The 41,694-nt window shown below is 76.2% G+C and carries 48 protein-coding genes and 1 pseudogene; 23 read left to right on the forward strand and 26 right to left on the reverse strand.

The window, feature by feature from the left end; translation table 11 throughout:
• Positions 1 to 614: CGNR zinc finger domain-containing protein (locus tag ACRYM2_RS12025; RefSeq protein WP_432522622.1), on the reverse strand; the 614-nt coding region annotated here is incomplete at its 3' end.
• 39 nt (positions 615 to 653) lie between these two features.
• Here ACRYM2_RS12025 and ACRYM2_RS12030 point away from each other — a divergent pair.
• Positions 654 to 1,619, forward strand: coding sequence for an EamA family transporter (locus ACRYM2_RS12030; protein ID WP_432522623.1), 966 nt, complete (start codon positions 654 to 656; stop codon positions 1,617 to 1,619).
• Positions 1,620 to 1,756: 137 nt separating this feature from the next.
• Positions 1,757 to 2,002: a hypothetical protein gene (locus ACRYM2_RS12035; RefSeq protein ID WP_432522624.1), complete on the forward strand. Its 246-nt coding sequence runs from the start codon at positions 1,757 to 1,759 to the stop codon at positions 2,000 to 2,002.
• A 15-nt stretch (positions 2,003 to 2,017) separates the two neighbouring features.
• Here ACRYM2_RS12035 and ACRYM2_RS12040 read toward each other — a convergent pair whose 3' ends face one another.
• Positions 2,018 to 2,575, reverse strand: coding sequence for a MarR family winged helix-turn-helix transcriptional regulator (locus tag ACRYM2_RS12040; RefSeq protein WP_432522625.1), 558 nt, complete (start codon positions 2,573 to 2,575; stop codon positions 2,018 to 2,020).
• Between the two features lie 69 nt (positions 2,576 to 2,644).
• Here ACRYM2_RS12040 and ACRYM2_RS12045 point away from each other — a divergent pair, with 69 nt between their 5' ends.
• Positions 2,645 to 4,744, forward strand: coding sequence for an MMPL family transporter (locus ACRYM2_RS12045; RefSeq protein WP_432522626.1), 2,100 nt, complete (start codon positions 2,645 to 2,647; stop codon positions 4,742 to 4,744).
• Here ACRYM2_RS12045 and ACRYM2_RS12050 read toward each other — a convergent pair.
• Positions 4,719 to 5,186 carry a hypothetical protein gene (locus ACRYM2_RS12050; protein ID WP_432522627.1) on the reverse strand — a complete coding sequence of 156 codons (468 nt, stop codon included), beginning with the start codon at positions 5,184 to 5,186 and terminating at the stop codon, positions 4,719 to 4,721. The two genes, ACRYM2_RS12045 and ACRYM2_RS12050, sit on opposite strands and share 26 nt — an antisense overlap.
• Positions 5,183 to 5,785: an RNA polymerase sigma factor gene (locus ACRYM2_RS12055; RefSeq protein WP_432522628.1), complete on the reverse strand. Its 603-nt coding sequence runs from the start codon at positions 5,783 to 5,785 to the stop codon at positions 5,183 to 5,185. The genes ACRYM2_RS12050 and ACRYM2_RS12055 overlap by 4 nt, the downstream gene beginning before the upstream one ends.
• A gap of 196 nt (positions 5,786 to 5,981) precedes the next feature.
• On the opposite strand from ACRYM2_RS12055, the gene ACRYM2_RS12060 reads away from it, so the two are divergent.
• The 7 genes from ACRYM2_RS12060 to ACRYM2_RS12090 all read left to right on the forward strand — a co-directional run bounded on the left by ACRYM2_RS12060 (position 5,982) and on the right by ACRYM2_RS12090 (position 10,483).
• Positions 5,982 to 6,470: an Asp23/Gls24 family envelope stress response protein gene (locus tag ACRYM2_RS12060; RefSeq protein ID WP_432522629.1), complete on the forward strand. Its 489-nt coding sequence runs from the start codon at positions 5,982 to 5,984 to the stop codon at positions 6,468 to 6,470.
• Positions 6,467 to 6,781, forward strand: a complete 315-nt coding sequence (locus ACRYM2_RS12065; protein ID WP_432522630.1) for a hypothetical protein — start codon at positions 6,467 to 6,469, stop codon at positions 6,779 to 6,781. The genes ACRYM2_RS12060 and ACRYM2_RS12065 overlap by 4 nt, the downstream gene beginning before the upstream one ends.
• Before the next feature lie 73 nt (positions 6,782 to 6,854).
• Entirely contained in the window at positions 6,855 to 7,034 is a 180-nt protein-coding gene (locus ACRYM2_RS12070; RefSeq protein WP_432522631.1) for a DUF2273 domain-containing protein, read from the forward strand.
• On the forward strand, positions 7,027 to 7,458 hold the full coding sequence (locus ACRYM2_RS12075; RefSeq protein ID WP_432522632.1) for an Asp23/Gls24 family envelope stress response protein: 432 nt from the start codon (positions 7,027 to 7,029) through the stop codon (positions 7,456 to 7,458). Before ACRYM2_RS12070 ends, ACRYM2_RS12075 begins: the two co-directional genes overlap by 8 nt.
• A complete protein-coding gene (locus tag ACRYM2_RS12080) occupies positions 7,455 to 8,003 on the forward strand; it encodes a DUF6286 domain-containing protein (RefSeq protein WP_432522633.1) in 549 nt (182 codons plus the stop codon). Before ACRYM2_RS12075 ends, ACRYM2_RS12080 begins: the two co-directional genes overlap by 4 nt.
• Positions 8,000 to 8,584, forward strand: coding sequence for a hypothetical protein (locus ACRYM2_RS12085; RefSeq protein WP_432522634.1), 585 nt, complete (start codon positions 8,000 to 8,002; stop codon positions 8,582 to 8,584). Before ACRYM2_RS12080 ends, ACRYM2_RS12085 begins: the two co-directional genes overlap by 4 nt.
• Before the next feature lie 54 nt (positions 8,585 to 8,638).
• Complete coding sequence (locus ACRYM2_RS12090) at positions 8,639 to 10,483, forward strand: SpoIIE family protein phosphatase (protein WP_432522635.1); 1,845 nt, start codon at positions 8,639 to 8,641, stop codon at positions 10,481 to 10,483.
• Positions 10,484 to 10,509: 26 nt separating this feature from the next.
• On the opposite strand, the gene ACRYM2_RS12095 is transcribed toward ACRYM2_RS12090, so the two are convergent.
• Both ACRYM2_RS12095 and ACRYM2_RS12100 read right to left on the reverse strand, forming a co-directional pair.
• Entirely contained in the window at positions 10,510 to 11,085 is a 576-nt protein-coding gene (locus tag ACRYM2_RS12095; protein ID WP_432522636.1) for a TetR/AcrR family transcriptional regulator, read from the reverse strand.
• A gap of 67 nt (positions 11,086 to 11,152) precedes the next feature.
• The gene (locus ACRYM2_RS12100; protein ID WP_432522637.1) at positions 11,153 to 12,109 is read right to left on the reverse strand and encodes a nucleoside hydrolase; all 957 of its coding nucleotides are present in this window, start codon (positions 12,107 to 12,109) and stop codon (positions 11,153 to 11,155) included.
• 140 nt (positions 12,110 to 12,249) lie between these two features.
• Between ACRYM2_RS12100 and ACRYM2_RS12105 the strand changes: the two genes are divergently transcribed.
• Positions 12,250 to 12,837, forward strand: a complete 588-nt coding sequence (locus ACRYM2_RS12105; protein ID WP_432522638.1) for a GNAT family N-acetyltransferase — start codon at positions 12,250 to 12,252, stop codon at positions 12,835 to 12,837.
• Between the two features lie 102 nt (positions 12,838 to 12,939).
• A complete protein-coding gene (locus ACRYM2_RS12110; protein WP_432522639.1) occupies positions 12,940 to 13,620 on the forward strand; it encodes a DJ-1/PfpI family protein in 681 nt (226 codons plus the stop codon).
• On the opposite strand, the gene ACRYM2_RS12115 is transcribed toward ACRYM2_RS12110, so the two are convergent.
• Positions 13,590 to 14,195 (reverse strand): helix-turn-helix domain-containing protein, encoded by a 606-nt coding sequence (locus tag ACRYM2_RS12115; RefSeq protein WP_432522640.1) that lies wholly within the window; start codon positions 14,193 to 14,195, stop codon positions 13,590 to 13,592. The genes ACRYM2_RS12110 and ACRYM2_RS12115 overlap by 31 nt on opposite strands.
• Before the next feature lie 77 nt (positions 14,196 to 14,272).
• Between ACRYM2_RS12115 and ACRYM2_RS12120 the strand changes: the two genes are divergently transcribed.
• The 3 genes from ACRYM2_RS12120 to ACRYM2_RS12130 all read left to right on the forward strand — a co-directional run bounded on the left by ACRYM2_RS12120 (position 14,273) and on the right by ACRYM2_RS12130 (position 17,044).
• A complete protein-coding gene (locus ACRYM2_RS12120; RefSeq protein ID WP_432522641.1) occupies positions 14,273 to 15,262 on the forward strand; it encodes an NAD(P)/FAD-dependent oxidoreductase in 990 nt (329 codons plus the stop codon).
• Between the two features lie 106 nt (positions 15,263 to 15,368).
• Positions 15,369 to 16,592 (forward strand): glycoside hydrolase family 15 protein, encoded by a 1,224-nt coding sequence (locus ACRYM2_RS12125; RefSeq protein WP_432522642.1) that lies wholly within the window; start codon positions 15,369 to 15,371, stop codon positions 16,590 to 16,592.
• Between the two features lie 248 nt (positions 16,593 to 16,840).
• Entirely contained in the window at positions 16,841 to 17,044 is a 204-nt protein-coding gene (locus tag ACRYM2_RS12130) for a cold-shock protein (RefSeq protein WP_166616171.1), read from the forward strand.
• Positions 17,045 to 17,137: 93 nt separating this feature from the next.
• Here ACRYM2_RS12130 and ACRYM2_RS12135 read toward each other — a convergent pair whose 3' ends face one another.
• From ACRYM2_RS12135 to ACRYM2_RS12150, 4 genes are all read right to left on the reverse strand, one after another.
• On the reverse strand, positions 17,138 to 17,878 hold the full coding sequence (locus tag ACRYM2_RS12135; protein ID WP_432522643.1) for an ABC transporter permease: 741 nt from the start codon (positions 17,876 to 17,878) through the stop codon (positions 17,138 to 17,140).
• 67 nt (positions 17,879 to 17,945) lie between these two features.
• A complete protein-coding gene (locus ACRYM2_RS12140; RefSeq protein WP_432522644.1) occupies positions 17,946 to 18,539 on the reverse strand; it encodes a GNAT family N-acetyltransferase in 594 nt (197 codons plus the stop codon).
• Positions 18,540 to 18,594: 55 nt separating this feature from the next.
• Complete coding sequence (locus ACRYM2_RS12145) at positions 18,595 to 20,136, reverse strand: CYTH and CHAD domain-containing protein (protein ID WP_432522646.1); 1,542 nt, start codon at positions 20,134 to 20,136, stop codon at positions 18,595 to 18,597.
• A gap of 171 nt (positions 20,137 to 20,307) precedes the next feature.
• Positions 20,308 to 21,087 carry a sporulation protein gene (locus ACRYM2_RS12150; RefSeq protein ID WP_432522647.1) on the reverse strand — a complete coding sequence of 260 codons (780 nt, stop codon included), beginning with the start codon at positions 21,085 to 21,087 and terminating at the stop codon, positions 20,308 to 20,310.
• A gap of 145 nt (positions 21,088 to 21,232) precedes the next feature.
• Here ACRYM2_RS12150 and ACRYM2_RS12155 point away from each other — a divergent pair, with 145 nt between their 5' ends.
• Positions 21,233 to 21,559: an ArsR/SmtB family transcription factor gene (locus ACRYM2_RS12155; RefSeq protein ID WP_432522648.1), complete on the forward strand. Its 327-nt coding sequence runs from the start codon at positions 21,233 to 21,235 to the stop codon at positions 21,557 to 21,559.
• Positions 21,556 to 22,086 carry an SRPBCC family protein gene (locus ACRYM2_RS12160; protein WP_432522649.1) on the forward strand — a complete coding sequence of 177 codons (531 nt, stop codon included), beginning with the start codon at positions 21,556 to 21,558 and terminating at the stop codon, positions 22,084 to 22,086. The genes ACRYM2_RS12155 and ACRYM2_RS12160 overlap by 4 nt, the downstream gene beginning before the upstream one ends.
• A 29-nt stretch (positions 22,087 to 22,115) precedes the next feature.
• On the opposite strand, the gene ACRYM2_RS12165 is transcribed toward ACRYM2_RS12160, so the two are convergent.
• The 3 genes from ACRYM2_RS12165 to ACRYM2_RS12175 are packed head-to-tail and all read right to left on the reverse strand — an operon-like array spanning position 22,116 to position 24,029.
• Positions 22,116 to 22,322 carry a helix-turn-helix domain-containing protein gene (locus ACRYM2_RS12165; RefSeq protein WP_166616165.1) on the reverse strand — a complete coding sequence of 69 codons (207 nt, stop codon included), beginning with the start codon at positions 22,320 to 22,322 and terminating at the stop codon, positions 22,116 to 22,118.
• Positions 22,323 to 22,802 carry a DUF2975 domain-containing protein gene (locus tag ACRYM2_RS12170; RefSeq protein ID WP_432522650.1) on the reverse strand — a complete coding sequence of 160 codons (480 nt, stop codon included), beginning with the start codon at positions 22,800 to 22,802 and terminating at the stop codon, positions 22,323 to 22,325.
• A 39-nt stretch (positions 22,803 to 22,841) separates the two neighbouring features.
• Positions 22,842 to 24,029: a diguanylate cyclase domain-containing protein gene (locus tag ACRYM2_RS12175; RefSeq protein ID WP_432522651.1), complete on the reverse strand. Its 1,188-nt coding sequence runs from the start codon at positions 24,027 to 24,029 to the stop codon at positions 22,842 to 22,844.
• A 217-nt stretch (positions 24,030 to 24,246) separates the two neighbouring features.
• On the opposite strand from ACRYM2_RS12175, the gene ACRYM2_RS12180 reads away from it, so the two are divergent.
• Positions 24,247 to 24,561 carry a hypothetical protein gene (locus ACRYM2_RS12180; protein ID WP_432522652.1) on the forward strand — a complete coding sequence of 105 codons (315 nt, stop codon included), beginning with the start codon at positions 24,247 to 24,249 and terminating at the stop codon, positions 24,559 to 24,561.
• On the opposite strand, the gene ACRYM2_RS12185 is transcribed toward ACRYM2_RS12180, so the two are convergent.
• Positions 24,477 to 25,529: an amidoligase family protein gene (locus ACRYM2_RS12185; protein WP_432522653.1), complete on the reverse strand. Its 1,053-nt coding sequence runs from the start codon at positions 25,527 to 25,529 to the stop codon at positions 24,477 to 24,479. The two genes, ACRYM2_RS12180 and ACRYM2_RS12185, sit on opposite strands and share 85 nt — an antisense overlap.
• Complete coding sequence (locus ACRYM2_RS12190) at positions 25,526 to 26,434, reverse strand: NAD(P)H-binding protein (protein WP_432522654.1); 909 nt, start codon at positions 26,432 to 26,434, stop codon at positions 25,526 to 25,528. The genes ACRYM2_RS12185 and ACRYM2_RS12190 overlap by 4 nt, the downstream gene beginning before the upstream one ends.
• 149 nt (positions 26,435 to 26,583) lie before the next feature.
• Between ACRYM2_RS12190 and ACRYM2_RS12195 the strand changes: the two genes are divergently transcribed.
• Positions 26,584 to 27,564 (forward strand): AraC family transcriptional regulator, encoded by a 981-nt coding sequence (locus ACRYM2_RS12195; protein ID WP_432522655.1) that lies wholly within the window; start codon positions 26,584 to 26,586, stop codon positions 27,562 to 27,564.
• 109 nt (positions 27,565 to 27,673) lie between these two features.
• Positions 27,674 to 29,056 carry an APC family permease gene (locus ACRYM2_RS12200; RefSeq protein ID WP_432522656.1) on the forward strand — a complete coding sequence of 461 codons (1,383 nt, stop codon included), beginning with the start codon at positions 27,674 to 27,676 and terminating at the stop codon, positions 29,054 to 29,056.
• A gap of 22 nt (positions 29,057 to 29,078) precedes the next feature.
• Here ACRYM2_RS12200 and ACRYM2_RS12205 read toward each other — a convergent pair whose 3' ends face one another.
• Together ACRYM2_RS12205 and ACRYM2_RS12210 are read right to left on the reverse strand one after the other, a co-directional pair.
• Positions 29,079 to 29,855: a maleylpyruvate isomerase family mycothiol-dependent enzyme gene (locus tag ACRYM2_RS12205; RefSeq protein WP_432522657.1), complete on the reverse strand. Its 777-nt coding sequence runs from the start codon at positions 29,853 to 29,855 to the stop codon at positions 29,079 to 29,081.
• Positions 29,852 to 30,442 carry a TetR/AcrR family transcriptional regulator gene (locus tag ACRYM2_RS12210; RefSeq protein WP_432522658.1) on the reverse strand — a complete coding sequence of 197 codons (591 nt, stop codon included), beginning with the start codon at positions 30,440 to 30,442 and terminating at the stop codon, positions 29,852 to 29,854. The genes ACRYM2_RS12205 and ACRYM2_RS12210 overlap by 4 nt, the downstream gene beginning before the upstream one ends.
• A gap of 104 nt (positions 30,443 to 30,546) precedes the next feature.
• Between ACRYM2_RS12210 and ACRYM2_RS12215 the strand changes: the two genes are divergently transcribed.
• Positions 30,547 to 31,083 (forward strand): VOC family protein, encoded by a 537-nt coding sequence (locus ACRYM2_RS12215; RefSeq protein WP_432522659.1) that lies wholly within the window; start codon positions 30,547 to 30,549, stop codon positions 31,081 to 31,083.
• A gap of 67 nt (positions 31,084 to 31,150) precedes the next feature.
• On the opposite strand, the gene ACRYM2_RS12220 is transcribed toward ACRYM2_RS12215, so the two are convergent.
• The 6 genes from ACRYM2_RS12220 to ACRYM2_RS12245 all read right to left on the reverse strand — a co-directional run bounded on the left by ACRYM2_RS12220 (position 31,151) and on the right by ACRYM2_RS12245 (position 37,858).
• Positions 31,151 to 32,038, reverse strand: coding sequence for an alpha/beta hydrolase (locus tag ACRYM2_RS12220; protein WP_432522660.1), 888 nt, complete (start codon positions 32,036 to 32,038; stop codon positions 31,151 to 31,153).
• A 70-nt stretch (positions 32,039 to 32,108) separates the two neighbouring features.
• Positions 32,109 to 32,984: a phytanoyl-CoA dioxygenase family protein gene (locus ACRYM2_RS12225; RefSeq protein WP_432522661.1), complete on the reverse strand. Its 876-nt coding sequence runs from the start codon at positions 32,982 to 32,984 to the stop codon at positions 32,109 to 32,111.
• Between the two features lie 36 nt (positions 32,985 to 33,020).
• The gene (locus tag ACRYM2_RS12230) at positions 33,021 to 33,914 is read right to left on the reverse strand and encodes a carbohydrate ABC transporter permease (protein ID WP_432522662.1); all 894 of its coding nucleotides are present in this window, start codon (positions 33,912 to 33,914) and stop codon (positions 33,021 to 33,023) included.
• A gap of 1 nt (position 33,915) precedes the next feature.
• Positions 33,916 to 34,866, reverse strand: a complete 951-nt coding sequence (locus ACRYM2_RS12235) for a carbohydrate ABC transporter permease (RefSeq protein WP_432522663.1) — start codon at positions 34,864 to 34,866, stop codon at positions 33,916 to 33,918.
• The gene (locus ACRYM2_RS12240; protein WP_432522664.1) at positions 34,866 to 36,194 is read right to left on the reverse strand and encodes an ABC transporter substrate-binding protein; all 1,329 of its coding nucleotides are present in this window, start codon (positions 36,192 to 36,194) and stop codon (positions 34,866 to 34,868) included. The genes ACRYM2_RS12235 and ACRYM2_RS12240 overlap by 1 nt, the downstream gene beginning before the upstream one ends.
• 83 nt (positions 36,195 to 36,277) lie before the next feature.
• On the reverse strand, positions 36,278 to 37,858 hold the full coding sequence (locus ACRYM2_RS12245; protein WP_432522665.1) for an alpha-N-arabinofuranosidase: 1,581 nt from the start codon (positions 37,856 to 37,858) through the stop codon (positions 36,278 to 36,280).
• A 312-nt stretch (positions 37,859 to 38,170) separates the two neighbouring features.
• Here ACRYM2_RS12245 and ACRYM2_RS12250 point away from each other — a divergent pair, with 312 nt between their 5' ends.
• Positions 38,171 to 39,196, forward strand: a complete 1,026-nt coding sequence (locus tag ACRYM2_RS12250; RefSeq protein ID WP_432522666.1) for a LacI family DNA-binding transcriptional regulator — start codon at positions 38,171 to 38,173, stop codon at positions 39,194 to 39,196.
• A 240-nt stretch (positions 39,197 to 39,436) separates the two neighbouring features.
• Positions 39,437 to 39,878, forward strand: a pseudogene (locus tag ACRYM2_RS12255) (transposase); the annotation flags it as partial.
• Positions 39,879 to 39,975: 97 nt separating this feature from the next.
• On the opposite strand, the gene ACRYM2_RS12260 reads toward ACRYM2_RS12255, so the two are convergent.
• Positions 39,976 to 40,722 (reverse strand): ArsR/SmtB family transcription factor, encoded by a 747-nt coding sequence (locus ACRYM2_RS12260; protein WP_432522667.1) that lies wholly within the window; start codon positions 40,720 to 40,722, stop codon positions 39,976 to 39,978.
• A gap of 16 nt (positions 40,723 to 40,738) precedes the next feature.
• Complete coding sequence (locus ACRYM2_RS12265) at positions 40,739 to 41,644, reverse strand: DMT family transporter (protein WP_432522668.1); 906 nt, start codon at positions 41,642 to 41,644, stop codon at positions 40,739 to 40,741.
• Positions 41,645 to 41,694 lie beyond the last annotated feature (50 nt).

The raw sequence follows: 41,694 nt of genomic DNA on the forward strand, positions 1-41,694 counted from the left end.
CCCCAGCGCCTGGAGCCCCGGCCCCCCCCCCCCCCCCCCCCCCCCCACCCCCCCCCCCCCCCCCCCCCCCCCCCCCCCCCCCCCCCCCCGCGGCGCGCGCGGTAGGCGCTGACGGCGTTGCGGTTGGCGCAGGTGGTGCTGCAGTAGCGGCGGGAGCGGTTGCGCGAGAGGTCGACGACGACGCCGTCGCAGCCCGCGTCCGCGCACGTGGACAGGCGCGAGACCTCGTCGAGGCGCACGAGCTCCAGCACGGCCATGGCGGTCTCGACGAGGACCCGCACGTCGAGGGGCTCGGTGGAGCCGACGGCGTGCACGTGCCAGTCCACCGCGCCGTGGCGCACCAGGCGCGGCACGGCGCCGCAGCGGGCCAGCACGTCGTTGACCAGCTCCGCGGCGCGGTCGCGCTCGCTGGTGAGCAGCTCGCGCAGCAGCGGGCGCACGGCGCGCACGGCGGCCAGCTCGGCGGCGTCGCCGTCGCGGCGGCCGGTGTAGCCGAACCGCTCCCAGAAGCGGTCGAGGTCCTCGACGCGCTCGAGGGTGTCCGGAGGCAGCGCGCTGTTGGCCAGCACGGCGGCCGCCTGCAGCGACAGCTCGGTGTCATGGTCGAGAACCACGTTGACACCTTACGCGGCCCCTCCCTACCGTCATCTGCCATGACCATCGTGACCGATGACAGCAGCCGGCGGCTGGCGAGCGGGCTCGGCTTCGCGGTCCTGTCCGCGGCCAGCTTCGGGCTGTCCGGCAGCCTCGCCCGCGGCCTGCTCGACGGCGGCTGGAGCCCCGGCGCGGTGGTCCTCGTGCGGATCGGCCTGGCCGCCGCGGTCCTCGCCCTGCCCGCCGCGCTCGCGCTGCGCGGCCGCTGGGGGGCGCTGCGCCGCAACACCGGTCTCGTCGCCGTCTACGGGCTGCTCGCCGTGGGGGCGGCGCAGTTCTGCTACTTCTCGGCCGTCGCGCGGATGCCGGTGGGCCCGGCGCTGCTCATCGAGTACACCGCCCCCGCAGCGGTCGTGGGCTGGCTGTGGCTGCGCCACGGCCAGCGCCCGGGCCGGCTGACCGCGGCCGGGGCGGCCCTGGCCGCGCTCGGCCTGGTGCTCGTGCTCGACCTGCTGACCGGCACCCGCCTGGACACCGGCGGGGTGCTGTGGGCGCTGGGCGCGATGGTCGGGGCGACGACGTACTTCGTGCTGTCCGCCGAGGAGGGGACCGGCCTGCCACCGCTCGCGCTGGCCGGCGGCGGACTGCTCGTGGCCGCGCTCGCGCTCGGCCTGCTCGGCCTGGCCGGGGTGCTGCCGCTGTCGGCGGGCACGGCGCCGGCCGTCTACGCCGGTCGCGCCGTGCCCTGGTGGGTCCCGCTGCTGGGCCTGGGGCTGGTGACGGCGGCCGTGGCCTACGTGGCGGGCATCGCCGCCGGGCGCCGGCTGGGCTCCCGGCTCGCCTCGTTCGTGGCGCTGCTGGAGGTGGTGGCGGGCGTGGCGGGGGCTTGGCTGCTGCTCGGCGAGCTGCCGCGGCAGGTGCAGCTGCTGGGCGGGGTGCTCGTGGTCGCCGGGGTCGTCGTCGTCAAGCTGGGCGAGCCGCGGCCGGCGCCCGCCGCGTTGCCGCAGCCGTCCCCGGCCGCCTGACCCGGGACGGCTGACCCGGGACGGATCCGCCGGAGCGCTTGCCCGGAGCACCCGGACGCGGGCAGGCTGGCAGCGGTCGACCAGACGGCCCACCCCAGCCGCGCGCCCGGCGCCGCGGCAGCACCCGCGGAGCGTTCGTGCAGCACAGCGCGCACCTCGTCGTCACCGTCGTCGATTCGCTGGACACCTGGGTCCGGCACCCCGAGGCCGTGCGGGAGCGGGCGCAGGCCCTGCTGCGCGAGCGGGCCGCGGCGGGCGGCTGGCGCCTCGACGGCGTCGCGAGCGACCGCGTCGAGGTGCTGGCCGACAGCCTGCGGGTCTGCTTCACGGCCAGCGCCCCCGCGGTGGGGCCGCCGCGGGAGGCGCCCCCGGCCCCCTCCTGAGCCCCCTCGCGCGCGTCAGGCGCGCGGTGAGCGCAGCTCGTCGTGGTGGGCGGCCAGCGCGTCGGCCATCTGCGCGAGGAAGCGGCGCACGAGGACGAGCTCCTCGTCGCCGTAGCCGCGCATGACCTCGTCGCTGCGCCGGCCCAGCGGGCCGAAGAAGTCGCGGGCCACGGCCATGCCGGGCTCGGCGTAGCGCAGGAAGACCTTGCGCCGGTCGCTGCCGCCGCGGTCGCGGCGCAGGTGCCCGTGCCGCTCCAGGCGGTCGACGACACCCGTCACCGCGCCGGTGGTGATGCCCAGGGACACCGCCAGCTCCCCCGCCGTGAGGGGCTCGCCCGCGACCTCGCTGCGCATGACCTCCAGCAGCGCCTGCAGGTCCGTGGGGTGCAGGCCGTGGCGGCCGGCGAAGGCGTGCGCGACGCGCTCGGACTCCACGGTGAGCCGCTGCAGCTCGTCGACGAGCTCGGCCTCGGCGCGGGCGCGGGGGGTGTCGCGCGGGCGGAAGCCGCGTGCGGGCGCGCCCTCGCGCGCGGCCTCGTCTCGGCCCTTTGACGGGGTGATCTGCTCGCTCATCGGGTTGCCAGCGTACTCCGTCCTCTGCAAACATCTCACTGACTGAGAGTTCCGACGAATGAGGTGATCATGCGCTTCCTGACCGGACGGATCACGGCGTGGCTGGTGGTCGTGGCGGCCGTGCTGCTCAGCGGCCTGGTCACCGCCGTCAGCGGCTCCGCACCCGAGGCGAGCGGCGCCGCCACCGGCCTGCCCGCCTCCGCCGAGGCGGCGCGGGCCGCCGAGCTCGCCGAGCGGCTGCCCGACGCCGACACCAGCGCGCTGATCGCGGTGTTCTCCCGCGAGGGCGAGGCCCTCAGCGGCGAGGACCTCGCCGCCGCGGGCGCCGCCGCCCAGCGCCTCGGCAGCCGGCTCGTGCCCTCCCCCGACGGGCGGGCCGCGATCGCCGTCCTGCCGGTGCGCACCGACGTCCCGGCCGAGGAGCTGTCGCAGCGCGTCGCCGACGTGCGCGCCACCGCCCGCGCCGACGTGCCGGAGGGGCTGGTGGTGCAGGTCACCGGCGGCCCGGCCTTCACCGAGGACGTCTCCGGCTCCTTCGACGGCGCGAACACCCGCCTGCTGCTCGTCACCGCCGGCGTCGTCGCCCTGCTGCTGCTCGTCACCTACCGCAGCCCCGTGCTGTGGCTGGTCCCGCTGGCGGTCGTGGGCGTCGCCGACCAGGTGACGGCGCGGCTGCTGGAGATGGTCGGCCGGCTCACCGACACCCCCGTCGACCCCTCCGCCGTCGGCATCACCAGCGTCCTCGTCTTCGGCGCCGGCACCGACTACGCGCTGCTGCTCATCGCCCGCTACCGCGAGGAGCTGCGCCGCGAGGCCGACCGCCGCGCCGCCATGCGCGCGGCGCTGCGCGGCGCCGGGCCGGCGGTGCTGGCCAGCGGCGTCACCGTCGTGCTGGCGCTGCTCACCCTGCAGGCCGCCGTGCTGCCCGCCGACCGCACCATCGGCCGCGACGCCGCCATCGGCGTCGTCGTGGCGCTGCTGTTCGGCCTGCTCGTGCTGCCGGCCGCCCTCGTCGTCTGCGGGCGCGGGCTGTTCTGGCCGTTCGTGCCGCGCGTCGGCTCCGCCGACACCACCCGCACCGGGGCCTGGGCGCGGATCGCCGACCGCGTCGTGGCCCGGCCCGTGCCCGTCGTGCTCGCCTCGCTCGCCGTCCTGGTCGTGCTCGGCGCCGGGCTGGTGGGGGCCCGGCTCGGGCTGTCGCAGACCGAGCAGTTCCGGGTGGCCGCCGAGTCCGTCGACGGCTCGCAGACCCTGGCCCGCTACTTCCCCGACCAGGCCTCGGAGCCGGCGAGCGTCCTGGTGCGCGAGCCCGCCGCCGCCGACGCCGTCGCGGCCGCCGCCCGGGGCGTCGAGGGCGTCTCCTCCGCGGAGGTCGTCCAGCGCACCGACGACCTGGCGCAGGTGCAGGCCCGGCTGGACGCCGCCCCCGGCTCGGCCGCCAGCCGCGAGGTCGTCACCGCGCTGCGCGAGGCCGTGCACGCCGTCCCCGGCGCCGGCGCCCTCGTCGGCGGCACCGAGGCGGCCGCCCTCGACGAGCGCACCGCCACCGTCCGCGACCTGCTCGTCGTCGGCCCGCTCATCGTGCTCGTCGTGCTCGTGGTCCTCGTCGTGCTGCTGCGCTCGCTGCTGGCGCCGGTGCTGCTCGTCGCCACGGTCCTGGCCACGTTCGTCGCGGCGCTGGGGGCGGCGAACGTGCTGTTCACGCAGCTGTTCGGCATCCCGGCCCTGGACACCCAGGTGCCGCTGCTGTCGCTGCTGTTCCTGGTGGCGCTGGGCGTGGACTACAACATCTTCCTCGTCACCCGCGCCCGCGAGGAGACCCCTGCCCTGGGCACCCGCGACGCGGTGCGCCGGGCCGTGGCCGTCACCGGCGGGGTCATCACCAGCGCCGGGATCCTGCTCGCGGCCGTCTTCACCGTCCTCGGGGTGCTGCCGCTCATCGTGCTCACCCAGATCGGCGTCGTCGTCGGCATCGGCGTCCTGCTGGACACCCTGCTCGTGCGCACGGTCCTGGTCCCGGCCCTGTTCGCGCTGCTGGGGCACCGGGTGTGGTGGCCCAGCGCCCTCGACCGGCCCGCGCGCGCCGCCCACGGGGCGGACCGGGCGGACCGGGCGGACCGGGCGGACCGGGCGGACCGGGACCTCAGCGGACCTCGCGCAGCGTCCTGACGACGTCGCCGACGTGGACGTCCACCTCCACGGCCTCCTCGCCCGGCGCCGCGTCGCCGAGCAGCTCGCGCAGCCGCGCGGTCACCACCGAGCGCACCCGCCCCGCCAGGGCGGGCAGGTGGGTGCCGAAGGCGACGACGACCTCGACGAGCACCGCCTCGAGGCGGTCGTCGTCGCCGGTGCTGCAGCTGATGCGGTCGGCGGCCGCGTCCGGCAGGGCGTCCACGGCGGTGCGCAGGCCGTCGACGACCACGTCGGCGGCCACCCGGAAGTCGCCGAGCTCGTGGGTGCCGAGCACGGGCGCGGACGGCCGGAAGGCCCGGCGCACCCGCTCCAGCAGCCCGGGGCGCGCCAGCACCCAGCCCTCCTCGGTGTGGGCGCGCAGGGCTGCGGCCGCGAGGCCGAGGACCTCCTCGCCGCGGGCGCGGTCGGGTTCGCTCACCGCCAGTCCTCCAGGGTCGCGGCCAGGGTGGTGCGTGCTCTCTCCAGGAGACCGCGCACGGCGGTGGATGTCGTGCCGAGGACCTGCGCGATCTCCTCGTAGCTCAGCTCCTCGACCTCGCGCAGCAGCCAGGCCGAGCGCTGGCGCGGGGGCAGCAGCCGCAGCGCCAGGTCCAGCGCCTCGCGCAGCGCGGCCTCCACGCTCGTGCGCTCCGGATCCTCCCGCACGTCGCGGATGCGGTCCAGCACGTCCTCGACGTCGACGTGGGGCCTGCTGCCCGAGGCCGGCCAGCGGCGCGAGCGGGCGTGCACCTCGTGGCGCACGATCGTGAACAGCCAGGTGCGCACCGCGGCGTCCCCGCGGAAGGAGGGCAACCCCCGCCAGGCGGCGAGCAGCGCGTCCTGCAGGCAGTCGTCGGCCTGGCCGCGGTCGTCCAGCAGCCGGGCCGCGTAGCGGTACAGCGCCGGGCCGTGCCGGTCGACGAGGACGGTGAAGGCGTCCCGGTCGCCCAGGGCCGCCCGCCGCGCCAGCACCTCGTCGGTGCGCTCGTCGGGGCACGCGCCGTCCGGCGGAGTGGTCTGCATCGACTGGTTCTCCATCGATCGCTCCGGCCGCGGGCCGCTGCCCGCCCGCGCACCATCCCACGCGGCACCGCGGCGCACCCCCGGAGGAAGCGCTCGCCGGTGTGGCCCGGATCACACCGGATCCGGCGTGAGGATCCGCCGGTCGCGCACTCCAACCCCTCGCACGCACACCGCGGCACCCCGCCGCGGCGACCACCCGAGAGGAGCCCCCGTGACCGAGCAGACGATCACCAAGACCCCGACCCCCTCCACCGCCGGCAGCACCGGCGCCACCCGCTCCTCGGCCGTCCCCTCCGGCCTGGCCAGCGACCACGGCGTCACGAGCATCGCCGACACCGTCGTCTCCAAGATCGCCGGCATCGCCGCCCGCGACGTCTCCGGCGTGCACGCCCTCGGCGGCGGCGCGGCCCGCGCGGTCGGCGCCCTGCGCGAGCGCATCCCCGGCAGCCGCGTCAACCACGCCCAGGGCGTGTCCGTCGAGGTCGGCGAGCGCCAGGCCGCCGTCGACATCGAGCTCATCGCCGAGTACGGCGTCGCCATCAGCGACCTGGCAGCCTCCGTGCGCCGCAACGTCATCACCTCCGTGGAGCGGATGACCGGCCTGGAGGTCACCGAGGTCAACCTCCAGGTCTCCGACGTCCACCTGCCCGAGGAGGACGACGCGGACGAGGAGGTCGTCCGCACCGTCCGCGTCCAGTGATCGACCCGGCGGCCCTCGCGGACGACCTCGCGCAGGCCGCGCTGACCGTCCCCGGGGTGGCCCGCCTGCACGGCGGCGCCCTCGGGGAGGTCGGCACCTACCTGCCCGGCCGCCGGGTGGCCGGGGTCCGGCTGGCCGGCGACCTCGCCGGCGGCGCGGACGGCGGGCTCGTGGAGCTGCACGTCGTCGTCACCGCGCAGGCGCCGGTCCGCACCACCGCGCAGGCCGTCCACGCGGCCGCCGCCGGGGTGCTCGCCGCCCACGCGGTCACCGCCGCCGTGCGCGTGCACGTCGACGACCTCGCCGCCTGAGCCCGCGCCGCCCCAGCTCGCGCCACCCGGCACCACCGCACCCACCACCTCGACCCCAGGGAGGGGAGAAGAGATGTCCTCGTCCACGACCGGCCTGATCGCCGGTCTGCTGCTGGCCCTCATCGGCGCGGTCGCCGGCTTCGGCTGGCTGCTGCTCGGCGTCCTGCTCGGAGGGGTGGGCTACCTGCTCGGCGCCCACCTGGAGGGGCGCGTCGACCTGGCGGCCCTGGTCCCCGGGCGCGGTCGTGGCTGATCCGCGGACCGCCCTCGCCCCGGCCGGCGCGGCGGCGGTCGCCCCGGAGCACCGCGGCCGGCTGGCGGTCGCCGACCGCGCCGTCCAGCGGATCGCCGCCGCGGCCGCGACCGAGGTGGAGGGCACCCGCCGCACCACCGGCAGCGGACCGCGCAGCACCGCGGCCGCCGTCGGCGACGCCCTGGGCGCCGTGCTCGGCCGGGCCTACCCGGACGTGGAGTGCAGCGTCGCGGGCCGGCGCGCCCGGGTGCGCGTGGAGGTCGCGGCCGTCTGGCCGCACCCGGCCCCGCAGGTGGCCGCCCGGGTGCGCGAGCACGTGCGCGCCCGGCTGGAGGAGCTCGCCGACCTGAGCGTCGACGACGTCAGCGTCGTCGTCGCCACCTACCTGCCGCCCACCGCGGCGGCGCAGAGGAGGGTGCAGTGAACACCGCGCAGGAGGTCCGGGGCAGCGCGCGCGCCGCGCGCCGCCCCACCGGCGCCGGCCGCATCGGGGTCGTCGGCCCCGCGCTCGCCGTGCTGCTGCTGGCGCTGGCCGTCCTCATCGGCCGGGAGGCCGCCGTGGGCTGGGGCGCGCTGGGGGGCGGATCCCTGCTGGCGCCCGCCGTCGGCGCCCTCGACGGGCTGACCCCGAGCCCGGCCCTGGCCCTCGGCGGGCTGGTCGCGCTCCTGGCGGGCGTCGCGCTCGTGGTCACCGGCCTCGGCCGGCGCCGCCGCGACGCGATCGCCCTGGCGGGCGCGCCCGGCGTCTTCTGCACGGCGCGCGACGTCGCCCGCACCGCCTCCGGGGCCGCCCGCCGCCGTGACGGCGTGCTGGAGGCCCGCAGCACCGCCGGCCGCCGCACGGTCGCCGTGCACGTGCGCGCCACCTCCGAGGCGGTGCGCGACGACGTGCAGCGGGCCGTCGAGGAGCGGCTGCGGGTGCTCACCCCCACCCCGCGGGTGCGCGTGAAGGTGGAGGTGGCCCGGTGAGCCGCGCCGTGCTGGCGGTCGACCGCCTCGTCGCCGTCGTCCTGGGCCTGCTGCTCGCCGCCGGCGGGCTGGCCGCGATGGCCTGGTGGAGCGGGGACCTGGCCAGGGTGCTGCCCTCGGCCGGGGAGGGCTCCCGCCTGGTCACCGGCGGCGCGGGCGAGCTGCCGGAGCAGTCCTGGTACCCGGCCGCGGCCGCCGGGGCCGCGCTCGTGCTGGGCGTGCTGGCGCTGTGGTGGCTGCTGGCCCACCTGCCGCGCCGCGGCGCCGGGCAGCTGCTCCTGCCCGGGTCCGGGCCCACCGGCAGCCTGCGCGCGGAGGCCGACGCCCCCGCCCGCGCCGCCGCCGACGTGCTCGCCGCGGTGCCCGGCGTCCGCTCGGCCTCCGGCCGGGTCGTCACCGACCGCGGGCACCTGGTGGCCGAGCTGACGGCGACCGTGGAGCCCGGCGCGGACCTCGCCGAGGCCGCCGCGCAGGCGCAGGCGGTGCAGGAGCAGCTGCTGGGCGTCCTCGGCCGACCCGACGTCAGCGGTCGCACCCGGCTGACGGTCGCCCGCGCCGACCGGGCGGACCGCGTCTCCTGACCCGTGCACCCGTCCGGGATGCGGACGGGCCCCGGATGGGGTCGGGTGGAGGGCGTGTCGGCGGAGGAGTCCTTCCAGGTGGTGCCCCCGGACCTGCCGGTCCCCGACTTCACCGAGGTGTTCGACGAGGCACCCGTCCCGCTGCTGCTGCTGACGCCCGACCTGGTCATCGTGCGCGCCAACCGGGCGCGCCTGGAGGCGACCGCGACGACGCTGGAGCATAACGTCGGGCGGGGGCTGTTCGAGCTGTTCCCGATCAACCCCGCCGACCCGGCCGCCGACGGCCTGGTCAACCTGCGGGCCTCGCTGGAACGGGTGCGCGAGACCGGGCGGCCGCACACCATGGCGATCCAGAAGTACGACATCCGCATGCCCGGCGGCGGCTACGAGGAGCGGTACTGGAGCCCGCGCAACGTGCCGATCCTCGACGGGCGGGGCCGGGTCGCCTTCCTGCTGCACCGCTCCGACGACATCACCGACTACCTGCGCGACCGCGACGCCGCCCGCGAGGCCGCGGCCAGCGGTGCGCGCTGGCGCGAGCGCGCCGAGCAGGTGGAGGCCGACCTCTTCGAGCGCGCCCGGGAGCTGGAGGACCTCAACCGCCGGCTGAGCGAGGCCGTCGAGCGCGAGCAGCGCAGCGGCCGCTGGCTGGCCGGGCTCGCCGAGACCGCGCTGGCGCTGTCGGGGGCCGAGGACGTCGGGGACCTGCTGCGGCGCGCCGCCGAGCACGGGCAGCGGGCGGTGGAGGCCGACGGCCTGGTCCTGGCCCGCACCGTCGCCGGGCGGCTGGAGGTCCACGGGCTCGACGCGCGCGGGGGTGCTCCGGCGCACCACCTCGACCTGACCTCCTCCGCACCGCTGGCCCTCGTCGCCTCCGGCGCCGTCCCCGCGCTGGACTCGCGCGGCGCGGCCGGCGGGTCGTCCGCCGCCGGGTCCCCCACCGGCGCCGACGCGGAGGCGTGGACGGGCGCGTGGGCGGACTGGAGCGTGCTGCCGCTGCGCGCCGGTGAACGGCTGCTGGGGGCCCTCGGGGTCGGCTGGCGCCAGCAGCAGACCTTCGGCGCGCAGGAGCAGCGCCTCGTGCGCGCGCTGGCCGCGCAGGTCGCGCAGGCGCTGGACCGCGTGGGCCGGCTGGAGCAGGAGCGGCACCGGGCCCGGGCGACGCGCTCGCTGGCCGAGAGCCTGCAGCGCAGCCTGCTCACCGACCCCGTGCAGGCGGACGACCTGGAGATCGCGGTGCGCTACCTGCCGGCCGTCGCCGACGCCCAGGTGGGCGGGGACTGGTACGACGCGTTCCTGCTGCCGGACGGGTGCACGACCGTCGTCGTGGGCGACGTCGTCGGCCACGACCGCGAGGCCGCGGCCGTCATGGCGCAGGTGCGCAACGTGCTGCGCGGGCTCGCGCAGGCCGTCGTCCAGCCGCCGTCGGCGATGCTGGGGGCCCTGGACCGGGCGATGGAGAACCTGGCCGTGGGCGGGATGGCGACCGCGGTGCTGGCCAAGGTCGAGCAGGACGAGGCCTCGGCGGCGCGCGGCGAGCGCGTGCTGCGCTGGTCCAACGCCGGTCACCCGCCGCCGCTGCTGCTGCACCCCGACGGCACCGCGGAGCTGCTGACCAGCAGCCCCGAGCTCATGCTCGGCATCCTCACCGACGGCGTCCGCAGCGACCACCGGGCCGTGCTGCGCCGCGGCGACACCGTCCTGCTCTACACCGACGGCCTCGTGGAGCGCCGCGGGGCCAGCATCGACGACGGCCTGCGGTGGCTGCTGGGCGTGGCCGGCCGGCACGCCGGGCTGCCGCCGCAGGAGCTGGCCGACGCCGTGCTGGCGGAGCTGACCGGCACCTACGGCGAGGCCGTCGACGACGACGTGGCGCTGCTGGCCCTGCACGCGGGCTGAGCGGCCGGGCGGGGCGCCGGGACGGCTCAGGCGGAGGTGGCGTCCCGGGCGGGGGCGGGCTCCACGTGCGTCATGCCGGCGGTCATCGCCCGCGCCCAGGGGGCGTCGACCCGGTCGAGGTCGAGGGTGACGATGAGGTGGCACAGCTGCCCGTAGGCGACGAAGCGCTGCACGGCCGCGTCGTCGGCGCCGCTGAGCTGCTGCGCGAGCCGCACCACCGAGGACAGCCCCGCCTGCAGCGCCTCGCGCACCTGCGGCACGTCGCAGGCGCTCTGGGCGTGCACCTGCAGCATCAGCAGGTCGCGGTCGGCGATGAGCTCGGCGTAGGCGTCGCCCATCACCTCCAGCACCTCCTCGGGGGAGGTGCCCGCGGCCCGCTCGGCGCCGGCGGTCAGCGCCGCGCGCACCTGCTCGAAGCAGTGGTCCAGCGCGGCGACGAAGAGCCCCAGCTTGTCGGTGAAGAGGCGGAAGACGTACGCCGGGGAGATCCCCGCGTCGGCGGCCACCGCGGTCACCGGGGTGGCGTGGTAGCCGGTGCGGGCGAACACCCGCACGGCGCTGGCCGTCGCGCGGGCGCGCTGGGACTCGGCGGTGGACCTCACGCGGCGGCTCCGGACGGCATGTGACTGATTGGACACTATCGACGTCGGCACCGTCAACGCGGGCCGCTCACACCCGCGCCAGCAGCTCCTCGAAGTGCCGCGCGAACCCCGCGGCGTCCACCCCCACCGCCACCTGCGCGTTGCCGCCGCGGTCGCCGCTCCCGGCGTCACCGCTGTCCCCGGCGTCGTCGAGGAACTCCGCCAGCACCGCGCCGCGCAGGCGGTCGCCCGTCTCCACCGCCACCTCGGCCGCCCGCCAGGTCAGCAGGTCGGGCCGGGTGACCGCGGCGACGGCCAGCGGGTCGTGCAGGGCGCAGGAGCGCCCGTCCTGGCCCCAGCTGGTGCCGACGTGCGCGATCCAGGCCTGCGTGAACTCCCCCGCGAAGGCCAGGAAGGGGCGCTCGCTGGCCGCCATCCGCCGCGCGGCGTCGAGGTCCAGGCGGACCTGCCGGGTGACGTCCAGCCCCACCCAGCGCGCCCGCACCTCGGAGCCCAGGACGACCTCCGCGGCCTCCGGGTCGCACCAGACGTTCCACTCCCCCGGCGTCGACAGGTCGTGGGCGGGGCTGAGGAAGGTGCCCCCCATGACCACGAGCCCGCCCAGCGCCGCGGCGAACCCCGGCTCCAGGCGCAGCGCGAGCGCGACGTTGGTCAGCGGGCCGATCGCCACCACCGTCACCTCGCCCGGGTGCGCCAGGACGTGCTCGACCATCGCCACCGCCGCGGCGCCGGGCCGCGGCTCGCGCACCGGCGTGCCCGCCGGCACCGAGCCGGTGCGGGCGGCGGGGCGCAGCAGCGGGCGCCAGGCGCCCCGGTGCACGGGGACCTCCGGGTGCCCCAGCCGGTGCAGCAGCTCCAGCGTCAGCGTCGTGGCGGTCCCCACGTCGGTGTTGCCGGCGACCGTCGTCACCAGGTCCAGGGCGATGCCGGGGTCGGCCAGCGCCAGGGCGAGGGCGAACCCGTCGTCGATGTCGCTGCCGGGCGCACCCATCGCCAGGTCGGTGTCCAGGACCACGTGCTGCACGGCGGGGCTCCTCGCGTCGTCGGGTCCGGCGGGGTCCCGATCCTGGCACGCGCACCCGCCGGCGGTGCCCACGGGGAGCTGATGCAGCGGGGGCCCGGGACGTTTCACCGCTCCCGCCGCGGCGTGCCACGCTGGCGGACGTGGACGGGACCGGGAGCGGCACGAGCAGCACCGCGAGCAGCTGGGACGTCGTGCTGACCGAGCGCCTGCGGCTGAGCCGTCCCCGCCCCGAGGACGCCGAGGACGTCTTCGCCGTCCACTCCGACCCGGCCACCTGGGAGCACCTGCCCAGCGGCCGGCACACCGGGATCGCGCAGACGCTGGCGCTGCTGGCGCACGTGGAGGAGGGCTGGCGGGCCGTCGGGCTGGGCAGCTGGGTGGCGCGCGAGGCGGACGGCACCTTCGTCGGCACGGGCGGCTGCGACCTGCGCCTGGGCCTGGTGTGGAACCTCGGCTACCGGCTGGCGCCCGCGGCGTGGGGGCGGGGCCTGGCGCAGGAGGTCGTGCGCGCCGCGACGACGGCGGCCCGGCAGGTGCTGCCCGACGTGCCGGTCACCGCGTACCTGCTGGAGCACAACACGCGCTCGAAGGCGGCGGCCGAGCGCGCCGGGCTGCACCTGCAGTGGCGCGGGCCGGACGCCGGGAACCCCGATCCGCAGGCCGTGCGGCTGGTGTACGCCGACCGCCCGCTGAGCCGGGTCGTGCTGCGCGAGATCACCGCGTCGTAGGGAACGGCGGGCGGGGCGCGGCAGGGGGGCGTGGCAGGAAGACGAGCACCCGCGACCGTCCCGCCGCTGGAACCGGTGGCGGGCGCCCGCGAGGCTGCTCCCGTGACCACCCCCGTGCCCCCGCCCTCCCCGCACGACCTGCCCCACGACCTGCCGCGCGACCTGCCGCCCGGGCGGGTGCGGCGCATCGGCGTCGTGCTGTTCGACGAGGTGGAGGTCCTGGACGCCTGCGGCCCCTTCGAGGTGTTCTCGGTGGCCAACCGGGTGGCCGAGCGCGCCGGGCGCGCGGCCCCCTTCGAGGTCGTCCTCGTCGCCACCGGGGACGGCACGGGCGTGCGGGCGCGCGGCGGGTTGCGCCTGGGCGCCGACTGCGGCTTCGCGCAGGCCCCGCCGTGCGAGGTGGTCCTGGTGCCCGGGGGCGTGGTGGACACCGTCGCCGCGGACCCGCAGCTGCTGGAGTGGTTGCGGCGCAGCCGTCCCGGTGCCGAGGTCGTGGCCTCGGTCTGCACCGGCGCCTTCGTGCTGGCCGCCGCGGGCCTGCTCGACGGGCGCGCGGTGACCACCCACTGGGAGGACCTCGACGCGCTGCGCGCGGCCTGGCCGCGGCTGGAGGTGCGCGAGGGGGTGCGCTTCGTCGACCACGGGGACCTGGCCACCAGCGCGGGGATCAGCGCCGGCCTGGACCTGTCGCTGCACCTGGTGCAGCGCCTGGCCGGCCGCGAGCTGGCCCTGGCCACCGCGCGGCAGATGGACTACGCCTGGCGCGAGGGCGCCGGCGCCTGAGCAGGACCCCGGCGCGGGCGCGCCCGCACGTGCATGCGCTGCCCCTGCGGCCCGAAGATGCTCACGACCTCCGCGGGCCGGTCGCCGGGGTTGCTGATGCGGTGCGGCAGGCGGGTGTCGAACTCGGCGGCCTCCCCCGCGGGCAGGGCGAACTCCTGCTCGCCCAGCAGCAGCCGCAACCGGCCGGAGAGCACGTACATCCACTCGTAGCCCTCGTGGACCTGGGGTTGCACGCCTTCGCCGGCCCCCGGCGCCAGCACCTGCTTGTAGGCGCGCAGGCCGCCGGGCTGGGAGGTCAGCGGGATGGAGGTGACGCCGTGGCGGACGGTGCGCCGCCCGGGGGACCGGCGCGCGGGGGCGACGAGCTCGTCGAGGCTGACCTCGTGGTGCGCGGCCAGCGGCAGCAGCAGTTCCAGCGTCGCCCGCCGGCCGCCGGACTCCAGCCGCGACAGCGTGCTCACCGAGATCCCGGTGACGGCGCCGACCTCGGCGAGGGTCTGCCCGCGCCGCTCCCGCAGCCGCCGCAACCGCGGTCCGACCTGTTCCAGCACCTGCTGCACCGCTGCCGCGTCCATGCCCCCACCCAACCCGCAGATTGCCGTTCTGGCAACGACCTGCGGGTTTCGGCGACGCCGCGGCGCACCGTGGGGGCATGACGGACGAGAACCCCTCCCGCAGCGTCGACGTCCTCGTGGTGGGCGGTGGCGCCGCCGGCCTGAGCGCCGGCCTCACCCTGGCCCGCGCCCGCCGCGACGTCCTCCTCGTCGACGCCGGCGCCCCGCGCAACGCCCCCGCGCACGGGGTGCACAACTTCCTGACCCGCGACGGCACCGCCCCGCGCGAGCTGCTGCGCCTGGGCGCCGAGGAGGTCCGCCGCTACGGCGGCGAGGTGCTGACCGGCACCGCGACCTCCGCCGTGCGCGACGAGCGCGGTTTCACCGTGCGGACCACGCTCGGCGAGGTGCGCGCGCGCCGGCTGGTCGTCACCACCGGCCTCGTCGACGAGCTGCCCGACGTGCCGGGGCTGGCGGAGCAGTGGGGGCGCGGGGTCGTGCACTGCCCCTACTGCCACGGCTACGAGGTCGCCGACCAGCCGCTGGGCGTGCTGGGGCTGACGGCCGCGTCGGGCCACCAGGCGCTGCTGTTCACCCAGTGGAGCCGCGACGTCGTCTACTTCACCCACACCGGCGGGGAGCTGGACCCCGGCCGGCGCGAGGAGCTGCTGGCCCGCGGGGTGCGCGTCGTCGACGACCGCGTCGTCGAGGTGCTCACCTCCGGGGACCGGCTGAGCGGGGTGCGGCTGGCCGGCGGGGAGGTGCTCGAGCGCTCCGTCCTCGTCGTCGGCGCTCCCGTGCGGGTCTCCTCGCCGCTGCTGGAGAGCCTGGGTCTGCGCACCGAGCCGGTCGTCTTCGGCGGCGCCGTCCTGGGCGAGCACTACCCGTCCGGGCCGGGCGGCGGCACCGACGTCCCCGGCCTGCACCTGGCGGGCAACGTCACCGACCCGCAGGCGCAGGTCGTCACGGCGGCCGGGGCGGGCCTGGTGGCCGCGGCGGCCGTGAACCTGGGGCTGCTCGCGGAGGACACCGCCGCGGACGTGGCCCTGCACCGGGCGCGCGGGGCCGCCGGCAGCGCGGTCGCCTGAGAGCGGCGCCCGGGCCGCCGCCGACCTGGCCGACCCGACCCCTGGACCGCCCGCGGTGGGTACGGTCGAGGGGTCGGGTCCGGTGGACGGGTCGGGGAGGTGGGGTGTGCGTCGACGCGCGCTGCTGCTCGGCGGTGCCTCCGCGCTCGCGCTCGCGGGCGGCGGGGCGGCCTTGACCGCGGCCGAGCGCACCGAGGCCTCGCCGCTGCCGCGCCTGCTCACCGACGCGAGCTGGCGCGGGCTCGCCCTGGGCCCCGACCCGCTCGGCGACGACGACTGGCTGGCGGCCGGCCGGCTGCCCGGCGCGGACGGCCCCCACGCCGGGATGGTCCGCGAGGCGCTGCTGGACCTGCGCGCCCTGACCCGGGCCAACGGGGCGGTGGCCGCGGGCCCGGCGCCGCTGTGGAGCTACGCCTGGCCGCGCGACTCCGCGTTCGCCGCGGTCGCGCTGGCGGTGGCCGGTCACCACGACGACGCCGACCGCGTCCTGCGCTTCCTCGCCGACGTCCAGCTCGACGACGGCGGCTTCGAGGCGCGCTACCTGCTCGACGGCACGGGCACGCCCGACGGCCGCCGGCGCCAGGACGACGGCGCCGGGTGGGCGCTGTGGTCGCTGCGCGCGGTGCTGGACGCCGACCCCTCCTCCGCGCGGGCCCGCGAGCGGCTGCGGGAGCTGAGCCCGCTGCTGGAGGCGGCGACCGCCTTCGTGCTGGAGCGCACGGACGACGGCACCCGGCTGCCGGAGGCCTCCTCGGACTACTGGGAGCGCCGCGAGCGCGAGCTGACGCTGGGCACGGTCGCACCGCTGCTGGCGGGGCTGCACGCGGCGGCCGCCTCGTTCTCCCGGCTGGGGCGGCGCACCCGCGCCCGCCGGATCGCCGACGCGGCCGGCTCGCTGGCGCGGCTGCTCGACGGGCACTTCGCGCCCACCGGCTACCTGCGCTACGCCGACCCGGGGCTGGCCTCCGGCGGGGTGGACGCGGCGGTCACCTTCCTCATGCCCCCGTTCAGCGCGCGGGCCCGCCCGGGAGTCCTCGCCGCCTTCGACGCCTACCAGCAGCAGGCGCTGCGGCCGGCCGGCGGGCTGGCCCCGGGCGCCGGCTGGAAGCAGGACGGCATCTCCTGGACGCCGGAGACGGCGCTGGTCGCGTGGGTGGCCGCGGCGGGCGGGCAGGCGCAGCGCGCCCGGTACTGGCTGGACTGGCTGGACGCGCACCGCACGAGCTGGGGGAGCCTGCCGGAGAAGGTCCTGCCGGACGGCTCCCCCGCCGGGCCGGCGCCGCTGGGCTGGACCGCGGCGAGCGTCGTGCTGGCCGTCGACGCCCTGTGAGGCGGCCCCTGCGGGCCGTGATCGACTTTCCCGGTGTTTTGCCGCGTGAAGGTCTTGCGCAGGCCCGCACCCAGCGTGTTAGCTTCCCCACGGCTGCAGCTCGACGCAGCTCCTCGATCGTGTTGAACGCCCGCGGAGTGTGTTGCGGGCGTCGCCCGGGCCCTCGGGTCCGGCGTGGCGTTCCCACTCAGCCCGGATCCCGCTGAAGGTGCGGGATCTGCACCGACTGGAACGTGTTGGAGAAGTACATGGCACAGGGCACCGTCAAGTGGTTCAACGCTGAGAAGGGGTACGGCTTCATCGAGCAGGACGGTGGCGGCCCCGACGTCTTCGTCCACTACTCCGCGATCACCGGCAACGGCTACCGCTCCCTCGAGGAGAACCAGCGCGTCGAGTTCGAGGTGACGCAGGGCCAGAAGGGCCCGCAGGCCGACGCGGTCCGCGCCCTCTGATCGCAGCCTGACCCCGCAGGGCCCCCGTCCGCACCGGACGGGGGCCCTGCGCCGTCCCGGCCCCGCTCGCCCACCCGCCGCGCGGGCGAGCGCTCAGGCGCGCTCCTCGGGGCGCCGGTGCAGCCGGCGGCCCAGCCCCCGGGTGACGACGACCGCGGCGACGGTCTCGGCGGCCAGCAGCCCGACGAGCACGAGCAGCTGCACCCGGGCGGCCTCCAGCGGGCTCGCCCCGCCCAGCAGCAGCCCCACGAACGCCCCCGGCAGCGTCACCAGGCCCACCGTGCGGGTCTGGTCCAGCGCGGGCGCCAGCGCACGGGAGGCCGCCGTCCGCCCGGCGAGCGCGACGGCCTGCGCGGGCCGCGCCCCCAGCGCCAGCCAGCCCTCCACGAGCGCCCAGTCGCCGCGGACGTCGTCGAGCATGCGCCGCCCCGCGAGGGTGGTGGCCGTCATCGCCCCGCCGATGAGCTGGGCGGTGAACGGCACGACCTGCAGCACGTGCGGTTCCAGCGCGCCGACGCCCACGACGAGGGCCGAGGCCGGCAGCGCGCCCGCCCCGATCGCGAGCGCTGCCAGCGGCCACGCCCCCGCCACCCGCAGCCGCCGCGCCGACGTCCACGAGGCGGTGGCCAGCGCCAGCGCCAGGTAGAGCGGGGCGAGCACGCCGGTGCGCAGCACCAGGCCCAGGACGAGCCCCACCGCGAGGAGCTGCACCAGCGCGCGGCCGACGGCGACGAGGACCGCGCGCTCCTGGCGCAGCCCGCCGAGGCGGCCCGCGCCGACGGCGAGGGCCACGAGCAGCAGCACGGCCGCACCCAGGGCCACCGGGCCGCTCACGAGGTCGCCCGCGCGCGGGCGGGGTGCGGCGGGTGCGGCGGGGGCGGCGGGGACGGCGTCGTCAGCGTCAGCCCCGGTCGAGCCGGGCGCGCAGCCCGCTGCGGACGGCGGGCCACTCGGCCTCGACGATCGAGAAGACGACGGTGTCGCGGTAGCTGCCGTCGTGCCAGAGCTGGTGGTTGCGCAGCACCCCGTCCTGCTTGGCGCCCAGGCGCGCGATGGCCGCGCGCGACTGGTGGTTGTGCCAGTGGGTGCGCAGCTCCACGGCGATGCAGCCGAGGTCCTCGAAGGCGCGGGTGAGCAGCAGCAGCTTGGCCTCGGCGTTCACCCCGGTGCGCTGGGCGGAGGGGGCCAGGAACGTCGAGCCGATCTCCAGCCGGCGGTTGGCGGGGTCGAGGTTCATGTACGTCGTCACCCCGCACACGGCGCCGGTGTCCAGGCGGCGCACGGCCCACGGCGCCATCTGCCCGGCGGCCTGCAGGGCCAGGCGGCGCTCCACCTCCGCGGCCACGCCCTCGGGGGCCGGGATGCGCGTGCACCAGGTGCGGTGCAGGTCGCCGTCGGCGACGACGGCGCGCAACCCCTCCGCGTGCCCGGGCGCCAGCGGTTCGAGGGCGACGCGCCGCCCGGTCAGCGGGACGGGGGTGGAGAAGGCGTTCACACCCCCGACCCTACTGACGCCGCTCCGCGCGTCCGGCGGGTCGCCGGCGGGCGGGTCACTTCATCCAGCGGCGCGACTTCTTGCGGTTCGCGGCGTCCCAGGCGGACTCCAGGTCGTGGAAGGCGACCGCGGAGCGCACCTCCTCCAGGGCGTGCAGGCGGCCGAGGACGAAGGCCCCCGTGCCGGCGCTCTCGACGAGGCCGGCCAGGACCTCGCGGGCGACGACGGTCCCGGCGTGCTCGTCGAGGACGTCGAGGAGGTCCTTGACCGCGTCGGCGTAGTCCTCGGCGGCCTCCCCCACGCGCGGGGCGAGGACACCGGCGGCGTCGCGCGCCGCGGCGGCGGCGGAGCGCAGCCGCTGCAGGCGGGCCAGGTCGCCGGCGTCCCCGGCGGTGTCGGCGTCGGGGTCCACGTCGCGGTAGGCGTCGCGGACGGCGCGGTGCGCGTCGGCCACCGCGGGCAGCAGGACCTTGCGGGCCTCGCGGCGGGCGGCCTTGGTGGTGGGCGGCCCGGCGACGAACGCCTCCAGGGCGGCGACGAGGTCGCGGTAGCGCTGGGAGTCCAGCGCGGCGAGGACGTCGGCGTGGGCGGCGGCGGAGCGCTCGGCGAGGGCGGTGCGCACGAGCTCCGCGACGACGGCGGGGTCGCCGGTGCCGCTGCCGGCGACGTGCCCGGCGGCCTCCTCGTCGAGGTCCTCCAGCAGCTGCTCGCCGACGGCGTCGAGGGTGCGGGCGGTGGCGGTGACGCCCTCGATCCAGGCGAGCTCGGCGACGAGCGCGTCGGCCCCGCCCGCGGCGAACACGGGGGCGCAGGTGGTCAGGACGTTGCGCAGGCGGCGCGCGGCGGCGCCCAGCGAGCGGACGGCGCCGGGGGCGTCGATGCGGGCCAGCGGGTCCTGGCTGAGCATCCAGCCGACGTCCTGGGCCAGGCGGCCGAGCACGAGCGCACCGGCGGAGTCGTCGGCGGAGAGGGCGTCCAGGCCCTCGTCGTCGTCGGGGCCGTCGAGGACGGTGCGCAGCTGCGCGCTGCGGTCGGACTCCTCCGCGCCGAGGGCCTCCCAGGCGTCGGTGACGGCGTCGAGCAGGTCGCGGCGGCCGTCGACGACCTCGGCCTGCCACTCCGACCACGTCTGGGCCAGGGAGTCCTCGGGGGTCAGCGGGCGGGCCTGCACCTCGCGGGTGGTCAGGCGCGCCACGACGTGCCCGTCGGGGTCGAGCAGGTCGCGCGCCTGCGCGGTCGTGGTCAGGGACAGCACCGGCCCCAGGGAGCGGCCGCGGGCCGCGGCCCAGGTGAGCCGCTGCAGCGCGGCGGGTGCGGTCCGCACGGCGCGGCCCAGCGCGTGGCGGACCTCGTGGGTGCGCGGCCCGCGGCCGGGGACCTCCAGCACCCAGCCGCGCGGTGCGCCGCCGGTCTGGCGGCGCACCGACACCCCGGCCGCGGCGAGCGCGAGGTCCGCGGTGTCGTAGTGCGTCTCCTCGGTGCGGACCTCGCTGACGGCGCCGACGTCGGCGACACCGGGCAGCTCCCCGCCGCCGGGCGCCGCGTCCGAGGACGGCGCGAGGTAGGTGCGGGTGAGGGCCAGGCGGGGCTGCGGCATGGGCAAGGACTACCACGATCGGGGGGTCCGCCCGGTGGACGGGCAGGCCGGGAGGGGTGGCGCTCCCGCGCAGGCTCCTGCACGGGGTCCTGCGCGGAGCCGGGGGTCCTCGCCGCTCCGGCGACGGCCCCCGGCCCGCGCACCCCGGGCCCGGTCGTCAGCGCCGCCGGCTCACCAGCCCCAGCCGCGGCGGGCGCCCAGCTCGTGCACGGCGCGGTCCAGCGCGGCGGCCACCCGCGCGCGGTCGGTGTCGGCGTGCGACAGGCGCAGCCGGCTGACCACGTCCCGGCCCTCGGTGAGCAGCCCGCCGCGGCGGTCGGCCTCCAGGACCACGTCCACGCCCTGCGGGTCGGCCAGGAAGGTGACCTCCAGCTCGTTCACCTTCCGCACGTGCGCGGGCGGGGCGAACTCCAGCTCCTGGTAGAAGGGCAGGTCCGAACCGCGCACGCGGCCCTTCTCCACGTCGGCGTGCTTGAAGCGCCAGCCCAGCGAGCCGAGCGCCTCGACGACCACCTGCTGCACCGGCAGGGGCGCCACGGTCAGGCCGTCCAGGTCGCCCGGGTCCACCGCGCCGGCGATGACGAGGCGGGTGACCACCCCGACGTGCACGCCGCGCAGGTGCCAGCCGCCGATCGCGGTGATCGGCGTCTGCCAGGGCAGCAGCAGCGAGAACGGCAGTTCGGTGCGCTGCCCGGGCGCGGTGGTGAAACCCGCCCCGACGCGGGCGCTGGCGAAGACGACGTCCTCGCGCCACTCGGAGTCCCCGCTCTCCACCTCCACGCGCGCCTGCAGGGCGACCACGACCTCCTCGACGTCCTGGGGCACCGAGCCGCCGACCACGACGACCCGGCCGCCGACCGGTCCGCCCGGCTGCGCCACGTCGCGCTCCAGCACCGTGTCCACCGACGCCGCGCCCGCGCCGAAGCGCGCCGCGAGGTTCCGCAAGCCCATCTCGTCCTCCGTCCCCGGGCCGCCGGCCGGCCCCCGCCCTGATCGACGGGCGGCGCCGGCGGGGCGTTCCCGGCGACCCCTTGACGCCGGGCACGGAGGAGCTTGTACTTGTCGAAGTCGTTAATCAACAGGAAGCGCAACCACGATGACCGACACGCTCAGCACCACGTTCGCCGCCCTGGCCGACCCCACGCGCCGGGCCCTGCTGGCCCAGCTCGCCCGCGGCGAGGCCACCGTCAACGAACTCGCGGCGCCGCACGCGATGACGCTGCCGGCGGTCTCCCGGCACCTGAAGGTCCTGGAACGGGCCGGGCTGGTGGTGAAGGGCCGGCAGGCGCAGTACCGGCCGTGCCGGCTGGCCGCCGGGCCGCTGCGCGACGTCGACGCCTGGATGGACGACTACCGCCGGTTCTTCGCCGAGCGGTTCGACCGGCTCGCCGAGCACCTCACGACGACGGAGGACAACCCGTGACCAGCACCGACCGCAGCACCGACCGCAGCACCGACCGCAGCACCGACCGCAGCACCGACCGCAGCATCAGCCTCGTCCGCGACTACCCCGTCCCCCCGGAGGCCGTCTTCGCCGCCTGGACCGAACCGGACCAGCTGGGCTGGTTCTCCGGACTGCCTGCGGCGCAGGCCGGGGCGCGCGTCGACCTGCGCCCCGGCGGGACCTGGTGGACCCGGTTGCAGGAGGGACCGGGCGGGCGCACCTACCCGACCGGCGGGCTGTACCGCGAGGTCCAGCGGCCGCACCGCCTCGTCTTCAGCTGGGGCGCGGTCGACGGGTGGCCGGAACTCGACCCGCAGGACCCCGACGCGACGCCGCTGGTGTCGCTGGAGTTCGCCCCGACCGCCGGCGGGACCCGCATGACGGCGACGCTCTCGCTCTCCCCCGGGCTCGACGCCGCGCAGGTCCGCCACTGGTTCGACCTCGGCATCCGCGAGGGCTGGACGACCACCGTCGACCGCATCGCGGACCACCTCGCCGCGCGCTGAGACCGCCGCCGGGGACGGGAGGAGGGGTCTCAGTCCTCGACCCACTCCAGCAGGTCGCCGGGCTGGCACTGCAGCACCCGGCACATGGCCTCCAGGGTGCTGAAGCGGACGGCCTTCGCGCGGCCGTTCTTCAGCACGGCGACGTTCGCGGGGGTGAGCCCGACGCGTTCGGAGAACTCCCCCACGCTCATCTTGCGCCTGGCCAGCTCGACGTCGATGCGCACCACGATCGGCACTCAGATCACCGCGTCCATGTCGGTGCGCAGCGCCGTGGCCTGCCGCAGCAGCGCGCGCATCACGACCACGACGAGCCCGACGACGGCGAGGCCCACGAGCAGCAGGAACAGCAGCAGCAGGTTCCCCGGTCCGCTCGACCTCACCCCCGCGTAGAGGAACACCCCCGCCAGGACGACCCACGCGGCGGCCACCGCCCCCACGACGGCGTCCACCCAGGCCAGGGAGGCCGCGCTGAAGATGCGGTCGGCGCGCACCAGGCCGAGCAACCTCCAGGTGCTCACGAGCACCACCTGGCCGCACAGCACCCAGAACACCGACAGCGCCGTCAGCGGCCACCGCAGGTGCGCGAGCTGCGGGGACTGCTCGGCCATGTGCCGGAACTGGCCGGGCAGCGAGAACACCTGCAGCAGGACGAGGACCGCGAACAGCACCACGAGGGAGGCGCGGAGGAGGGCCACTGCCCAGCGGGAGGGAGACATGCATCGAAGGTCGCTCAATCCCTATCGAATGTCAATAGGTCAGGGTGTGCGGCGAGCGCCGGTCACCGGCAGGTCGATCACCACGTCGACCTCCTCCCCCGGGCGCTCGGCGCGGTCCTGCGCCCGCTCCCCCGCCCGGTCCCCCGCCCGCTCCTTGGCGCGCCTCTTGGCCCGGTACATCGCCTGGTCGGCCGTGCGCAGGACCTCGTCGACGTGCTCACCGGGGCTGGTGGCCCGCGACGGGCTGGTCACGGCCACCCCGATGCTGACGCCGACCCGGACCTCCACCCCCGCCAGCCGCGCGGGCCGGGTCATCACGGCCCGGATCCGCGCGAGGACCGCGCCGAGCGAGCCGGCCGAGACGCCACCGGTGGTGCCGGCGGGCAGGTCCTCGCAGACGACGACGAACTCGTCCCCGCCCAGCCGGGCGACGGTGTCCTCGACGCGGACGGCCGCACCCAGGCGGTGGGCGACCTCGACGAGCAGCAGGTCGCCGACGTGGTGGCCGTGGGTGTCGTTGACCTGCTTGAAGCCGTCCAGGTCCATGAACAGCACCGCCAGCGGTGCCCCGCGCCGCTGGGCGGTGGCCACCGCGTGCGCGAGGCGGTCGACGAGCAGCGCCCGGTTGGGCAGGCCGGTCAGCGGGTCGTGGGTGGCGGCGTGCGCGGCCCGCTGCTGGGCCCGCCGCGCCTGGTCGCGGTCGTGGGCGGCCAGCACGTACCCGCACGCGACCTCGGCCAGCACCTGCGCCGTCTCCAGGTCCTGCGCGTCGAAGGGCCCCGGCAGCGCCCGGAACAGGTCCAGCACCCCCCACACCTCGCCGCGCGCGACGAGCGGGACGCTGGCCACCGCGTGCAGGCCCTGCGCCGCGGCGTGGACGGTGAACTCCGGCCAGCGCTGCAGGTGGGAGCCGAGGTCCTCCTCGACGACGAGCGCGGCGCTGCGGCGGGCGTCCCGGCAGGGGCCGTCCTGCAGCGAGTCCTGCACCAGTTCCGCGGCACGGGCGGCCCCGGTGCTGGCGTGGACCAGCCGCATCCGCTCGCCCGCGCGGTGGGCGACCCCGACACCGTCCACGTCCAGCAGGCGGGCGGCCGCCGACGCCAGCTCGCGGAGCACGTCGGTGACGTCGAAGGGGCCGGCCGCGCAGCGGGCGAAGTCGCGGAACACCTGCACCAGGCGCGCCGCGGTCGCCGCGGCTGCCGCGTCGGGGGGGCCGGGATCCGCCACGACTGCTCCTCCTGCCGAGCGGGGAGGACGGCTGCGCGCCGACGCCCCCGGTGCTGACCACCCGACCACCGGCGAGGAGCAGCCGCTGGAGCGGGTCAGGACATGGTGGCAGCGTCGCGGTCCGGGCGCAGCAGCGGACGGCCGGCGGGCTCGCCGGGGGCGGTGGTCCCACCCGCCCCGCCTGGAGGGCGGGCTCCAGCCGTCCTACGATCGCCGCGTGCGCGCACGAGCGGAGGGCCGTCCGGAGGACCACCACGGAACCCCCCGCTCGCTGCAGCGGCCGCGCTCGCGCAACCGGCTCGTGGACCTGCTGCTCGACGCGGCGTTCAGCTTCACCGGTCCCGCCCAGGTCACCTCCGACGAGGCGCCGCCGCGCGGTCCGCGCACCGAGGAGGAGGCGCGCACGGGGTACGCGCAGTGGGAGCGGGTGACGGTCGGCGGGCACACCTACCTCGTCGAGCGCCCGGCCCCCGCCCCGCAGGCCCCGGGCACCCCGCCGGACGGCCCGCCGGGAACCCCGGCGCAGGGCTGACCCGGCGCCGCCAGCAGGTCCTCCAGGTCCGCCAGCCGCGCCGCGATCGAGGCGCCGTCCAGCGCGCCGGGCAGGATCCGCACCTCCAGGGTGTCCGGGCCCGGGCGCAGCCCGAGCACCCGGGTGACGTTGAGGTCGCAGAACTTCGTCACGGGCGTGCGGGCGGCCGCGGCGCGCAGCGACTCCCAGTCCGGCCACCGGCGAGCGCACAGCTCGACGAGCTCGGCGGGCAGCGGCGCCAGGCGCCGGCAGTGCGGGTTCGTGCCGAACCGCTCGTGCAGCTCGCGCCGCCGGCCGCCGAACGAGCGGACGACGGCGGCGAAGCGCCCGGGGTCCCGGAACGGCGCGGCGTCCAGGTGCACGTGCACGGCCGCCTCCCGCGGCACCGAGAAGCCCAGCGCGCGCGCCGGCGCGAGCAGCGCCTCGAGCACCTCCTCGTGCCCGGCCTCGACGGGCGGGGTGATCACCTCGCAGACCCGCTCGCGCTCGCCCGGCAGCGGTGCGGCCATCGCGATCGTCGCGCCGGCCGCGTCGTCGACCCGGTGCACCGCGCCCAGCTGCTGCACCGGCGTCCCGAACAGCGCGGCGACGGGCCCGAGCACCGACCCGATCCCCGCGGCCGGGTCGGCGTGCCGGGCGACCAGGCGCAGCAGCCGCGCGTCGTCGCTGACGACGCGGTACCAGCCCGGCCGCGGGCGGGCGCGGGCGTCGAGGTCGGCGACGACGCTGGTGTCGTCCACCAGCGAGCACACCGGCTCCCCGGCCGCGTCGAGCACCCGGAAACCCGGGGTCAGGTGCCAGAACGCGTCCACCCCCGGCACCGCGGAACCCTCCGTGTCGACGTGGAAGAAGGGGCGCACCGAACCGCCGCGGCGGCGGGCGAGGTCCTCGGCGAGGTCGCGGCGGCTCGCGCCCGGCGGCGCGAGCAGCTCCACCTCGAACCCGGCCCGCAGCCGCGGCGCGCTCACGAGACCTGCGGACGGCTCCCCCACGCCGTTGCAGACGCCGGCGCGGGGCGGAAGGTTGCCCGCGCCCACTCCTCGATCGTCGTCGGGGACGAGGTGGCCGGTCCGCGCCCGGCCCGCGAGCGGACGGTCCCGGCCGAGAACGCGGCGTGCATGCGCAGCTGCAGGTCCACCACGTCCGCGGGCAGGCCCGCGGCGGTGAGCCCCGCGCGCACCTGCTCCTGCGGCAGCCGCACGTAGCGCAGGCCCGGCACGCCCAGGGCCGGGCCGAGCGCGGCGACGGCCTGCGCGACGGTGAGGTCGCGCGGTCCGAGGACCTCGCGCACCCCCGCGCGCGCCGGCCCCAGCAGCTCGGCGGCGGCGGCGTCGGCGACGTCGGCCGTGGCGACCATCGGCAGGGCGACGTCGGGATCGATCGAGTCCTCGTGCACGCCCCGCTCGCGCATCGCCGGGACGGCGGGCAGGAACGCTTCGAAGAACATGCCCGGCCGCAGCAGCAGCACGTCCGCGTCGAGGGCGGCCAGCCGCTGCTCCTGCGCGCGCAGGCTCAGCAGGAACCCCGTGTCCTGCTCGACGTCCACGCCCAGCGAGCTGAGGGCGACCACGCGCGGCACCCGCGCCGCGCGCAGGGCGGCGGCGACCGCCTCGCCCAGCCGCCGCTGCTGCTCCAGGTAGCCGGGGGCGGTGGCCTCGAACGGCGAGAGCACGTACGCGGCGTCCGCGCCGGCGAAGGCCGCCGCCAGCGCGGCGGCGTCGGTCGCGTCGGCGACCACGTGCTCGGCGCCCGGCACCGCGGTCCGCAGCCGCGCGGCGTCGCGGCCGACGGCGCGCACCGCCTCGCCGGCGTCCAGCAGCGTGCGCGCGACGCGGCGCCCGGTGTTCCCGGTGGCTCCCAGGACGGTGATCATCGGTTCCTCCTCGGTCGGGGGTGCTGGCCCTCCCAGCGCTCCCACCGTCGCGGGCGCCGCGCGCGCGGGGAACGACCGCGCGTCCGGCGGGGCTGCCCGATCGTCCAGCGCCCTGGACGGCGGGCGCCCGCGCCGCCGAGACTCCCGGGGTGAGCGCACCAGCGGGCACGAGCGCCCCGCAGCCGCCGTGGGCGGCCGCCGACCCCGTCGGGGACGCGCTGCACGGGCTGCGGATGACCGGTGTCTACTACTGCCGCTCCGAGCTCAGCGCCCCGTGGGGGTTCTCGCTGCCGGCGGTGCCGGACTGCCTGTGGTTCCACGCCGTCACCGCGGGCCGCTGCGTGCTCGAGGCCGGCGGCACCCGCGCCGAGCTGGTCCCCGGCGACCTCGTCCTCGTCCCGCGCGGGGACGGGCACGACCTGGGCGCGGAGGTCACCGGCGCCCGCCCGTCCGTGCTCACCCTCGCCCACGAGAGCACCGACGGCCACCACGCCGTGCTGCGCGCCGGCGGTGGCGGCGCGAGGACGACGATGGTCTGCGGCGCGGTGCGCTTCGACCACCCGGCCGCCCGGACGCTGCTGGACCTGCTGCCCGCGCTCCTGCACGTGCCGGCGGCCGCGGCCGGCAGCGGCGTCGCCGACGTGCTGCGGCTGCTGGCGGCGGAGGTGGAGCAGGTGCGCCCGGCCGGCGAGGCGGTCCTCACCCGCCTCGCCGACGTGCTCGTCGTGCAGGCCGTGCGGCACTGGCTGGACACGGCACCGGCCGCGCGGGAGGGCTGGCTCGGGGCGCTGGTGGACCCCGTCGTCGGGCCGGCGCTGGCGCTGGTGCACCGCGACCCGGCGCGGGAGTGGACGGTCGCCTCGCTGGCGGCGGCGGCGTGCGTCTCCCGCAGCGCCTTCGCGGCGCGCTTCACCGCCGTGGCCGGCGAGCCGGTCATGCAGCACGTGACGCGCTGGCGCATGCACGTGGCGCTGGAGCGGCTGCGCTCGCCGGAGGCGACGGTCTCCTCCGTCGCCCGCCAGCTCGGGTACCGCTCCGAGGCGGCGTTCAGCCGGGCGTTCACGCGGGTCGTCGGCCAGCCGCCGGGGCGGGCCGCGCTGGCGCTGCGCCGCCCCCCCCCCCCGCGCTGAGGCCGCCCCGCCGGGGGTGGACCGCAGGGGTGGACCGGCGGGATGGACCGGCGGGACGCGCGGTGCCATCGTGGGAGGGGTCCGTCCGGCCGAGCCGCGGGAGGCCCTCGTGAGCACCACCCAGGTCGACACCGAGGACCAGCCCGCGCTGCGCCGGGTCATCGGCCCGAAGCTGCTGCTGCTGTTCATCGTCGGGGACATCCTCGGCACGGGCGTCTACGCCCTCACCGGCCAGGTCGCGGGCGAGGTGGGCGGCGCGGCGTGGCTGCCGTTCCTCGTGGCGTTCGCGGTCGCCACCGTCACCGCGTTCTCCTACCTGGAGCTGGTGACGAAGTACCCGCAGGCGGCGGGCGCGGCGCTGTACGTCCACAAGGCGTTCGGCCTGCAGTTCCTGACGTTCCTCGTCTGCTTCGTCGTGATGTCCTCGGGCATCACCTCCGCCTCGGCCGCGTCCCGGGCCTTCGCCGCCAACCTCGTCGCGGGTTTCGGCCTCGACCTCGGCAACGTGGGGATCATGGCGATCGCGCTGGGGTTCATGGCGCTGGTGATGGCGGTGAACCTGCGCGGGGTCAGCGAGTGCGTCGTGCTGAACGTCGTCCTGACGCTCGTGGAGCTGACCGGGTTGCTGACGGTGGTCCTGCTGGGGTTCTGGGCGATGGCCGGCGGGGAGGCGGACTTCTCCCGGGTGGTCGCCTTCGACACCCCGGAGGACAAGGGCGTCCTGCTCGCGGTGAGCACGGCGACGTCGCTGGCGTTCTTCGCGATGGTCGGCTTCGAGGACTCCGTCAACATGGCGGAGGAGACCGAGGACCCCAGCCGCATCTTCCCGCGCACCCTGCTGACCGGGCTGGGGCTGACCGCCGTCGTCTACGTGCTCGTCTCGATCTGCGCGGTCGCGGTCGTGCCGGTGGGGGTGCTGGCCGAGAGCGAGACCCCGCTGGTGGAGGTCGCGCAGACCGCCGCCCCGGGCTTCCCGATGTCGGACCTGCTGCCGTTCATCTCGATGTTCGCGGTCGCGAACTCGGCGCTCATCAACATGATGATGGCCAGCCGGCTGGTCTACGGCATGAGCCGGCAGCGGGTCCTGCCCTCGTTCCTGTCCGCCGTCCACCCGTTCCGGCGGACCCCGTGGATCTCGATCCTGCTGACGACGGCCATCGCGGGGGCGCTCATCGTCTACGTGTCGCTGTCCCCGGGGTCTCCGGTCGTGGCGGTCCTGGGCGGCACGACGTCGCTGCTGCTGCTCACGGTGTTCTGCGTCGTCAACGTCTCGGTGCTCGTGCTGCGCCGCGACCGCGTCGGGCACCGGCACTTCTCCGCCGGCCGGGTCCTGCCGGTGCTCGGGGCCCTCTCCTGCGCCTACCTCGTCCTGCCGTGGACCTCGGGCCGCGATCCGGAGCAGTACCGCATCGCCGGGGTCCTCGTCGCCCTCGGCGTGCTGCTGTGGGCGCTGAACGCGGTGGTGACCCGGCGCGCCCGCTCCGGCCGGTAGCCGCGGGCGGGTCGTCGGCCGCTCAGAGCGGCAGCGCGTGCCGCAGGACCCCGTGGCCGGCGGCCCGGCCGGACAGGATCCGGCAGAACTCGACCGCGTCGACCTCGACGGGCTCGCCGCCGCCGCGGGCGGTGTACCGGCCACCGGCCGGCCCGCCCAGGTGCAGGGTGAAGGGTTCGTCGTGCAGGCGCGCCCACTCGGCGACGATGCCGGCCACGATGCGCCCGTCGTGCTCGGCGGTGACCACGAGCGGGCGGTCGACGGCGCGGGCCAGGTCGACGCGGTGCATCCACGTGTCGCGCGTGAAACCCGTGTCGAAGAGGTAGTCCAGCCGCTGCCGGCCGATCCGGGTCCCCATCGCCTCCCCGAGGTCGACGACGCGCAGCGCGCGCACGGGGGCGGGCAGCCGGCGCCGGGCGCGCAGGGCCGCGGCCGACGTCGACCGCCACCGCTCGGCGGCGTCGTCGACCCCCACTGCGGCGGTGCGGCGGATCTGCGCCTCGTTGAGCGTGTCGACCCAGTGGGTGGCGGCCACCTGCGCGCGCAACCGCCGGGCGAGCAGCACCTGCCGCACGAGCTCGACGGGCGAGGCCTGCGCGGCCGCGGACCCGATGAGGTGCTGGACGAGCTCCCGGACCCTCCACCGCGTGCAGTCGGTGGGACGGGTCCAGTCGTCGGGGGTCAGGGTGCGCAGCAGGGCGAGCAACCGCTCGTCCTCGACGCGGGCGAGGTCCATCGCCTCCTCGTGCCCGATCGCCGGGACGTCCAGCGCCTGCACGACTGCGGTCGGTGTGGTCATGGTCTCCCTCTCGTCTCCCGGTCCAGCAGGAACGTGCCCACGAGCCGCTCGAGGTGGCGCGTCCAGCGGTCGCCGCCCGGGTCGTTGGCGATCTGCTGCACGCCCAGCCCGGCGACGAGGGCGGTGTAGACGTCGATGTCGGCGGGGTCCTCGACCCCGGCGGCGTGCAGCAGCGCCACCACCTGCCCGAGGAAGCGCTCGGCCAGGGCGTAGGAGCCCGCCGAGGGCGCGAAGCCGGGGATGGTGCGCTGGAACAGCAGCTGCTGGCGGGCGGGGTCGGCGACGGCGAACTCGAGCACCGACCGCGACACGGCGAGCAGCACCCGGCGCGGGTCGCCGTCCCGCGGGACGGTGGCGACGTGGTCGAGCAGCTCGCGGTAGGCCTGCGCGAACATCGCGTCGTACAGACCGGCCTTGGAGTCCACGTAGGAGTACAGCGACGGCTGGCGGATGCCCACCCGCCGGGCCACCTCGTGCAGGGTCACGGCCGTCAGGCCCTGCTCCCGCGCGATCTGCCACGCGGCGGCGAGGACCTGCTCCAGCCGCTCCCTGCGCCGGGCGTCCCGGGCGCTCACCACCTGGGTCATGACCACCTCTCGACACCGGAAACCTATCAGCGATAGGTTCTACGTGTCCAGTCGTCACCGCCGACCACTGCACCCGCAGCGCGACCTCGCAGACAGGAGCCGACATGCCCGCGTTCGCAGGGATCGACCACGTCAGCCTCACCGTCACCGACCTCGACCGGAGCCAGGGCTTCTACGCCGCGGTCCTCGGCTTCACGCCCGTGCTGGACTTCGGGCACGGACGGGTGTGCCTGCACAAGCGGACCGGCTTCACCCTCGGGCTGATGCGCCCGCCCGACGGCAGCGGGCAGCGCTTCAGCGAGCTCGTCACCGGGCTGGACCACCTGGGGCTCGCGGCCTCCTCCCGCGACGAGCTCGTGGAGTGGGAGCAGCGGCTGCGCGAGCACGGCGTCCCGCACACGCCGGTCCAGGACATGCCCCTCGGCCACCACCTGAACCTGCGCGACCCGGACGGCATCGCCCTGGAGCTCTACGCCCCGGCCGGGCACTACGCGGCGGCGCTGCGGGAGCTGCGGTCGCGGGACGTCTCCGACGAGGAGCTGCTCGCCATGGCCGCGCAGTTCCTCGGCGGGGAGCCGGCAGCGGCGGCGGCGGTGACGGCGGCGGCGCGGCACCAGCACGCCGCACCGGGCCCGTCCTGACTCCGCACGCGGCGCAGCTCGCCACGACGTCGGCGTCGTGGCGAGCTCACCGCGTCGCAGGAACCGCTCAGCCGGCTCCCCCGGCCGCGGTCCGCTCCCGCGCCCAGGTGGCGATGACCTCGATGCTGCGGCCGGCGCCGGGGTGCTCGGGCTCGTTGAGGTGGCCGTGCCGCGTCCCGGGCTCGGTGTGCACCTGCACCGGCACGCCCGCCGCGCGCAGGGTGCCGGCGAACGCCTCCCCCGACGGCCGCAGGCCGTCGACCTCGCTGAGCAGCACGAGCGTCGGCGGCAGCTCGCGCAGCTCCTCGGGGCCGGCCAGGCCGGGGACGGCCGCCACGGGCGGCTCCTGCAGGTGCTGCACCCCCAGCAGGTGGCCGTAGATGCTGCGCACCACGTCGGCTCCGAAGCGCTGCTCCGGCGGCAGCTGCGCCAGCGCGTGCGCGAGCTCCGGGGACGGCGCGGGGCCGTCCAGGTGCAGCGTCGGGTAGACGAGCAGCAGACCCGCCGGCACGGGCAGCGGCCGGTCGCCGGCGAGCACCCGCAGCACCGCGCCCGTGGCGAGGTTGGCGCCCGCGCTGGCACCGCCGAGGACGGTGCTCCCTCCCGCCCACGGGCGGTCGGCGCCGGTGGTCCAGGCCCAGGCCGCGAGCACGTCGTCGGAGGGCACGGGCCAGCGCACCGGCCAGCGCGCGGCCGTGCCCTCGGTGGCGAGCCGGTAGTCCACCGTGACCACGGTGGAACCGGTGCGCTCCACCAGGCGCCGGGCGACCCAGTCCGCCTCCGGCATGTCGAGGTCGCCGTGGACGAAGCCTCCGCCGTGGCACCACAGCAGTGCCCCGGCCCCGGAGCCGCGGTGGACGCGCAGCGGGACCTCGCCGTGCGGGCCGGGGACGAGCAGGCGCTCGGGCGCCGGTGCGCCCGGCAGGTCGTCGGCGGGGGCGGTGCTGGTGGTCATCGGCCTTCCTCCACGGTGCTCGCGGCGGGCGGTCCCGGTCAGGGGCCCGCCCGCCAGGGTGTCAGCGACGTCAGCCGACCGCTTCCCCGGCGGCCTGCTGCGCGAGCAGGCGCGGCGGCACGACGGCCTCGCGCGGAGCGGTCGGGGTGAAGGCGAAGCGGTCCACGCCCAGCCCGCGCAGGACCGCCCGCTCCACCGGGGAGGACTGCGAGGCGTCGGCGCGGTCGAAGTCCATGGGCTCGCGCAGGGCGATCGGCGGGTTGGTGATGAGGCGCTGGGCGCGCAGCACGTTCTGGGAGGTGGCGTGCAGCATGAACGGGTGCATGAGCACCACGTCGCCCTGCTTGCCGGTGAGCTCCTCGAACTGCCGGCACTGCTCGACGAGGCGGGTCTGCTGCAGCTCGTCGGGCAGGACGCCCTCGGGCCGCTCGGCCAGGAACCGGGCGACGACGCCGACGGAGTCGGTGGCCACGAAGGTGCCGCCGCCCCGGGAGACCACGTCGGTCCACAGGACGATCGTCAGCAGCCCCTGCTCGGGGGAGTCCAGGAAGTGGCGGAAGAAGTCGCCGTCCTTGTGCCAGCCGCCGACCTTCGCCGACGGCTCCTCGAAGGGGCGGTCGGCGCCCACCCCGAGGTTGGCGATGATCCCGTCGCTCCACTCCCAGGGCTCCTGGATGCGCTCGCGCCCGCCCAGCAGCTGGCAGGCGGCGGCGAAGGCGGTCGGGGCGAACTGCTCGGCGTCCACGTGGGTCTGGGAGGACAGGTGCACCCGGGGGCGGTCCCAGGTGCCGGGGTCGTCGCGGTCGACGCCCAGGCGCTGCCAGGAGCGCTCGACGATCGGGGCGGCCTGCTCGGCGTCGAAGCAGTGCTCCAGGACGACGTAGCCCTTCTCCAGGAAGTGCTCGACCTGGGCCTCGGTCAGGGGGGCGGTGGTGCTGGTGTCCACGGGCTTCCTCACGATCACGAAGGGGGTGGGTGGCTCTCAGCCCTTGAAGGCGCCGTCCATGATGCCGGAGACCATCTGCTTGCCGAAGAAGGCGAACAGCACCAGCAGCGGGATGGTGACCAGGAACGAACCGGCCATGGCCAGGCCGAGGTCGACGGAGATGTTGGACTGCAGGGCCTTGATGGCGATCTGCGCGGTGTACATGTCAGGGGACTTCAGGACGATGAACGGCCAGAGGAAGTCGTTCCAGGCGTTCACGAAGCCGAGCAGGCCGAGCACGGCGGCCGCCGGGCGGACGACGGGGAAGGCGATGCGGGCGAAGATCTGCCAGGAGTTCGCCCCGTCCATGCGCGCCGCCTGCAGCAGCTCGTCGCTGATGGTGGCGCTGATGTGCTGGCGCATCCAGAAGATGCCGAACGCGCTGACCAGGCCGGGGACGATGAGCGCCTGCAGGGTGTCCACCCACCCGAGGTTGGAGATGACCATGTACTGCGGGATGACGGCCAGCTGCGCCGGCACCGTCATGGTCAGCACGAGGATGAGGAACAGCACGTCCCGGCCGCGGAAGGTCATCTTCGCGAAGGCGAAGCCCGCCAGCGAGCACAGGAACGCCTGCCCCACGGCGATCAGGGCCGCGACGATGAAGCTGTTGACCAGCGAGCGGACGAACGGCACCGTCTCGAAGACCAGCCGCAGCAGGTCCAGGAAGTTGCCGCCGGGGACGACGCGCGGCGGCAGCTGGGTGGCCGCCTCGGAGCCGACGGAGGAGACGACGAACATCCAGTAGACGGGGAAGATGCACGCCGCCGCCGCCAGGGCCAGGACGAGGTAGGTGTACCAGCGCACCCGGACGATGCCCCGCCGGCGGCGGGTCCTGCCGGTGCTCGGCCGCAGGTCCCCCTGCTGCCGGGGGTCGGTGGTGGTCGCCATGTCAGCCCTTCCTCCCCAGCCGGCTCGAGAGCAGGAAGTTGACGAACGCCACGACGACGATGATGGCGAACAGCGCGACGCCGACGGCCGAGCCGTAGCCGAACTTGAACGACCCGAAGCCCTGCTCGAAGAGGAAGAGGGAGAGGGTCTGGCACTGGCGCGCCGTGCCGCAGGTGAGGGTGCCGTTGGACAGCAGCAGCGGCTCGGTGAAGATCTGCAGGCCGCCGATGGTGGACATGATGACGGTGAAGACGATCACCGGGCGCAGCGACGGCAGGGTGATGTGGAAGAACTGCTTGACCGGGCCGGCCCCGTCCACCGCGGCCGCCTCGTACAGGTCGCGGGGGACGGCCTGCAGCGAGGCCAGGTAGAGCAGCGTGTTGTAGCCGAACCAGCGCCAGATCACCATGGCCGAGATGAGCACGTGGCTGCCGACGGCGCTGGACATGAAGTCGATGTGCTCGAAGCCGAGCAGCTCCAGGAACCAGTTCAGCAGGCCGTAGTCGCGGTTGAAGAGCTGGGCGAAGACGATCGCCGTCGCCGCGACCGAGGTGATGTACGGCAGCAGCATGGCCATGCGGAAGAAGTTGGCCAGGCGCAGGAAGGCGTTGTTGAGGACCTGCGCCAGGACCAGCGCGATGAGCAGCTGGGGGACGGTCGAGATGATCCAGATGCTGAAGGTGTTGCGCAGCGCGTTCCAGAAGCGCGGGTCCTCGCCGAGCGCGCGGAAGTTCTCCAGCCCGACGAACGTCTTGTCGCCGATCGGGTTCCAGTCGAACAGCGCGACGTAGAAGGTGAACAGCAGCGGGAACAGCCCGAAGACGAGGAACAGGACGTAGAAGGGCGCCACGTACCCGTAGGGCGCCAGCCGCTCCCAGCGCTTCTCCACCGGCCGGGTCGCGGTGGCCGGTTTGACCGGCCGCAGCGTGCCGGGGGTCAGGGTGGCGCTCATCAGGCGCCGATCGCCGTCTTGATGTTCTTGGTGGCGGTGTCCCACGCGGCATCGGCGGGTGCGCCGTCGCCCTCGACGCCGTTGAGGGCGTTGAGCAGCTCGGTGCTGATCTCGGTGTTGTACTCGCCGTTGACGAAGGGCTTCAGGCCCAGCACGGCCTGGGTGAAGATCTTGCCCGTGGGGGCGCCGCTGAAGAAGGGGTCGGTGTGGTTCACCAGCTCCGGCTTGTCGTAGTTGACCGGGGTGGTGGGCAGCGAACCCGCGTCGATGAAGTGCTGGAGCTGCTGCTCGGGGGACTGCATCGTGGTGATGTACTTCCACGCCGCCTGCGGGTTGGCCGCGCGCGCCGGGATCGCCAGGTAGCTGCCGCCCCAGTTGCCGCTGCCGCCGGGGATCACGGCGATGTCCCACTTGCCCTCGGTGGCGGGCGCCGCGGAGCGGATCGAGCCGAGCATCCACGAGGGTGCGGCCACGGCGGCGAACGCCCCCTTGGCCATGCCGGCGTTCCAGCCGTCGGTGAAGCTCTCCAGCTTCGCGGTGATGCCGGCGGCGATGGCCTGCAGCCCCAGGTCGAAGGACTCGCGGACGATGGGGTTGGTGTCGTAGACCACGTCGCCGTCGGCGGAGTAGTACTGCTCCTCGCCCTGGGAGACGGCCTGCAGGAAGACGGTCGTGGCGGCGTTGTCGATGAAGGCGTTGCCGGTCGCCTGGGTGTAGCGCTGGCCGGTGGCGATGAAGTCCTCCCACGTCGGCCACAGCGCGCTGACCTCGTCGCGGTTGGTGGGCAGACCGGCGGCGGCCATGAGGTCGGTGCGGTAGGCCACGCCCATGCCGCCGACGTCGGTGGGGATGCCGATGATCTCGCCGGACTTCGCGGTGGCCTGCGCCATCACCCAGTCCACGTAGTCGTCCTGGATGTCGTCGGCGCCCAGCGTGGTCAGGTCGACGAAGTTGCCGGGGTTCTTCATGAACTTGGGCAGGTCACCGGCCTGGATGAGCACCAGGTCGGGCACCTTGCCGCCGGCCAGGGCGGTGGTCAGCCCCTGCGCGGTCTCCTGCGCGTTGCCGACCTCGGTGAGCTTGACGGTGACGTCGGGCGCGAGCTGCTTGTACTCCTCGACGGAGTCCTTCTGGTTGATGCCGGTGAAGGACCAGAACTCGAAGGTGTTCGGGTCGCTGGAACCGCTGGAGCCGCCCGAGGAGCAGGCCGAGGCGGTCAGGGCGGTCCCTCCGGCGAGGGCAGACAGGGCCAGTGCGCGGCGGCGGGACAGCGGCGTCGACAGCAGCGTGGACGCGGCGGACTGCGGGGCCGAGAGCTTGTTCTTCACGGAGGTCCCCTCCCTTGGGGAGTCGTGGTGGACGCGCCGGCCGGGAGCCGGTGCGCTGGTGCGCTGGTGGACGTGCTGGGACGTCAGGCGGTGGGGAAGCTCACCGTGGCGAAGCTGTGCGCGGGCAGCGTCACCCGCAGCGTGCCGCCGTCCAGGTGGACGTCCTGGAGGTCGCGGACGTGCACCGGGGTGCTGGAGGCGGTGTTGTGGTCGGTGATCTCCCCGGCCGTCAGCAGCCGGCCGACCGGGGTGCCGGCGCTGACGCCGCGGACGTCGACCTCGACCTCGAGCGGGCGCTCGGCGTCCAGGTTGGTCAGCGACACCAGGACCCGGCCGTCCTTGGTGCTGGCCGAGGCGGAGAACAGCTCGAGGTCCTCGTCCCCGACGCGGCGGGTCGGCACGCCCCCGCGCACGGCCAGCGGCAGCGAGGCCGCGTCGTGGTGGCCCTTGTTCATCGCGAACACGTGGTAGCTGGGGGTGAGGACGAGGTTCTCGCCGTCGGTGAGCAGCATGGCCTGCAGGACGTTGACCGTCTGGGCGATGTTCGCCATGACCAGGCGGTCGGCGTGGCGGTGGAAGGCGTCGAAGTGGACACCGGCCACCAGCGCGTCGCGCATCGTGTTCTGCTGGAAGAGGAACCCTGGGTTGGTGCCGGGCTCGACGTCGAACCAGGTGCCCCACTCGTCGAGCACCAGACCGACCTCCTTGCGGGGGTCGTAGGCGTCCATGACGGCGGCGTGCCCGGCGATGATCTGCTCGATGCGGGCGGCCTCGGCCATGGTGCGGTAGTACTCGTCGACGTCGAAGTCGGTCGCGGACCCCTTGTTCTCCCAGGTGGGGCCGACGATCGTGTAGTGGTGGAAGGAGATCGCCTGGTAGGTGTTCTTCCCGTGCCCGGTGACCGCGCCGGCGCCCAGGTAGCGGCCGAGGTTCTGCATGAGGACCTCGGTCCAGCGGTAGTCGGCGTCGGCGGCACCGGCGGCGATCCGGTACAGGTGGTTGTCGCCGTGGTCGAGGCTGTAGGTGCCGAACTGGCGGGCCAGTTCCGCGTAGGCCCCCGAGCTCATGCCGCCGCCGCAGCCCCAGGGCTCGTTGCCCAGGCCCCAGAACGGCACCTTCCACGGCTCCTCGCGGCCGTGGCTGCGGCGCAGCCTGGCCATCGGGGAGTCGTCGGCGCGGGTGAGGTACTCGATCCACTCGGCGGCCTCGCGCACCGTGCCGCTGCCGACGTTGGCCGAGACGTACGCGTCCGCCCCGAGCAGCTCGCACAGCGCCATGAACTCGTGGGTGCCGAAGGAGTTGTCCTCCACGACGTCGCCCCAGTGGGAGTTGACCATGGTGGGGCGCTCCTCGCGGGGGCCCACGCCGTCGCGCCAGTGGTAGGTGTCGGCGAAGCAGCCGCCGGGCCAGCGCAGGTTGGGGATGTCCAGGGCGCGCAGGGCCTCGACCACGTCCAGGCGGAGGCCGCCCTCGTGGGGGACCGGCGAGTCCTCCCCCACCCAGAAGCCTCCGTAGATGCAGCGGCCCAGGTGCTCGGCGAAGTGCCCGTACAGGTGGCGGCTGATGCGCGGTCCGGGCAGGTCGGCGTCCAGGACGGCCTGCACCCGCAGGGCCGTGCCGGTCGTGGCGGTCGCCGCCGGCGCCCGTTCGTCGTCGAGAAGCACGGGGTCCTCCGTGGGGTCGGTGGTGGGACGCCACCGGCGCGGTGCAGCCGTGCGCCGCGGCGGTGGTCCAAGCTCTCGGGCCGGGCCGGCGCTGCGGCCCACCACCTTCGGGGAGCCGCCGCCTGCCTGGCGTGTATCGATATAGTGAGGTGCTGCCCGGGTCGTGTCAAGGACTCCGGCGCGAGGGCGGCGGTACCTTCTGCTGTGCGGGCACCGCGCGCCCACCGGCGCACCGCACGCCCACCGACGCACACCGCACCGCCACGCCCCGGCGCCGACCGGCGCGTGCCGCAGCACGAGGGAGGACCCGCGATGGTCACCATGCGCGACGTGGCGGCGGAAGCCGGGGTCTCCCCCATGACGGTCTCCAACGCCCTCACCGGACGGCGCCCGGTGAGCGAGCGCACCCGGCAGCTGGTGATGGAGACCGTCGAGCGCCTCGGCTACCAGGTCAACGTGGCCGCGCGCAGCCTGCGCCAGGGGCGGACCGGTGTCGTCGGCATCGCGGTGCCGACCCTGGACAGCCACTACTACAGCCGGCTCAGCCACGGGCTCGTGCAGGCCTTCTCCCGGGCGGGGCTGGCGACCGTGGTCGAGGAGACGCACGCCAGCCGCGAGGGCGAGCTGGCCGCCTTCCGCGACTCCCGGCTCAACGCCTACGACGGCCTGGTCATCGCGGCGCTGGGCCTGAGCGAGCGGGAGATCAACGCCCTCAGCCGCGAGGTGCCGGTCGTCGTGCTGGGCGAGCAGGAGCTGCACCAGACCGTCGACCACGTGAGCATGCCGAACGTCGAGGGGGCCGAGGCCGCCACCCGGCTGCTCGTCGAGCGCGGCTGCCGGCGCCCGGCGATCGTCGGCGCCCCGGCGCTGGAGGACCCGGCGCAGGAGCTGCTGCCGGAGGGCGGGGCCGCCTTCACGCTGCGCGCGCAGGGCTTCCTGCGCGTGGTGCGGGAGAACGGCCTGAGCGCTGTCGGCGTGCACAGCGGCGTCACCCAGGCCGCCGGTGCGCGCTGCGCGCAGGAGCTGCTGGCGCTGCCCGAGCTGCCCGACGGCGTCTTCTGCGTCACCGACACGCTGGCCTTCGGCCTCGTGCGCGGGCTGGCCGACCACGGCGTGCGGGTGCCCGACGATGTCCTCGTCGTCGGTTTCGACGACGTCGAGGACGCCAGGTTCCGCATCCCGTCGCTGTCCTCGATCGCCCCCGACCACGACGAGATCGTCGAGCAGACCGTGCGGCTGCTGGGCCGTCGCATCGCCGAGCCGGAGGCCTCGCCGCGGGACGTCACCGTCGGGTTCCGCGTCGTCGAGCGCGAGTCGACGACGCGGCCGGTGCGCTGAGCGCCGCGCGGCGCCGGCTGCGGCGTCCACCAGCCGGCTGCGGCGCGTACCCGGGGAGCGGGGAGCGCACCCGGCCAACCGGGCGCAGTCAGGAGGCCGTCTCCGGTGAGTGCCCAGCGACTGGTCCCACCGTGACGTGCGGGGCCTCTCCGCTCGTCGCGGCCTGGACGCACGGCCGAGGACGCGCTGCCCGAGCGGGTCGTCGAGCTGGTACCAGGCGGGCTGTGGCAGCGGGTGCAGCCGCTGCTGCACCGCGTGCTGGAGGAGCTGCGCGCGGCTGGGAAGCCGGACCTGGGGACGGCGGTGGTGGACGGCTCGCACGTGCGGGTCCTCGAAGGGGGGCTCACGCCGGCCCTCCACCGGCGAGCCGCTCCCGCAACGGCTCCCAGCGCCACCTGCTCACCGACGGGGGTGGCGTTCCGCTCGTCGTGGCGCTGACCGGCGGCAACTGCCACGACACGGCTCAGCTGGTGCCCCTCGTCGACGCCTTCCCCGCCACCCGAGGAACGCGGGTCGTCCTCGACCGGAGCCGCGTCACCTGTTCGCCGACCGCGGCTACGACGACGGCGCCCACCGACGCGCCCCGCGAAGGCGCGGCACCACTGCGCGCATCGCCCGCAGGGGCGTCGGGCACGGCTCCGGTCCGAGGCGCACCCGCTGGGTGGTGGAGCGCACCTTCGCCGGGGCACCTCCCGCTCGCGGGGGCGCTGCACCAGGTCGAACGGCTGCGCATCCGCTGCGAGGTGCGCGCGATCAGCGCTGTTCGTTGCACCGGGTCGCTACCCGCCAGCGTCCAGAGCGATGCGGAGGATCGAGGGCAAGGCGGTGCGGCCGTGGTCGGTGAGGGTGACGGCGCGGGTGCCGGTGAGGGTGCGGGTCCAGCCGCGGTGCAGCAACTGCTGGTGCAAGGCGGCGCCCAGTGCACCGGCGAGGTGGGCTCGGCGTTCGGTCCAGTCCAGGCAGGTGCGCAGGAGGGGCCGACGGGTGGGGGTCGCCAGCGCAGTTCCGCAGCCGATGTCGTGGAACCAGGTCCACCCGGCCGGGGTGAGGGCCAGCCCGTTCCGGTCGCTGATCAGGTCAGTGGCGAGGAGGGCGTCGAAGATCGCAACGCCGAGGGCTCCGGCGAGGTGGTCGTAGCAGGTGCGCGCTGCCGCCAGGTCGCGGGCGGCGCGCACCGTGCGCAGCGATGTCTGTGGAGTGGGGTGCTGTGTGCCGGCGCTGGCTGCGGCGAGGTCCTCGACGAGCTGGGCGACGTCGGGGCTGGCCAGGCGGACGTAGCGGTGCCGTCCCTGACGTTCTTCGCTGAGCAGGCCCGCCCTCACCAAGGCGGAGAGGTGTTCGCTGGCGGTGGAGCGGGCCACGCGCGCGTGGCGGGCCAGTTCACCGGCCGTCCAGGCCCGTCCATCCAGCAGCGCCAGGCACATCGACGCCCGCGTCCGGTCGGCGAGCGCAGCGGCGAAGGCGGCGATCGATGCGGCGGCGACCACGGGTGTCTCCTCCTGGACTGGCACCAGGGTGCTGAGCACGGACGCTCGTGCCTGCTCAGCGGCGGCGGGAGAGCGCGACCCCAGCCAGGGCCAGCGCACCCCCGGCCAGCGCGGGCACGGGCGGGACCTCCCCCAGCAGCGGCCACGCCAGCAGCACCGTCAGCAGCGGCACGAGGTAGGTGCTCACCCCGAGCCGGCCCGCCTCGGTCCGGGCCAGGGCGAAGGCCCACGTGCCGAAGGCCAGCGCGGTCGGCACCAGCCCCAGGTAGACCAGGGCGCCGATGGCCGCAGTCGGCGCCCGGGAGACCTGTGCCACCAGCGCGGGGCTGAACGGCAGGCACACCGCGGCCCCCACGAGACAGGCTGAGAACGTCACCTGCAGTGCCGGCAGTCGGCGCAGCACGAGCTTTTGCGCCAGTACCCCGATGGCGTAGGTCGCCGCTGCCACCAGGCACAGCGCGACTCCGAGGGCATCGGCCGGGGCGGATCCGGCCGTGGACGCACCGATCAGGACGGTGCCGGTGAAGGCGACTGCGGCTCCCAGCAGCAGTCGCCGGGGGAACCCCTCACCCAGCAGCGCCCCGGCCAGCAGGGCGATGAGCAGGGGCCCGAGGTTGACGAGCATCGCGGCGGTCCCGGCGTCGACGCGCTGCTCAGCGGCGTTGAGCGCGAGGTTGTACACGGCGAACCACGCCAGCCCGCACAGTCCGATCAGCAGCCACTCCCGGCGCGTGGGGGCCGTCCAGGAACGCCGCGCGGCCAGGACCGCACCCAGTGCCGCCGAGCCCAGCAGGAGCCGGCCCAGCGCCAGCGGCCCAGGCTCGAAGGACTGACCGACCCAGCGGATCGCCACGAACGCCGAAGCCCACGCCACCACCGTCACCCCGGCCGCCACCAGGGCCGGCACGTCACGCGAGGCGACCTGCACATCATCGCTGGTCGTAGGCGGGGAGGAAGTCACGTCTGCCACCGTAGGGGTGGGATCGTTCGGTGGGCACCGAACGATCCCAC

Source organism: Kineococcus aridisoli (assembly GCF_050871885.1).
In the GTDB taxonomy this organism is placed as follows: Bacteria; Actinomycetota; Actinomycetes; order Actinomycetales; family Kineococcaceae; genus Kineococcus.

Bases quoted from the DNA above. Each gene is read 5' to 3' on its own strand.
- ACRYM2_RS12030 (WP_432522623.1), top strand. From the start codon at position 654: ATGACCATCGTGACCGATGACAGCAGCCGGCGGCTGGCGAGCGGGCTC.
- ACRYM2_RS12040 (WP_432522625.1), bottom strand. From the start codon at position 2,575: ATGAGCGAGCAGATCACCCCGTCAAAGGGCCGAGACGAGGCCGCGCGC.
- ACRYM2_RS12045 (WP_432522626.1), top strand. From the start codon at position 2,645: ATGCGCTTCCTGACCGGACGGATCACGGCGTGGCTGGTGGTCGTGGCG.
- ACRYM2_RS12055 (WP_432522628.1), bottom strand. From the start codon at position 5,785: ATGGAGAACCAGTCGATGCAGACCACTCCGCCGGACGGCGCGTGCCCC.
- ACRYM2_RS12070 (WP_432522631.1), top strand. From the start codon at position 6,855: ATGTCCTCGTCCACGACCGGCCTGATCGCCGGTCTGCTGCTGGCCCTC.
- ACRYM2_RS12115 (WP_432522640.1), bottom strand. From the start codon at position 14,195: ATGGACGCGGCAGCGGTGCAGCAGGTGCTGGAACAGGTCGGACCGCGG.
- ACRYM2_RS12120 (WP_432522641.1), top strand. From the start codon at position 14,273: ATGACGGACGAGAACCCCTCCCGCAGCGTCGACGTCCTCGTGGTGGGC.
- ACRYM2_RS12130 (WP_166616171.1), top strand. From the start codon at position 16,841: ATGGCACAGGGCACCGTCAAGTGGTTCAACGCTGAGAAGGGGTACGGC.
- ACRYM2_RS12145 (WP_432522646.1), bottom strand. From the start codon at position 20,136: ATGCCGCAGCCCCGCCTGGCCCTCACCCGCACCTACCTCGCGCCGTCC.
- ACRYM2_RS12150 (WP_432522647.1), bottom strand. From the start codon at position 21,087: ATGGGCTTGCGGAACCTCGCGGCGCGCTTCGGCGCGGGCGCGGCGTCG.
- ACRYM2_RS12155 (WP_432522648.1), top strand. From the start codon at position 21,233: ATGACCGACACGCTCAGCACCACGTTCGCCGCCCTGGCCGACCCCACG.
- ACRYM2_RS12170 (WP_432522650.1), bottom strand. From the start codon at position 22,802: ATGTCTCCCTCCCGCTGGGCAGTGGCCCTCCTCCGCGCCTCCCTCGTG.
- ACRYM2_RS12190 (WP_432522654.1), bottom strand. From the start codon at position 26,434: ATGATCACCGTCCTGGGAGCCACCGGGAACACCGGGCGCCGCGTCGCG.
- ACRYM2_RS12205 (WP_432522657.1), bottom strand. From the start codon at position 29,855: ATGACCACACCGACCGCAGTCGTGCAGGCGCTGGACGTCCCGGCGATC.
- ACRYM2_RS12210 (WP_432522658.1), bottom strand. From the start codon at position 30,442: ATGACCCAGGTGGTGAGCGCCCGGGACGCCCGGCGCAGGGAGCGGCTG.
- ACRYM2_RS12215 (WP_432522659.1), top strand. From the start codon at position 30,547: ATGCCCGCGTTCGCAGGGATCGACCACGTCAGCCTCACCGTCACCGAC.
- ACRYM2_RS12220 (WP_432522660.1), bottom strand. From the start codon at position 32,038: ATGACCACCAGCACCGCCCCCGCCGACGACCTGCCGGGCGCACCGGCG.
- ACRYM2_RS12230 (WP_432522662.1), bottom strand. From the start codon at position 33,914: ATGGCGACCACCACCGACCCCCGGCAGCAGGGGGACCTGCGGCCGAGC.
- ACRYM2_RS12235 (WP_432522663.1), bottom strand. From the start codon at position 34,866: ATGAGCGCCACCCTGACCCCCGGCACGCTGCGGCCGGTCAAACCGGCC.
- ACRYM2_RS12250 (WP_432522666.1), top strand. From the start codon at position 38,171: ATGGTCACCATGCGCGACGTGGCGGCGGAAGCCGGGGTCTCCCCCATG.